Annotated in this window: 52 protein-coding genes and 1 pseudogene (2 of these 53 cut by a window edge); 38 read left to right on the top strand and 15 right to left on the bottom strand. The window is 71.3% G+C overall.

What is annotated here, in order from left to right; all coding sequences use genetic code 11:
• The 14 genes and pseudogenes from J4573_RS21450 to J4573_RS21385 all read left to right on the top strand — a co-directional run.
• Positions 1–1,077 carry the 3' portion of a coiled-coil domain-containing protein gene (locus tag J4573_RS21450; protein ID WP_208257556.1) on the top strand. 507 nt of this gene lie to the left of the window's left edge, so only the last 1,077 of its 1,584 coding nucleotides appear in the window; its start codon lies off the left edge, out of view; its stop codon occupies positions 1,075–1,077.
• A gap of 399 nt (positions 1,078–1,476) precedes the next feature.
• Complete coding sequence (gene pyrG / locus J4573_RS21445; protein WP_208257555.1) at positions 1,477–3,159, top strand: CTP synthase; 1,683 nt, start codon at positions 1,477–1,479, stop codon at positions 3,157–3,159.
• Entirely contained in the window at positions 3,156–3,893 is a 738-nt protein-coding gene (locus J4573_RS21440) for an NUDIX domain-containing protein (protein WP_208257554.1), read from the top strand. The genes pyrG and J4573_RS21440 overlap by 4 nt, the downstream gene beginning before the upstream one ends.
• 219 nt (positions 3,894–4,112) lie before the next feature.
• Positions 4,113–5,060: a site-specific tyrosine recombinase XerD gene (xerD, locus tag J4573_RS21435; protein ID WP_208257674.1), complete on the top strand. Its 948-nt coding sequence runs from the start codon at positions 4,113–4,115 to the stop codon at positions 5,058–5,060.
• 168 nt (positions 5,061–5,228) lie between these two features.
• On the top strand, positions 5,229–6,095 hold the full coding sequence (locus J4573_RS21430) for a ParA family protein (protein ID WP_307796779.1): 867 nt from the start codon (positions 5,229–5,231) through the stop codon (positions 6,093–6,095).
• Complete coding sequence (locus J4573_RS21425) at positions 6,077–6,409, top strand: hypothetical protein (RefSeq protein WP_208257553.1); 333 nt, start codon at positions 6,077–6,079, stop codon at positions 6,407–6,409. The genes J4573_RS21430 and J4573_RS21425 overlap by 19 nt, the downstream gene beginning before the upstream one ends.
• A 241-nt stretch (positions 6,410–6,650) precedes the next feature.
• Positions 6,651–7,427, top strand: a pseudogene (locus J4573_RS54135) (segregation and condensation protein A); the annotation flags it as partial.
• Between the two features lie 904 nt (positions 7,428–8,331).
• Positions 8,332–8,904, top strand: coding sequence for an SMC-Scp complex subunit ScpB (scpB, locus tag J4573_RS21415; RefSeq protein WP_208257551.1), 573 nt, complete (start codon positions 8,332–8,334; stop codon positions 8,902–8,904).
• Positions 8,901–9,653 carry a pseudouridine synthase gene (locus tag J4573_RS21410; RefSeq protein WP_208257550.1) on the top strand — a complete coding sequence of 251 codons (753 nt, stop codon included), beginning with the start codon at positions 8,901–8,903 and terminating at the stop codon, positions 9,651–9,653. Before scpB ends, J4573_RS21410 begins: the two co-directional genes overlap by 4 nt.
• 12 nt (positions 9,654–9,665) lie before the next feature.
• Positions 9,666–10,028: a chorismate mutase gene (aroH, locus tag J4573_RS21405; protein WP_208257549.1), complete on the top strand. Its 363-nt coding sequence runs from the start codon at positions 9,666–9,668 to the stop codon at positions 10,026–10,028.
• Positions 10,029–10,187: 159 nt separating this feature from the next.
• A complete protein-coding gene (locus J4573_RS21400; RefSeq protein WP_208257548.1) occupies positions 10,188–11,279 on the top strand; it encodes a prephenate dehydrogenase in 1,092 nt (363 codons plus the stop codon).
• A 177-nt stretch (positions 11,280–11,456) separates the two neighbouring features.
• Positions 11,457–12,131 carry a (d)CMP kinase gene (gene cmk, locus J4573_RS21395; protein WP_208257547.1) on the top strand — a complete coding sequence of 225 codons (675 nt, stop codon included), beginning with the start codon at positions 11,457–11,459 and terminating at the stop codon, positions 12,129–12,131.
• Positions 12,128–13,543, top strand: coding sequence for a ribosome biogenesis GTPase Der (gene der / locus J4573_RS21390; protein WP_208257546.1), 1,416 nt, complete (start codon positions 12,128–12,130; stop codon positions 13,541–13,543). Before cmk ends, der begins: the two co-directional genes overlap by 4 nt.
• Before the next feature lie 127 nt (positions 13,544–13,670).
• Positions 13,671–13,874: a hypothetical protein gene (locus J4573_RS21385; RefSeq protein WP_208257545.1), complete on the top strand. Its 204-nt coding sequence runs from the start codon at positions 13,671–13,673 to the stop codon at positions 13,872–13,874.
• A gap of 141 nt (positions 13,875–14,015) precedes the next feature.
• On the opposite strand, the gene J4573_RS21380 is transcribed toward J4573_RS21385, so the two are convergent.
• Entirely contained in the window at positions 14,016–14,726 is a 711-nt protein-coding gene (locus tag J4573_RS21380) for a hypothetical protein (protein WP_208257544.1), read from the bottom strand.
• A gap of 103 nt (positions 14,727–14,829) precedes the next feature.
• Between J4573_RS21380 and J4573_RS21375 the strand changes: the two genes are divergently transcribed.
• The 3 genes from J4573_RS21375 (at position 14,830) to J4573_RS21365 (ending at position 17,568) form a co-directional block, all read left to right on the top strand.
• Positions 14,830–15,972, top strand: coding sequence for a nucleoside 2-deoxyribosyltransferase domain-containing protein (locus J4573_RS21375; RefSeq protein ID WP_208257543.1), 1,143 nt, complete (start codon positions 14,830–14,832; stop codon positions 15,970–15,972).
• 134 nt (positions 15,973–16,106) lie between these two features.
• Entirely contained in the window at positions 16,107–17,411 is a 1,305-nt protein-coding gene (locus J4573_RS21370) for a nitric oxide synthase oxygenase (RefSeq protein ID WP_243773387.1), read from the top strand.
• Positions 17,389–17,568: a hypothetical protein gene (locus J4573_RS21365; protein WP_208257541.1), complete on the top strand. Its 180-nt coding sequence runs from the start codon at positions 17,389–17,391 to the stop codon at positions 17,566–17,568. The genes J4573_RS21370 and J4573_RS21365 overlap by 23 nt, the downstream gene beginning before the upstream one ends.
• 15 nt (positions 17,569–17,583) lie before the next feature.
• On the opposite strand, the gene J4573_RS21360 is transcribed toward J4573_RS21365, so the two are convergent.
• Entirely contained in the window at positions 17,584–18,582 is a 999-nt protein-coding gene (locus J4573_RS21360; RefSeq protein WP_208257540.1) for an alpha/beta hydrolase, read from the bottom strand.
• Positions 18,583–18,779: 197 nt separating this feature from the next.
• Here J4573_RS21360 and J4573_RS21355 point away from each other — a divergent pair, with 197 nt between their 5' ends.
• The 6 genes from J4573_RS21355 (at position 18,780) to J4573_RS21330 (ending at position 24,359) form a co-directional block, all read left to right on the top strand.
• Positions 18,780–19,139 carry a hypothetical protein gene (locus J4573_RS21355; RefSeq protein WP_208257539.1) on the top strand — a complete coding sequence of 120 codons (360 nt, stop codon included), beginning with the start codon at positions 18,780–18,782 and terminating at the stop codon, positions 19,137–19,139.
• Between the two features lie 160 nt (positions 19,140–19,299).
• Positions 19,300–19,698 carry a TOBE domain-containing protein gene (locus J4573_RS21350; RefSeq protein WP_208257538.1) on the top strand — a complete coding sequence of 133 codons (399 nt, stop codon included), beginning with the start codon at positions 19,300–19,302 and terminating at the stop codon, positions 19,696–19,698.
• Between the two features lie 23 nt (positions 19,699–19,721).
• Positions 19,722–20,477, top strand: a complete 756-nt coding sequence (modA, locus tag J4573_RS21345; RefSeq protein WP_208257537.1) for a molybdate ABC transporter substrate-binding protein — start codon at positions 19,722–19,724, stop codon at positions 20,475–20,477.
• A gap of 4 nt (positions 20,478–20,481) precedes the next feature.
• Positions 20,482–21,327, top strand: a complete 846-nt coding sequence (locus J4573_RS21340; protein WP_208257536.1) for an ABC transporter permease — start codon at positions 20,482–20,484, stop codon at positions 21,325–21,327.
• Positions 21,324–22,367: an ABC transporter ATP-binding protein gene (locus J4573_RS21335; protein WP_208257535.1), complete on the top strand. Its 1,044-nt coding sequence runs from the start codon at positions 21,324–21,326 to the stop codon at positions 22,365–22,367. The genes J4573_RS21340 and J4573_RS21335 overlap by 4 nt, the downstream gene beginning before the upstream one ends.
• Before the next feature lie 141 nt (positions 22,368–22,508).
• Positions 22,509–24,359 carry a phosphoenolpyruvate carboxykinase (GTP) gene (locus J4573_RS21330; protein WP_243773334.1) on the top strand — a complete coding sequence of 617 codons (1,851 nt, stop codon included), beginning with the start codon at positions 22,509–22,511 and terminating at the stop codon, positions 24,357–24,359.
• Positions 24,360–24,412: 53 nt separating this feature from the next.
• Here the strand turns inward: J4573_RS21330 and J4573_RS21325 are convergent, their stop codons facing one another.
• The 3 genes from J4573_RS21325 to gadC are packed head-to-tail and all read right to left on the bottom strand — an operon-like array spanning position 24,413 to position 27,753.
• Positions 24,413–25,756 carry a dipeptidase gene (locus J4573_RS21325; RefSeq protein WP_208257533.1) on the bottom strand — a complete coding sequence of 448 codons (1,344 nt, stop codon included), beginning with the start codon at positions 25,754–25,756 and terminating at the stop codon, positions 24,413–24,415.
• Between the two features lie 8 nt (positions 25,757–25,764).
• Positions 25,765–26,265 carry a hypothetical protein gene (locus J4573_RS21320; RefSeq protein WP_208257532.1) on the bottom strand — a complete coding sequence of 167 codons (501 nt, stop codon included), beginning with the start codon at positions 26,263–26,265 and terminating at the stop codon, positions 25,765–25,767.
• A 12-nt stretch (positions 26,266–26,277) separates the two neighbouring features.
• Complete coding sequence (gene gadC, locus J4573_RS21315) at positions 26,278–27,753, bottom strand: glutamate/gamma-aminobutyrate antiporter GadC (protein WP_208257531.1); 1,476 nt, start codon at positions 27,751–27,753, stop codon at positions 26,278–26,280.
• Between the two features lie 166 nt (positions 27,754–27,919).
• Between gadC and J4573_RS21310 the strand changes: the two genes are divergently transcribed.
• The 4 genes from J4573_RS21310 to soxR all read left to right on the top strand — a co-directional run bounded on the left by J4573_RS21310 (position 27,920) and on the right by soxR (position 32,346).
• The gene (locus J4573_RS21310; protein ID WP_208257530.1) at positions 27,920–28,483 is read left to right on the top strand and encodes a DUF421 domain-containing protein; all 564 of its coding nucleotides are present in this window, start codon (positions 27,920–27,922) and stop codon (positions 28,481–28,483) included.
• Between the two features lie 205 nt (positions 28,484–28,688).
• Entirely contained in the window at positions 28,689–31,199 is a 2,511-nt protein-coding gene (locus J4573_RS21305) for an ATP-dependent Clp protease ATP-binding subunit (protein ID WP_243773385.1), read from the top strand.
• Positions 31,192–31,761, top strand: coding sequence for an HdeD family acid-resistance protein (locus J4573_RS21300; RefSeq protein ID WP_208257528.1), 570 nt, complete (start codon positions 31,192–31,194; stop codon positions 31,759–31,761). The genes J4573_RS21305 and J4573_RS21300 overlap by 8 nt, the downstream gene beginning before the upstream one ends.
• Before the next feature lie 18 nt (positions 31,762–31,779).
• A complete protein-coding gene (soxR, locus tag J4573_RS21295; RefSeq protein ID WP_208257527.1) occupies positions 31,780–32,346 on the top strand; it encodes a redox-sensitive transcriptional activator SoxR in 567 nt (188 codons plus the stop codon).
• A gap of 28 nt (positions 32,347–32,374) precedes the next feature.
• On the opposite strand, the gene J4573_RS21290 is transcribed toward soxR, so the two are convergent.
• Complete coding sequence (locus J4573_RS21290; RefSeq protein ID WP_307796760.1) at positions 32,375–34,792, bottom strand: glycoside hydrolase family 65 protein; 2,418 nt, start codon at positions 34,790–34,792, stop codon at positions 32,375–32,377.
• The gene (locus J4573_RS21285) at positions 34,789–35,541 is read right to left on the bottom strand and encodes a beta-phosphoglucomutase family hydrolase (RefSeq protein WP_307796759.1); all 753 of its coding nucleotides are present in this window, start codon (positions 35,539–35,541) and stop codon (positions 34,789–34,791) included. The genes J4573_RS21290 and J4573_RS21285 overlap by 4 nt, the downstream gene beginning before the upstream one ends.
• Before the next feature lie 223 nt (positions 35,542–35,764).
• On the opposite strand from J4573_RS21285, the gene gnd reads away from it, so the two are divergent.
• On the top strand, positions 35,765–37,192 hold the full coding sequence (gnd, locus tag J4573_RS21280; RefSeq protein WP_208257525.1) for an NADP-dependent phosphogluconate dehydrogenase: 1,428 nt from the start codon (positions 35,765–35,767) through the stop codon (positions 37,190–37,192).
• Between the two features lie 47 nt (positions 37,193–37,239).
• Here gnd and J4573_RS21275 read toward each other — a convergent pair whose 3' ends face one another.
• On the bottom strand, positions 37,240–37,935 hold the full coding sequence (locus J4573_RS21275; protein WP_208257524.1) for an MIP/aquaporin family protein: 696 nt from the start codon (positions 37,933–37,935) through the stop codon (positions 37,240–37,242).
• Positions 37,936–38,122: 187 nt separating this feature from the next.
• Here J4573_RS21275 and J4573_RS21270 point away from each other — a divergent pair, with 187 nt between their 5' ends.
• From J4573_RS21270 to J4573_RS21245, 6 genes are all read left to right on the top strand, one after another.
• A complete protein-coding gene (locus J4573_RS21270) occupies positions 38,123–40,618 on the top strand; it encodes a DEAD/DEAH box helicase (protein WP_208257523.1) in 2,496 nt (831 codons plus the stop codon).
• A 70-nt stretch (positions 40,619–40,688) separates the two neighbouring features.
• Positions 40,689–41,492, top strand: a complete 804-nt coding sequence (locus tag J4573_RS21265) for a class I SAM-dependent methyltransferase (protein WP_208257522.1) — start codon at positions 40,689–40,691, stop codon at positions 41,490–41,492.
• Between the two features lie 78 nt (positions 41,493–41,570).
• Positions 41,571–42,407 (top strand): LLM class flavin-dependent oxidoreductase, encoded by an 837-nt coding sequence (locus J4573_RS21260; RefSeq protein WP_208257521.1) that lies wholly within the window; start codon positions 41,571–41,573, stop codon positions 42,405–42,407.
• Positions 42,408–42,474: 67 nt separating this feature from the next.
• Positions 42,475–43,590 carry a sensor histidine kinase gene (locus J4573_RS56145; RefSeq protein WP_208257520.1) on the top strand — a complete coding sequence of 372 codons (1,116 nt, stop codon included), beginning with the start codon at positions 42,475–42,477 and terminating at the stop codon, positions 43,588–43,590.
• Positions 43,591–43,629: 39 nt separating this feature from the next.
• On the top strand, positions 43,630–44,346 hold the full coding sequence (locus J4573_RS21250; RefSeq protein WP_307796756.1) for a response regulator: 717 nt from the start codon (positions 43,630–43,632) through the stop codon (positions 44,344–44,346).
• Positions 44,347–44,437: 91 nt separating this feature from the next.
• Positions 44,438–46,483, top strand: a complete 2,046-nt coding sequence (locus tag J4573_RS21245) for an MMPL family transporter (protein WP_208257519.1) — start codon at positions 44,438–44,440, stop codon at positions 46,481–46,483.
• Here the strand turns inward: J4573_RS21245 and J4573_RS55425 are convergent, their stop codons facing one another.
• The gene (locus tag J4573_RS55425) at positions 46,484–47,029 is read right to left on the bottom strand and encodes a TetR/AcrR family transcriptional regulator (RefSeq protein WP_279575535.1); all 546 of its coding nucleotides are present in this window, start codon (positions 47,027–47,029) and stop codon (positions 46,484–46,486) included.
• 78 nt (positions 47,030–47,107) lie between these two features.
• On the opposite strand from J4573_RS55425, the gene J4573_RS21235 reads away from it, so the two are divergent.
• Positions 47,108–48,049: a TIGR03620 family F420-dependent LLM class oxidoreductase gene (locus J4573_RS21235; RefSeq protein ID WP_208257517.1), complete on the top strand. Its 942-nt coding sequence runs from the start codon at positions 47,108–47,110 to the stop codon at positions 48,047–48,049.
• Here the strand turns inward: J4573_RS21235 and J4573_RS21230 are convergent.
• The 5 genes from J4573_RS21230 to J4573_RS21210 form a co-directional block, all read right to left on the bottom strand.
• Positions 48,025–49,329 (bottom strand): DUF4331 domain-containing protein, encoded by a 1,305-nt coding sequence (locus J4573_RS21230; RefSeq protein ID WP_208257516.1) that lies wholly within the window; start codon positions 49,327–49,329, stop codon positions 48,025–48,027. The genes J4573_RS21235 and J4573_RS21230 overlap by 25 nt on opposite strands.
• 22 nt (positions 49,330–49,351) lie before the next feature.
• Positions 49,352–50,659 (bottom strand): High-affinity nickel-transporter, encoded by a 1,308-nt coding sequence (locus J4573_RS21225; protein WP_208257515.1) that lies wholly within the window; start codon positions 50,657–50,659, stop codon positions 49,352–49,354.
• Positions 50,656–51,957, bottom strand: coding sequence for a tetratricopeptide repeat protein (locus J4573_RS21220; protein ID WP_208257514.1), 1,302 nt, complete (start codon positions 51,955–51,957; stop codon positions 50,656–50,658). Before J4573_RS21220 ends, J4573_RS21225 begins: the two co-directional genes overlap by 4 nt.
• Positions 51,958–52,090: 133 nt before the next feature.
• On the bottom strand, positions 52,091–52,912 hold the full coding sequence (locus J4573_RS21215; protein WP_208257513.1) for a hypothetical protein: 822 nt from the start codon (positions 52,910–52,912) through the stop codon (positions 52,091–52,093).
• 140 nt (positions 52,913–53,052) lie between these two features.
• Positions 53,053–53,895, bottom strand: coding sequence for an SMP-30/gluconolactonase/LRE family protein (locus tag J4573_RS21210; RefSeq protein WP_208257512.1), 843 nt, complete (start codon positions 53,893–53,895; stop codon positions 53,053–53,055).
• Between the two features lie 133 nt (positions 53,896–54,028).
• On the opposite strand from J4573_RS21210, the gene J4573_RS21205 reads away from it, so the two are divergent.
• The 3 genes from J4573_RS21205 to J4573_RS21195 are packed head-to-tail and all read left to right on the top strand — an operon-like array spanning position 54,029 to position 56,640.
• Complete coding sequence (locus J4573_RS21205; RefSeq protein ID WP_208257511.1) at positions 54,029–54,940, top strand: SDR family NAD(P)-dependent oxidoreductase; 912 nt, start codon at positions 54,029–54,031, stop codon at positions 54,938–54,940.
• Positions 54,941–55,000: 60 nt separating this feature from the next.
• A complete protein-coding gene (locus J4573_RS21200) occupies positions 55,001–55,408 on the top strand; it encodes a YciI family protein (RefSeq protein ID WP_243773382.1) in 408 nt (135 codons plus the stop codon).
• Positions 55,405–56,640: an RNA polymerase sigma factor gene (locus J4573_RS21195; RefSeq protein WP_208257509.1), complete on the top strand. Its 1,236-nt coding sequence runs from the start codon at positions 55,405–55,407 to the stop codon at positions 56,638–56,640. The genes J4573_RS21200 and J4573_RS21195 overlap by 4 nt, the downstream gene beginning before the upstream one ends.
• 24 nt (positions 56,641–56,664) lie before the next feature.
• On the opposite strand, the gene J4573_RS21190 is transcribed toward J4573_RS21195, so the two are convergent.
• Positions 56,665–57,403 carry the 3' portion of an ArsR/SmtB family transcription factor gene (locus J4573_RS21190; RefSeq protein WP_208257508.1) on the bottom strand. 53 nt of this gene lie beyond the right edge of the window, so 739 of the gene's 792 nt are visible here — the last part of the coding sequence; its start codon lies off the right edge, out of view; the stop codon is at positions 56,665–56,667.

Raw genomic sequence — 57,403 nt, 5'->3', positions numbered from 1 at the left:
GAGTCCTCGCAGCGCGACGCCGCGGCCGCCTGGGGCGAGGTGCAGCGCGCCCGCGGGCAGGCCGAGCAGGCCGACCGCCGTGCCGTGGAGGCCGAACGTCTCCTCGCCGAGGCCCAGCAGGAGGCGCAGAACCAGATCGCCGCCCTGCAGGCCGAGAAGGAGAACACCCAGCGCGACGCCGCCGCGGCCTGGAACCAGGCCCAGCAGGGCCGCGCCCAGGCCGACCAGGCCCGGGGCCAGGCCGAGCAGGCCAAGGCCCTCGCCGAGCAGGCCCGCGTCCAGGTGGACCACCACCGCGCCCAGACCGAGGCCGCCCAGGCCCAGGTCGAGCAGCACGAGCGCCGCGTGGCCGAGGCCGAGGCGACCGTACGGCAGGCCATCACCCAGCGGGACGCGATGAGCGAGGCCCGCGACGACGCCAACCGCGCCGTCGAGGACGCCGTGAGCGCCCGCCGCAGCGCCGAGGCCGAGCGCGACCGGGTGAGCGAGCAGGCCGGGGAGATCTCCCGCGCCCTGGAGGCCGCGCACGCCGAGCTGTCGGGCCTGCGCGCCAAGCTGGGCGACGCCGAGATGACCGCGCAGAACCTGCAGCACGCCACCGCCGCGGCCGCCAAGGACGCCGAGGACGCGCGCCGCCGCGCCGCCGACGCCGAGACCGAACGCCAGCAGGCCCTCGACACCGCCGCCCAGTCCCTGGAGGCGGCCAAGAAGGCCGAGCAGGCCCGCGACGTCGCCGAACGGGGCCGCGAGGCCGCCGTCCAGGCGCAGGCCAGGGTCGAGTCCGAGAGCACGCTGGCCCGCGGCCGCGCCGACCAGGCCGCCCGCGAGCTGGAGAAGGCCGCGGCCGGAGTGCGCGCGGTGACCGCCGAACGCGAGCAGATCGCCGAGAAGCTCGCCGAACGCGAGCAGTGGGTCGACCAGCTGGCCCAGGCCGTCACCGAGCAGCGCGCGCAGATCGCCGAGCTGTCCCAGGAGCGCGACCAGGCCCGCAACGCCGCCGACCAGGCGCGTTCGCTCATCGACGAGCTCACCCGGCAGCTGCGCACGATCATGCCCACCGCCGCCCCCCGGCTCTGATCCCGACCCCCGACCCCCAACCCCCGGATCCCGACACCCGTCCCCGGATCCCGACCCGTACCCCCCGGAACCGGAACCGCCCACCCCGGAACCGGCCGACTCCTGAACCGGCCCCCGGAACCGGCCGACCCCGGAACCGGCCCACCCCGGGACCGCCGACCCCGCACACACCTTCGCCGCCCGGCGGGACCGACCCCCGCCGGGCGTCCGCGGAGCCTCGACAGGGCCGCGCCGGGCGCCCACAGGGCCCGCCGCACCGGCCCTGCCGCCGCTGACCTGGAGCGCGACACACGGTACCGATCAGGTCCCGGGCGCCCCGGGTCCGTCCGGCTGTTATCCTGGTGGCCCGTGGACAGTGCGGCGTCGTCCGCCTCTATCGCGACCACGGGAGCGTCTTTCTTGCCTTCGGCAGCCACAGGTAGAACACGGCCTACCAAGCATCTCTTCGTCACCGGCGGTGTCGCCTCTAGCCTCGGCAAGGGACTGACGGCGTCGAGCCTCGGACGGCTACTGGCTCTGCGCGGCCTCAAGGTCACGATGCAGAAGCTCGACCCGTACCTCAACGTCGACCCCGGCACGATGAACCCCTTCCAGCACGGCGAGGTGTTCGTCACCGACGACGGCGCCGAGACCGACCTGGACATCGGCCACTACGAGCGGTTCCTGGACACCGAGCTGCACGGCTCGGCCAACGTCACGACCGGCCAGGTCTACTCCAACGTGATCGCCAAGGAGCGGCGCGGGGAGTACCTCGGCGACACCGTCCAGGTGATCCCGCACATCACCAACGAGATCAAGGACCGCATCCGCGGCATGGCCGAGGGCGACGTCGACCTGGTCATCACCGAGGTGGGCGGCACGGTCGGCGACATCGAGTCGCTGCCGTTCCTGGAGTCGGTCCGCCAGATCCGGCACGAGATCGGCCGGGACAACTGCTTCTTCCTGCACGTGTCGCTGCTGCCCTACATCGGCCCGTCCGGCGAGCTGAAGACCAAGCCGACCCAGCACTCGGTCGCGGCGCTTCGTTCCATCGGCATCCAGCCCGACGCGATCGTCTGCCGGTCCGACCGGCCGATCACCGACGGGCTGAAGCACAAGATCAGCCTGATGTGCGACGTCGATCGCGAGGCCGTGGTCTCGGCCGTCGACGCCGCCTCGATCTACGACATCCCCAAGGTGCTGCACTCCGAGGGCCTGGACGCTTACGTGGTGCGCCGCCTCGGCCTGCCGTTCCGCGACGTCGACTGGGGCGCCTGGGACGAGCTGCTGCGCCGCGTGCACAAGCCCGCCCGCGAGGTCACGATCGCGCTGGTCGGCAAGTACATCGACCTGCCCGACGCCTACCTGTCGGTCACCGAGGCGCTGCGGCACGGCGGCTTCGGCAACGACGCCAAGGTGCACATCCGCTGGGTCAAGAGCGACGACTGCGAGACGCCCGAGGGCGCCCGGCGCGAGCTGGACGGCGTGGACGGCCTGCTCATCCCCGGCGGCTTCGGCGTGCGCGGCATCGAGGGCAAGCTCGGCGCGATCAAGCACGCCCGCGAGCACCAGATCCCGCTGCTGGGCATCTGCCTCGGCCTGCAGTGCATGGTGATCGAGGCGGCCCGTTCGCTCGCCGGCCTGGACGACGCGGGCAGCGCCGAGTTCGACCCGGCCACCGCGCACGCCGTCATCGCCACCATGGCCGACCAGGTCGACGTGGTCGCCGGCGAACGCGACATGGGCGGTACCATGCGCCTCGGGCTCTACCCGGCCGACCTGGCCGAGGGCTCGATCGTCCGGGAGCTGTACGGGGAGGCCAAGGCCTCCGAGCGCCACCGGCACCGCTACGAGGTCAACAACGCCTACCGCGACCAGCTGGAGCTGGCCGGGCTGCGCTTCAGCGGCCTGTCGCCCGACGGCCGCCTGGTCGAGTACGTGGAGCTGCCGCGCGAGAGCCACCCGTTCTTCGTGGGCACCCAGGCGCACCCGGAGTTCCGCTCCCGCCCGACCCGCCCGCACCCGCTGTTCACCGGCCTGGTGTCGGCCGCGCTGGACTACGCCGAGGCCCGCGGCGGCGCCGACGCCACCTCCGCGTCATGAGCGACGGCGAGCAGAACGAGACCGGCGAGCTGAACGGGACCGGCGAGCAGAGCGGGACCGGCGAGCAGAGCGGGACCGGCGAGCAGAGCGGGATCGAAGAACTCGGCCCCGAGCACGTCGTGGACGTTCCCCAGCGCTGGGAGACCCTCGGCAGCAAGCAGAAGTTCGAGGGCCACGTGTTCAACGTGCGCAGCGACGACGTGCGGATGCCCGACGGCGAGGGCGGCAGCGAGGTCGTGACGCGCGACGTCATCGAGCATCTCGGCGCCGTCGGCACCCTGGCGCTGGACGACGAGGGCCGCGTGCTGCTGATCCGGCAGTACCGCCACCCCGTCGGCCAGCTGCTCTGGGAGGCGCCCGCCGGGCTCCGCGACGTCAAGGGGGAGTCCCTGCAGAGCCTCGCCGAGCGCGAGCTGCTCGAAGAGGCCGGCTACAAGGCCGGCCGCTGGGACACCCTGGTCGACATCTTCCCGTCGTCGGGCATGTCGAACGAGCGCGTCCGGGTCTTCCTGGCCCGCGACGTGACCAAGATCCCGGACGACCAGATCGATTTCGCCCGCGTGCACGAGGAGGCCGACATGCCGGCCGTCTGGGTGCCGCTGGAGGAGGCGGTCCGCAAGGTGCTGGCCGGCGAGATCCACAACACCATCGCCACCGTCGGCATCCTGGCCATCAACGCCGCCCGCGCCGACGGCTTCGCGAGCCTGCGCCCCGCGGACGCCCCCGAGGCCTAGGTCACAGGAGTACTCACGCGACAGGAGTACTTACGCGACGGGAGTACTTACGCGACGGGAGTACTTACGCGACGGGAGTACTACGCGACAAGGACGCCCCGGCCGAACGCTCGCCGGGGCGTCCTTGTCCCGTCTCGCGGCGGGAACGGGCATGATGGGCGGGTCCGTTCACACCGCGCCCGCCCGGAAGAGGTGCCAGAACTGTCCCCGAGCACGGCCGTGCCCCAGACGGCGACCGGTGGTTCCGCGCTGGAGTCCGCGGTGAGCACCTATCTGGGGCATCTGGCGGTCGAACGCGGCCTGGCCGCCAACACCCTCAGCTCCTACCGGCGCGACCTCAGCCGCTACACGGCCGTGCTGTCGGGCCGGGGCCGGGACGCCATCGACCAGATCACCGAGGACGACGTGCGGGCGTTCCTGATGGGCCTGCGCGAGGGCGACGAGGACCATCCGCCGCTGTCGGCGGGCTCGGCGGCGCGCGCCGTGGTGGCCGTACGGGGGCTGCACCGGTTCGCGCTGCGCGAGGGACTGGCGCCCGGCGACCCCGCCCGCGACGTGAAGCCGCCTACGCCGCCGCGCAGGCTGCCGAAGGCCATCACGATCGAGGAGGTCGAGCGGCTGCTGGACACCGCCGGCGGCCCCGAGGCCGAGTCGCCGCGCGGGCTGCGCGACCGCGCGCTGCTGGAGTTGCTGTACGGATCGGGCGCGCGCATCTCCGAGGCGGTCGGGCTCGACGTCGACGACCTGGACTCCGACGAGGGGTTCGCCCGCGTCTCCGGGAAGGGCGGCAAGACCCGCGTGGTCCCGATCGGCGACTACGCGCGCCGCGCGGTCGACGCCTACCTGGTGCGGGCCAGGCCCGAGCTCGCCAAGGCGGGCCGCGGCGGCCCGGCGCTGTTCCTGAACGCGCGCGGCGGGCGGCTGTCACGGCAGGGCGCGTGGATGGTGCTGCGCGCCGCCGCCGAACGCGCCAGGCTGTCGAACGTCTCGCCGCACACGCTGCGGCACTCGTTCGCCACCCACCTGCTCGACGGCGGCGCCGACGTGCGCGTCGTCCAGGAATTGCTCGGACACGCCTCGGTGACGACCACGCAGGTCTACACTCTGGTGACGGTCCAGCTGCTGCGCGAGGTCTATGCCACCTCGCATCCTCGCGCGCGGAGCTGACGGCACGGGGACCTGTCCGAAGACAAATCGCGCCTATAGGCGCGCGTCGGCTTGAGGCGCAGGGTGTCAAGCTCTAGAGTCCCCGTTCTGGATGGCATTTTCGGGCCGCCCGGGAGGGATCTGGTGACCAGCACAAAGGCTGCCGGGGGAGCACTCTCCTCCGCCACCATAGAGACCGATCCGCGTCGTGCCCTCGGGCCGACCCAGCGGCCGATTCCAGCGTTCCCCGACCCCGCGCCGCTGGCCGAGCACGGCCCCGCGCGCATCGTGTCGGTGTGCAACCAGAAGGGCGGCGTCGGCAAGACCACCACGACCATCAACCTGGGCGCCGCGCTCGCCGAGTACGGCCGCAAGGTGCTGCTGGTCGACTTCGACCCGCAGGGCGCGCTGTCGGTGGGCCTCGGCAAGGGCGACCCGCGGCAGCTGGACGTCACGATCCACAACCTCCTCCTCGAGCGCGGTACCGAGTGGGAGGACGTCGTCATCGAGACCGGCGTCGACGGCATGGACCTGCTGCCCAGCAACATCGACCTGTCCGGGGCCGAAGTCCAGCTGGTGCACGAGGTCGGCCGCGAGTACATCCTGGCCGGCTGCCTGAAGTCGGCGATCCCGCACTACGACTACATCCTCATCGACTGCCAGCCCTCGCTGGGCCTGCTCACGATCAACGCGCTGGCGGCCAGCGCGGGCGTGCTGGTCCCGCTGGAGTGCGAGTACTTCGCGATGCGCGGAGTCGCGCTGCTGATGGAGACGATCGAGAAGGTCCAGGGACGAATCAACCCGGAACTGGAGATCGACGGCGTCCTCGGCACCATGTACGACTCCCGGACCCTGCACACCCGGGAGGTGCTCGGCAGAATCGTCGAGGCCTTTGGTGACAAGGTCTTCCACACGGTCATCAACCGCACGGTACGGTTTCCAGACGCGACCGTCGCGGGGGAGCCGATCACGTACTTCGACCCCAACTCGATGGGGGCGAACGCATATCGTGGTCTGGCTCGGGAGGTGCTCGAAAGGTGGCGTCACGGCGGGTAAGGCTGCCCGGTGCGGATGAGATCTTCCGTCCCACCGTTCCGGAACCTCCTGCCCGGCGGATCCCACCCGAGCCCCGGCCCGTCGCGGTCCGGCCCCCCACCGGCCGGCAGCGTCACGACTCCAAGATCACCGTGTACATCTCCGCGGACGAGCTCCTCGACCTGGAGAAGGCCCGCCTGACGCTGCGCGCCGAGCACGACCTGGCCGTCGACCGGGGCCGGCTCGTCCGCGAGGCGGTCGCGGCCGTACTGGCCGACTTCGAGGCCAACGGCCCCCAGAGCACCCTCGTCCGCCGTCTGAGCACCACCCCATGACCCCGGCGAAGTCGGCCGGGCGGCGTGGGGGGTCGTCCCACCTCGGGAAACACTGTCTTTGGAACACGTGATCACAGGGCCCGAACAGGGGGAAGCCGGGGTGGCCTCCGCTAGCGTGAACGGCGTGGACGAGACGACGCCGGAGGCAGGCGCCGAGCAGCCCCCTGACCAGGAGACCGGCCAGGCAGCGGGCCGGGCCTCCGGGCAGGACGAGGAGCAGGGGCACGGCTTCCAGGTCCGGCTGGACAACTTCGAGGGGCCGTTCGACCTCCTCCTCGGGCTGATCTCCAAGCACAAGCTGGACATCACCGAGGTGTCGCTGCACAAGGTCACCGACGACTTCATCGCCCACATCCGCTCGTACGGCAAGGAATGGGACCTCGACCAGGCCAGCCACTTCCTGCTGGTCGCCGCGACCCTGCTGGACCTGAAGGCGGCCCGGCTGCTGCCCTCCGGCGAGGTCGACGACGAGGACGACCTGGCCCTGCTGGAGGCGCGGGACCTGCTGTTCGCCCGGCTGCTGCAGTACCGGGCCTACAAGGAGGTCGCCCAGACCATCGCGGGCAAGATCGCCGAGGAGAACAAGCGGTTCCCGCGGATCGTCCCGATGGAGCCCCGGTTCGCCAACCTGCTGCCCGAGGTGCTGCTCGGGCTCGGCCCCGACCAGTTCGCCAAGCTCGCCGGGAAGGTCTTCACGCCCAAGGAGCCGCCGACGGTCGCGGTCGGGCACATCTACCAGCCCAGGGCCAGCATCAAGGAGCAGGCCGCGATCGTGGTCGAACGGCTCCGCGCGCTGCGCGAGACCACCTTCACCGTCCTCATCGACGACGTGGACGGCACGTACGAGATCGTCGCGCGCTTCCTGGCCCTGCTGGAGCTCTACCGGGAGCTGTCGGTGACGTTCGAGCAGGAGGAGCCGCTAGGCGAGCTGCACATCACCTGGACCGGTCCCGACGACGGCGACATCGAGGTCGACGAGTACGAGGGCGCCCCCAAGGAAGCGCCCAAGGACCAGGCCGGAGAGCACTCCGAGGAGCGTCCCGAGGACGCCCAGGACAGCACGGACGACGCGGGCAGCGCGGCCAGCACGGGCGGCGGGGACGGCGCGGCCAGCACGGGCGGTGCGGGCGGTGCGGGCGGCGCGGACGGCATGGGCGGCGCGGGCGGCATGGGCGGCGGGGACGGCGCGGGCGGCATGGGCGGCGCGGGCGGCACGAACGACGCGGGCGGCGTGGGCGGCGTGGGCGGCGTGGGCGGCGCGGACGGCGCGGACAGCGGGGGCGGCGTAGGCGGCGCGGGCGGCACGAACGACGCGGACAGCGCGGACAGTGCGGGCGGTGCGGGCGGTGCGGCCAGCGCGGGCGGCGCGGACAGCGCGGGCGGCGGGGACGACGCGGACAGCGCGGGCGGCGGGGACGACGCGGACAGCGCGGGCGGCGGGGACGACGCGGACAGCGCGGGCGGCGGGGACGACGCGGACAGCGCGGGCGGCGGGGACGACGCGGACAGCGCGGACAGCGCGGGCGGTGCGGGCGGTGCGGCCAGCGCGGGCGGCGCGGGCGGTGCGGCCAGCGCGGGCGGCGCGGACAGCGCGGGCGGCGGGGACAGCGCGGGCGGCGCGGGCGATGCGGGCGGCGCGGGCGATGCGGACAGCGCGGGCGGCGGGGACGGCGCGGGCGGCATGGGCGGCACGAACGACGCGGGCGGCACGGACAGCATGGGTGGCACGGACAGCACGGACAGCACGGACAGCATGGGTGGCACGGACAGCACGGACAGCACGGACAGCACGGGCGGTACGAACGATGCGGGCGGCGCGGGCGGTACGGGCGGCGCGGGCGGCGCGGGCGGCATAGGCGGCATGGCTGGCACAGCCGGCACAGGCGACACAGGCAGCAGCGAGGATGGGAAGAACGAGGACGATGACTGAGACGCCCGCTGTCGAGGCGGACCTGCCGGGGCTGCGCGCCTCCGTCGAGGCCATCCTGCTGGTCGTGGACGAGCCGGTGGCCGAGATCACCCTCGCCCAGATCCTGGAACGGCCCCGCGACGAGGTCGTGACCGTGCTGCGCGAGCTGGCCGCGGAATACACCGAGCAGGGCCGCGGGTTCGACCTGAGGGAGATCGCAGGCGGCTGGCGCTTCTACACTAGGGACGTCTGCGCGCCGGTGGTGGAGCGCTTCGTCACCGACGGGCAGCAGGCCAGGCTGACCCAGGCCGCCCTGGAGACGCTCGCGGTGGTGGCCTACCGCCAGCCGGTGAGCAGGGCCCGGGTGTCGGCGATCCGTGGGGTCAACAGCGACGGGGTGATCCGCACCCTGACGCTGCGGGGCCTGATCGAGGAGGCCGGGCAGGACCCCGAGACCCAGGCGCACCTCTACCGCACCACCGGCTATTTCCTGGAACGGCTGGGGCTGCGCAGCCTCGAGGAGCTGCCGGACCTGGCCCCCTACCTGCCGGACGACCTACCTGACGAGATCATCGAGGGACATTGAGCGAGAACAAGGGCCCCAACGCCGACGACGGCCTGGTCCGCCTGCAGAAGGTGCTGGCCGACGCCGGGATCGGCAGCCGCCGCCACTGCGAGGAGCTGATCGGCGAGGGCCGGGTCACGGTCGACGGCAAGAAGGTGTTCCGGTTCGGCGAGAAGGTCGACCCGCAGACGGCCGTCATCCACGTCGACGGCGCCCGGGTCGAGACCCGCGCCGAGATGCGCTATTACATGATCAACAAGCCGCGCGGCGTGGTCAGCACGATGAGCGACGAGCGGGGCCGCAAGTCCCTCGCCGACTACGTCGAGGTGCCCGAACGGCTGTTCCACGTGGGCCGGCTGGACACCGACACCGAGGGCCTGATCCTGCTCACCAACGACGGCGAGCTCGCGCACCGGCTGACGCACCCGAGCTTCGGCGTGGAGAAGAAGTACCTGGCCGAGATCCACGGGCCGATCCCGCGCGACCTCGGCCGCCGCCTGAAGGCGGGCGTGACGCTGGAGGACGGCCCGGCCAAGGCCGACAAGTTCCGGATCTTCGACCAGTCCGGCCGCCGGATCCTGGTGGAGATCACCCTGCACGAGGGCCGCAAGCACATCGTGCGGCGGCTGCTCAAGGAGGTCGGGTTCCCCGTTCAGCAGCTGGCCCGCGTAGAGTTCGGGCCGATCAAGCTCGGGCTGCTGAAGCCCGGGAACATGCGTGCGCTCACCGTCAAAGAGGTCGGCGAGCTCTACAAGGCCGTTGGACTCTAGGAAGGAAGCCACGTGGCGGTACACGCGATCCGTGGGGCGACGCAGGTCGACGCCGATGACCGGGACCAGATCCTGGAGGCCACCACCGAGCTGGTCACCGAGGTCATGGCACGCAACGAGCTGACCACCGACGACGTGATCAGCGTGCTGTTCACCGCCACCCCCGACCTGACGTCGGAGTTCCCGGCGCTGGCGGCCCGCAAGCTCGGCTTCCACGAGGTGCCGCTGCTGTGCGCGAGCGAGATCGCGGTGCCGCACGCGCTGCCCCGCGTGATCCGGCTGATGGCGCACGTGGCGGTCGACCGCCCGCGCGCCGATATCCAGCACGTCTACCTGCGCGGCGCCACCGCCCTCCGGCTGGACATCGCCCAGTAGCAAGCACCCGGCAGCACGGCGCCCCTTAAAGACACGGCGCTCCTTAAAGACACAGCGCTCCTTAAGGGCACGGCGCCCCTTAAAGGCATGGCACGCATGACCCCGGGCGAGGCCGGGTCTGCGTACGTGCCGGGGTCGCCGCGCCGATAGGCTGGCACGGTGGCTGAAGAGGGCATTCCAGGCCGGATCGTCATCGTCGGGACCGGGCTGATCGGGACCTCGATCGCGCTGGCGATGCGCGAGCGCGGCGCCGAGGTGCTGCTGTCGGACCGGGACGCGGGCGCCCTGGGGATGGCGGTCGAGCTCGGCGCGGGCGAACGGCTGCCCGACGGGCCCCTGGACGAGCCCGCCGACCTGGCCGTGCTGGCCGTACCGCCCGCCGCCGTGGCGGTCACCCTCCTGGACGCCCAGAAGCGCGGGCTGGCGGCCGTCTACACCGACGTGGCCAGCGTCAAGGCGCTGCCGCTGGCGCAGGCCGCCGAGCTGGGCTGCGACCTCACCTCCTACGTCGCCGGGCACCCGCTGGCCGGACGGGAGCGTTCCGGCCCCGCAGCGGCCCAGGGGGACCTGTTCCTGGGCCGTCCGTGGGCGCTGTGCCCGACGGATCAGGCCAGGCCCGAGGCGATCCAGGCCGTGACGGCCCTCGCCGAGGCCTGCGGCGCCGTGCCGGTGACCGTGGAGGCCGCCGAGCACGACCGGGCGGTCGCGCTGGTCTCGCACGGCCCGCACGTGGTCTCGGCCGCCGTGGCCGCCCGCCTCACCGCCGCCGACGAGACCTCGCTCGGCCTGGCCGGGCAGGGCGTACGGGACGTCACCCGCATCGCCGCCAGCGACCCGCGGCTGTGGATCGGGATCCTCAGCGCCAACGCCGAGCCGGTGGCCGACGTCCTGGAGGGCGTGGCGACCGACCTGGCCGTCGCGGCCTCGCTGCTGCGCGACGGCAGCGAGGGGGCCGCGGCGCACGTGGCCGATCTGCTGCTGCGCGGCAACGCGGGCCGGGCGCGGATCCCCGGCAAGCACGGCGGCGACCAGAAGGCCTACGCCGTGGTCCCGGTCATGATCCCCGACCGGCCGGGCGAGCTGGCGATGATCTTCCAGGCGGCCGGCATCGCCGGGGTCAACATCGAGGACGTGTCGATCGAGCACTCGCCGGGCCGCCCGCTCGGCGTCCTGGAGATCTCGGTCCGGCCCGAGGCGGCCGACAAGCTCGCCGAGGAACTGCGTGCCCGAGGTTGGTCCGTCCCGGGCTGAGCCGCCGGTACCCTGTAACGCTGGGCGTCGCGCCGATTCCGCGCCCCGGTTCCATGATCGACATCTGTCCGGTCGGCAGGTGTCCACCGAGGACCTGTTCACCCAAGACCTGTTCGCCCAAGATCCGTTCAACCAAGACCCGTTCAACCAAGACCCGTTCAACAGAGAGCAAGGGGTATGAACGTGCCGCTCGTCATCGCCATGGACGGCCCCTCCGGCTCCGGCAAGTCCAGTGCCTCCAAGGGCGTCGCCCGCGCGCTCGGCCTGCGCTACCTCGACACCGGCGCCATGTACCGGGCGATGACCTGGTGGATGCTCCAGAACGAGGTTCCGGTCCAGGACCAGGCCGCCGTCGCCGCGAGCGCCGGCAAGCCCGTCCTGGAGAGCGGCACCGACCCCGACAATCCCACGATCACCGTGGACGGCGCCGACGTGTCCGCCCCGATCCGCACCCGCGAGGTGACCAACGCCGTCAGCGCCGTCAGCGCCGTTCCGGAGGTCCGGGCGCGGATGGTCGCGCTCCAGCGTGAGATCATCGGTACCGGGGGGATCGTGGTGGAGGGCCGCGACATCGGCACGGTCGTCATGCCCGAGGCCCCGGTGAAGGTGTACCTCACCGCCAGTGAGGCGGCGCGGGCGGCGCGGCGGGCCGGGGACCTGACCGCCGACCCCGGCGCGACGGTGACCGTGACGCAGGCCGAACAGGCCCGCAGGGACCGGCTCGACTCCACCCGCAAGGCGTCCCCGCTGACCAAGGCGCCGGACGCACACGAGATCGACTCGACCGAGCTGAACCTCGGCGAGGTCATCGAGGCGGTCGTCCGCCTCGCGAAAGAGACGCAGCAGACGTGAGCGATAACGACACCGAATACGAGTACGACACCGACTATGACGCCGAGACCGCGGTCCTCGACGAGGACGGGGTCCCGGCCGACGCGCCGCCCGCGCCCGTCGTCGCCGTCGTCGGCCGGCCGAACGTCGGCAAGTCGACGCTGGTCAACCGGATCATCGGCCGCCGCGAGGCGGTCGTCGAGGACGTCCCGGGCGTGACCCGCGACCGGGTCGCCTACGACGCGACCTGGAGTGGCCGCCGCTTCACCGTCGTCGACACCGGCGGCTGGCTGCCCGACGCGGTCGGCCTGGCCGCCGCCATCGCCGAGCAGGCCAGGCTCGCGGTGGAGCTCGCCGACGTGGTGATGTTCGTGGTCGACGCGACCGTGGGCGCCACCGATGTGGACGAGGCCGTGGTGGAGATCCTGCGCCGTTCCGGCAAGCCGGTGGTGCTGGTCGCCAACAAGGTCGACAACGCCGGCACCGAGGCCGACGCCGCCATGCTGTGGTCACTCGGCATCGGCGAGCCGTACCCGGTGAGCGCTCTGCACGGGCGCGGCAGCGGCGACCTGCTGGACGCGGTGCTCGCGGCGCTGCCCGAGGAGCCGCCCGCCGAGACGTTCGAGGAGATCGCCGGGCCGCGCCGGGTCGCGCTGCTCGGCCGCCCGAACGTCGGCAAGTCCAGCCTGCTGAACAAGCTCGCGGGCGAGAAGCGCGCTGTCGTCGACTCGGTCGCCGGGACCACCCGCGACCCGGTCGACGAGATGATCGAGCTCGGCGGCAGGACCTGGCGGTTCATCGACACCGCCGGCATCCGCCGTCGCCACCGCGAGAACCAGGGCGCCGACTTCTACGCCACGCTGCGCACGCAGTCGGCGCTGGAACGGGCCGAGGTCGCGGTCGTGCTGGTGGACGCCGACGAGCCGCTCGCCGAGCAGGACCTGCGGATCATCTCGATGGTGATCGAGTCCGGCCGGGCGCTGGTGATCGCCTACAACAAGTGGGACCTGCTGGACGAGGAGCGCCGCGGCTACCTGGACCGGGAGATCGACCGGCAGCTGCACAACGCCCGCTGGGCACCGCGGGTCAACATCTCGGCCAAGACCGGCCGCCACATGGAGAAGCTCGTCCCGGCGATCGAGACGGCCCTGGAGAACTGGGGCACCCGCGTCCCGACCTCCAAGCTCAACCAGTTCTTCGCCGACCTGGTGAGCTCGCACCCGCACCCGATCCGCGGCGGCAAGCAGCCGCGCGTGCTGTTCGCGACGCAGGCGGGGGTCCGCCCGCCGCGCTTCGTGTTGTTCACCTCCGGGTTCCTGGAGGAGGGCTACCGGCGGTTCATCGAGCGCCGGCTGCGCGAGGAGTTCGGGTTCGAGGGCACCCCGCTGGACGTCACGATGAAGATCAGGGAGAAGCGCGGCAAGAAGAAGTAGCGTGTAAGCTGCCCCTTACTCGTTGCCAAGGCAACGAGAACCTGTTCTAGTTGTATGCGTGATGCCCCCGGCATCACGCATACTGGTCGTCAGTTCTCCGGTGGCGCGGGGTCGAGGGGTTGCGAACGTGAAGCTTCTGTTGCTCATGTCCGTCGCGGTCGTCTGTGTTGCCTTGGCGTTCGTGTGGAAGTCGCCATGGATCGGCGGCGTCGGACTGTTGATCGCCTTCGTCGCGATGTTCACCGACCGCGACGACGTGAAGGTCCATGAGCGCGGCAGCTACGAGACCGAGAAGTCCGTCCGCAACATGAGGTCCAGAAACGACCGCTGAGCCGGGCCGGGCGGCGGCGCCGGGCGCCGTGAGCCTGTTGAGTCACCGCCGACGGTGACCGGTCGTCGGCACCGGCCACCGTCAGCGGCACTCGTCATCGGTCACCGTCCCTGTACGCCGGCCACCGATCACGATCATCGATCAGCGGTGCCAGTCCTCTCCCGTCTGCCCGGCGACGCGTTCGTCGCCCGGGGCGGGGACGTGGCGCGCCGGCATCGGCTCCGGAGGCGGCGGGGGCGGCGGCGAGGCGGTCGGCGAATGCCTGCTGAACCTGCCGAACGTGCGGGCGAGGGGCTGCGTCGTGCCGGAGTCGGGGCCGTGGTCGGGCTCGGTGCCGCGGCCCGTGCCCGAGGTCGTGCCGTCGCCGTGGCCCATCCGTTCCTCGGCCAGGTGCGCCTCCTTGACGCCGACGACGGCGAAGCGGCCGAGCGCGAGCGCCGCGAAGAACACCGCGACGACGCCGAGGCCGGTGAAGCCCGCCAGCTGCTCGGCGACCTGCCGGTTCTCGTTGTCGCCGAGCGGCGTGCCGACCGTGCCGGGGTCCCAGAGCACGGCGACGATCGGCCCGACCGCGAACCAGGCGCCGCCGAGCACGGCCAGCCAGGCGCCGAAGATGGCGAACGCGCGGTTGGAGGCGGAGAGCACGATCAGCCCGCCGAGCCCGACGGCGATCGCGGGCGCGATGACCAGCTCGAGCCGCGCGGTGTCGTACACCCAGGTGTCGTCGGGGCTGAAGCCGAAGTCGAAGTAGGGGCCGACGAAGGGGAGCAGTCCGCCCCAGAGGCCGAGGAGAAGCAGCAGCACGCCGCTCAGAGCGCCTCTGCTGCGCGGAATTCGCATGGTCCCAGTCATGATCACCCTCCTGACCGGGATATCTGTGTTTGGTTGTAGGGGCGCTTTACCCGGGACAAATCGCTCCAAGCACGCCGAGCCCGCCAGCGAGGGAGACACTGCCATGTCGTCCGAGGTCATCGAGGTCTGCGCACGCGAAGAACCGCCCGAGGCGTGGGACGCGGCGGTGTTCCTGGCCGGTCCGACGCCTCGTACGCCCGACGTCGCGTCGTGGCGGCCGGGCGCGCGGGCGGCACTGCGCGAGCAGTGGCGGGGGCCCGGCCGGCTGGTGGTCCTCGACCCCGAGCACCGGCACGGCATCCATGACGACTACACCGGGCAGGTCGACTGGGAGGAGCGCTGCCTGAACCTCGCCGACGAGGTCCTCTTCTACGTGCCGCGCGCGCTCGACACGATGCCCGCGTTCACCACCAACGTCGAGTGGGGCATGTGGCACGACAGCGGCAAGGCGGTGTTCGGCGCCCCGCCGGAGGCGCCCAAGAACGACTACCTGCGCCACTACGCCGCCAAGCTCGACGTGCCGACCGCGACCGACGTCCCCGGCACGGTCGCGCTGGCGCTGGAGAGGATCGGTCGCGGGGCGCCGCGCACGGCCGGTGAACGCGAGGTGCCGCTGATGATCTGGCGGACCGCGTCGTTCCAGCAGTGGTACGCCGCGCAGCGCGGCGCGGGCAACACGCTGCTCGGCGCCCGGGTGGAGTGGCGGTTCGGGCTGCACTGGGGCCTGCACGTGCGGGTCCACGTGACGGCCGAGGACCGTGTGAAGGCCAACGAGGTGGTCTTCTCCCGGCCCGACATCAGCACCGTCGTCCTCTACCGGCGCGGCCGGTCGCTCGGCGACACCGCCGTCGTGCTCGTACGGGAGTTCCGGAGCCCGGCCAGCACGCCGGACGGCTTCGTGCACGAGCTGCCCGGCGGCTCCGGGCCGTCCGACCCGCTCGCGCGGGCGGTCGCGGAGGTCGCCGAGGAGACCGGGCTGAGCCTGGCCCCGCAGCGGCTGCGCGCTCACACCGACCGGCAGCTGAACGCGACGATGTCCGCGCACCGGGCGCACCTGTTCTCCGCCGAGGTCACCGAGGACGAGCTGGCGGTGCTGCGCGCGAGCGGCCCCGGGGGAGTGGCCGCCGACGGCGAACGGACCTACGTCGAGATCGCCACCTACGCGGAGATCGCCCGCGACCGGCTGGTCGATTGGTCGATGTTGGGGATGATCGCCCAGGTCCTGACGGATAGTGAGGATTGCTAGCCATTAGCGAAGAAGGCCCGACACGGCCGGCGCTCCGTGGCATCCTGTGACGGCTGGTGATCAATTCCTCACGAACGGTCACGGATGTCTCTATGTTTCATTTCCGGCATAAACCGAAGAATCGCCCATCCGATCTGGAACGTGCCGCCGAAGCGTTCGTCCGGCTGTTCCATGCCGAAAATCCCGGAGACGGCGGCGAGGGCGGCGGCAAGAGCGGCGAGGGAGGCGTCGAGGCCAGGATCGGGCAGGTGCGCGATGAGATCCGTGCGACCGGGACCTACGTGCACACCGAGGAGGAACTGACGTTCGGCGCCCGCGTGGCCTGGCGCAACAGTAGCCGCTGCATCGGCCGCCTCTACTGGCGGAGCCTGCGGGTGCGCGACCGCCGCCACCTGAGCACGGCCGAGGAACTGGCCGCCGAGTGCGTCGAGCACCTGACCGAGGCGACGGCGGGCGGCCGCATCCGTCCCGTCGCGACCGTCTTCGCGCCCGACCGGCCCGGCGAGCCTGGGCCGCGGATCTGGAACGACCAGCTGATCCGGTACGCCGGATACCGCCGCCGCGACGGCACCGTGGTCGGCGACCCGGGCAACGTCCGGCTCACCAAGACGGCCCGCGCGCTCGGCTGGACGGCCGGTCCCGGCTCGGGCTTCGACGTGCTGCCGCTGGTGATCGAGGCGCGCGGGGAAGCGGTCCGCCACTTCGACCTGCCTCGCAGCGCGGTGCTGGAGGTCCCGCTGTCGCATCCCGACTTCGCGTGGTTCGCCGAGCTGGGCCTGCGCTGGCACGCCGTGCCGGCCGTCTCCGACATGGACCTGGAGATCGGCGGCATCACCTACCCGGCCGCGCCGTTCAACGGCTGGTACATGGGCACCGAGATCGGCGCGCGCAACCTGGGCGACGCCGAACGCTACGACCTGCTGCCCACGGTCGCCGAACGGCTCGGCCTGGACACCTCCAAGGAACGCACGCTCTGGCGCGACCGGGCGCTGGTCGAGCTCAACGTCGCGGTGCTCCACTCGTTCCGCAGTGCGGGCGTCACCATCACCGACCACCACACCGAGTCGCGCCGCTTCCTCACCCACCTGGGCAAGGAGGAGGCCGCCGGGCGGAGCTGCCCGGCCGACTGGAGCTGGATCGTGCCGCCGATCTCCGGCTCGGCAACCCCGGTCTTCCACCGCTACTACGACGATGAGGAACTGCGGCCGGGCTTCGTTCGCAGGCCGTCCCCCCGGGCCCTCATGCCCACCCAGGCCCGCGCCGCCGGGCAGAGCCTCGACCGGCGGCTCGACCGGCAGTTCGACCGGCAGTTCGACCGGCAGAGACTTGACCGACGATCACCAATAGATCACCCCAAATCCGGCGAGGCTCCCGTAACGGACGGGCCGGACGTGCCCGTCGGAGGGGGAGATCGCGATGTCCAAGGTGCGGGGCGGTAAGCAGGGCGACAAGCAGGGCGACAAGGGTCCGGTCCTCAGGCAGGGGAAGCGGGACAAGAAGAGCGAGTCCTCGGCCCGGTCCACGCAGCCGCAGCGCTCAGGGCGCCAGCGCATCGCCCGCCAGAACCTGCCGCTGCGCCGCGGACAGGGCCGGTGACCCGGCTTGCGCCGCTCAGGCGGACTCTGACTCCCGTACCTCCGCGGCGGTGAAGGCGTCGCGGACGAACGTACCGGCCTCGGCGATCGCCGCACGCGACTCGGGCAGCAGCGGCCCGAACATCTGGAAGACGTGCACCTGCCGGTCCCAGACCTGCAGTGTCGTCGGGACCCCGGCCTCGGCGAGCCGGTGCGCCATCAGCTCGGAGTCGCAGTAGAGCACCTCGGTCGAGCCCGCCGACAGCAGCACCGGCGGCAGGCCCGACAGATCGGCCCGGATCGGCGAGACCGCCGGGTCGGTCCGGTCCAGGTGCCCGCAGATCCCGTCCACCAGGCGCTCCAGCAGCGCGCCCGGCGCGGCGGGATCGAGCTTGATGTTGGCGTGCGCGAGCTTGCTCGCCAGGTCCATGTCCAGCATCGGCGAGATCCCCACCAGCGCGGCCGGCATCGGCAGCCCTGCCTCGCGGGCGCGCAGCGCCGTGGCGAACGTCAGGTGCCCGCCCGCCGAGTCGCCCATGATCACAATGCGCTCGGGGGCGATCTCGCGTTCCTCCAGCAGCCAGCGGTAGGCGGTCAGGCAGTCCTCGACCTCCTCCTCGAACGGCACGGCCGGGATCATCCGGTAGTCCACCGCGAACGCGGGCACCCCGGCCGCCGCGCTGAACCATGAGATCATCCGCCGGTGCGTGTTGAGGCCGCAGGAGACCCATGCGCCGCCGTGCAGGTAGAGGATCACCCGGTCGCGCTCGCTCGTGACCCCGGGCCCGTGCACCCATTCGGCGCGGAAATCGTCCAGGCGCACCCGTTCGGTGCGGGTGCCCTTGGGCGGCCGGCTCCGCGCGGCCATGCGGTCGAAGCTCGCCGCGCGGCGCAGCGCCCGTTCGTCGAACGGAGCCTCGCCCCACTTGGCCAGGCGCGGCTGCAGGACGGCGCGGATCCCCGCCGCGAGCGCGCGGGAGCGCAGGCTGGCGGCTCCATGCCGGTCGATCAGCAGGGTCGTGGGCGGTGCGGGCATCGAGGGCTCCTCCTCGGGTCGATCGCGCCTCCAGGCCAGTAAGTAGATGGTGACATCAGCCCCCGTGTCCGGATAGAGAGCCTCGTCACAGTCACGATTTGGCTCACATCAACGGATTCGGCCGTCCACGCCACCTTTCGGTGTCAAAATCACTGCGCCCGAGGCCATTGTGGCCGATGTTGAGAGAGGTCTGGTTCATGGCTATTCGTGACAAGATGCGCGCGAACGCGGCGCCCTACCTGGAGCCCGGCGAGCAGATCCAGGCGGTGTTCGGTGCCCAGACGACGAGCGCGTACTTCGTCCTGATCTCGATCTGGATCATCATCTTCGCCAACGCGTACCGGGTCGTCATCGTGACCGACAAGCGCATCCTGGTCGGCCGGTCGGGCCGGATGTCCACCACGCCGGTCAAGGAGATCATCCGCGAGCTGCCGCGCGGCACCCGCATCGGCGCCCCGACCGGTCTCTGGTGGCGCAACGAGGCGCTCGGCGAGAAGCTCTACGTCCACAAGCGCTACCACAAGGACGTCATCGAGGCCGACTCGCTGGCCGCCTGACCCCCCGAACCACCCAGTACGTCCACAAGAACGGCCGGACCCCACCGGGGGTTGCGGCCGTTCTTGTCGTATCTGCCAGAGTCCACATCCGGCAAACATCGCAATCTCTGGGGTAATCGCCAGGTGTGCCTTGCATCTGCGAGGGGCTACTCTGGGCCGCGTGACGACGACGTTCCGGATCAGCGAGGCCGCGGCCCTCCTCGGGGTCAGCGCGGACACCGTGCGCCGCTGGGTCGACGGCGGCCGCCTGCCGGCCGCGCGCGACGACAACGGTCACCGCAGGGTCCCCGGGCCCGAGCTGGCCGCCTTCGTACGGTCGCAGTCCTGGCAGGGGGAGGCGGGGGAGCATCGCGCCTCCTCGGCGCGCAACCGCATGCGCGGCATCGTCACCGACGTGATCCGTGACGGCGTGATGGCCCAGGTGGAGATCCAGGCCGGTCCGTTCCGGGTGGTCTCGCTGATGAGCCGGGAGGCCGCCGACGATCTCGGCCTGGAGGTCGGCGTGGTCGCCGAGGCCGTCATCAAGTCCACCAACGTCGTCGTCGAGCTCGCTGACTGACGCCCGTCCCCCTGGAGTAACCCATGCTGAAATCCCTGAGCGCGGTCGTCGCCGCCCTGACGCTGGTCACCGTGGCCGGCTGCGGCGACACCGGCGACGACAAGAAGTCCTCCTCGGGCGGTGGCAAGACGCTGACGGTGTTCGCGGCCGCCTCGCTCACCGAGTCGTTCAACTCGCTCGGCAAGACCTTCGAGGCCTCGCACCCCGGCGTGAAGGTGCGCTTCAACTTCGGCGGCAGCTCGACCCTCGCCCAGCAGATCAACCAGGGCGCTCCGGCCGACGTGTTCGCGGCGGCGAGCCCCGCCACGATGAAGCCGGTCTCGTCCAGCTCGCAGATCTTCGCTAAGAACCGCCTGGTCATCGCCACGCCCAAGGACAACCCCGGCAAGGTCGGCAAGCTGTCGGACCTGTCGTCCTCCAAGCTCAAGGTCATCCTGTGCGCCGAGCAGGTGCCGTGCGGCGCCGCCGCCAAGAAGGCCCTGGCCGCAGCCCACGTCACCGTGAAGCCCGCGTCGCAGGAACAGGACGTCAAGGCGGTGCTGACCAAGGTGCGGCTCGGCGAGGCCGACGCGGGCCTGGTCTACCGCAGCGACGTCAAGTCGGCGGCCCCGGCAGTGAAGGGGATCGAGTTCCCCGAGTCGGCCCAGGCGATCAACGACTACCCGATCGTGGCGCTGCCCAAGGCCCCGCAGAGCGCGCTGGCCAAGGACTTCGTCACGCTCGTGCTGTCGCCGCAGGGCAAGGCCGCGCTGACCCAGGTCGGATTCGAGTCTCCCTGACCGTATGCAGCGCACCCAGCCCGGCGGCCAGCCCGTCGTAACCACGCCCGTCGCCAAACCGGCCACCAGGCCGGTGCGGCCGCCGTGGGTCCTGCTCGTCCCGGCGCTGATCGGGCTGGCCTTCCTGGTCCTGCCGCTGGCCGGGCTGCTGGTGAAGGCGCCGTGGTCGACGCTGGGCACGCGGCTCGGCGAGCCGCAGGTGCTGGAGGCGCTGCGCCTGTCGCTGATCACCGCGACCATCGCGACCGGGCTGTGTCTGCTGTTCGGAGTGCCGCTGGCCTGGGTGCTGGCCCGGGTGCCCTTTCCGGGGGCGCGCCTGGTCCGGGCCCTGGTCACGGTCCCGCTGGTGCTGCCGCCGGTGGTCGGCGGCGTGGCGCTGCTGCTGGTGCTGGGCCGCAAGGGCCTGGTCGGCCAGTGGCTGGACTCGGCGTTCGGCATCACCCTTCCGTTCACCACCGCCGGGGTCGTGCTCGCCGAGACGTTCGTGGCGATGCCGTTCCTGGTGATCAGCGTCGAGGGCGCGCTGCGGGCCGCCGACCTGCGTTATGAGGAGGCGGCGGCCACGCTCGGCGCGGGCCGCTGGACGATCTTCCGCCGGGTCACGCTGCCGCTGGTCGCGCCCGGCATCGCGGCCGGGGCGATCCTGTGCTGGGCACGGGCCCTGGGCGAGTTCGGCGCGACGATCACCTTCGCGGGCAACTTCCCGGGCCGCACCCAGACCATGCCGCTGGCCGTCTACCTCGCCCTGGAGACCGATCCGCAGGCCGCCATCGTGCTCAGCCTGGTCCTGCTGGTCGTCTCGATCGTCGTGCTGGCCGCCCTCCGCGACCGGTGGGTGGGCAACTCGTGAAGGGGCTGGAGGCCAGGCTGGTCGTACGGCGGCCCGCGTTCGACCTGGACCTGGAGCTGAGCGCCGAGCCGGGCGAGGTCGTCGCGCTGCTCGGACCGAACGGTGCGGGCAAGTCGACGGCGCTGCGGGCCCTGGCCGGGCTGGAACCCTCCAGCGGCGGGCACGTGCGCGTCGACGGGACCGAGCTCGGCTCGCTGCCGCCCGACCGGCGGGGGATCGGCATGGTGTTCCAGGACTACCTGCTGTTCCCGCATCTGAGCGCGTTGGAGAACGTCGCGTTCGGGCCGCGTTCCCAGGGCGTGCGGCGGCGCGACGCCCGGCGGCGGGCCGCGGAGTGGCTGGAACGCGTCGGGCTGGCCGACCACACCGCCGCCAAGCCGCGAGCCCTGTCGGGCGGGCAGGCGCAGCGGGTCGCCCTGGCGCGGGCGCTGGCGGTGGAGCCCAAGCTGATGCTGCTGGACGAGCCGCTGTCGGCCCTGGACGCCCACACCAAGCTGGAGATCCGGGCGGCGCTGCGGCGCCACCTGGAGGGCTTCGAGGGCGCGGCGGTGCTGGTGACCCACGACCCGCTGGACGCCATGGTGCTGGCCGACCGGCTCGTGGTGATCGAGGGCGGCCGGCTGGTCCAGGAGGGCGAGCCGGCGGAGGTGGCCCGGCATCCGCGCACCGACTACGTGGCGCGGCTGGTGGGCCTCAACCTCTACCGGGGCGTCGCGGGCGGCGGAACGGTAGTGCTCGACGGGGGTTCCGGCAAGCTCGACACGATTGACTCACTGGAGGGTGAGGTCTTCCTGGCGTTCCAGCCATCGGCCGTCGCCCTCTACCGGACCCGTCCCGACGGCAGCCCGCGCAACCTCTGGCAGGCCCGGGTCGGCTCGGTGGAACGGCAGGGAGACCGGGTCCGAGTGGAACTCGAGGGGCCGCCGATAGCGGCCGCCGCCGATGTGACTCCGGGTGCGGTCGCGGAGCTGGAATTGGTCGAGGGCAGCATGGTCTGGGCGGCCGTCAAAGCTACCGAGACTCACGTTTACCCAGCTTGAACGCCGGTTCGCCGGGGACGGCCACGATGCCGTCGCGGCCCCCATATGCAGGTGATATCAGTCACAAAAGGGGACGGGAAGGCCTAAAAGCGGGCGCGATTGGTCCAGACCAAATGGCAAAAACGCGCGGTCTTGTTCATCATGCAAAGATCCTGCGAACCGCTGAAGGAGTTGCCCGTGTCCAACCAGGTCCCCGGCCTCGATCAGGCCCCTACCAGTCACGCTGACCTCGTGGACTGGGTCCGTGGGATCGCCGAGCTCACCCAGCCCGACCGGGTGGAGTGGAGCGATGGCTCGGACGCCGAATGGGAGCGCCTGACGGGGCTGCTCGTGGAGCAGGGCACGTTCAAGCGCCTCGATCCCGAGAAACGCCCCAACAGCTTCTACGCCGCCTCTGACCCGAGCGACGTTGCTCGAGTAGAAGACCGCACGTTCATCTGCTCGGAAAAGGAAGCCGACGCCGGCCCGACCAACAACTGGATCGCGCCCGCGAAGATGCGGGAGACCTTCGGCGAGCTCTTCAAGGGCTGCATGAAGGGTCGCACCATGTACGTGGTGCCGTTCTGCATGGGGCCGCTGGGCGGCAACATCTCGCAGCTCGGCGTCGAGATCACCGACTCGCCGTACGTCGTGGTCTCCATGAAGATCATGACCAGGATGGGCGAGGGCGCCCTGCGGCTCATCGAGGAGCGCGGCCAGTTCGTCAAGGCCGTCCACACCGTCGGCGCGCCGCTGCAGCCGGGCCAGGCCGACGTGCCGTGGCCCTGCAACTCCGAGAAGTACATCTCGCACTTCCCCGAGAGCCGGGAGATCTGGTCCTACGGCTCCGGCTACGGTGGCAACGCGCTGCTGGGCAAGAAGTGCTACGCGCTGCGCATCGCCTCGACGATGGCCCGCGACGAGGGCTGGATGGCCGAGCACATGCTCGTCCTGAAGCTCACCCCGCCGACCGGTGAGACCCGCTACGTGGCAGCCGCGTTCCCGTCGGCCTGCGGCAAGACCAACCTCGCCATGCTGGAGCCGACCATCCCGGGCTGGAAGGTCGAGACCATCGGCGACGACATCGCCTGGATGCGGTTCGGCGAGGACGGCCGCCTCTACGCGATCAACCCCGAGGCCGGGTTCTTCGGCGTCGCGCCGGGCACCGGCGACTCCACCAACTCCAACGCGGTGAAGACCCTCTGGGGCAACAGCATCTTCACCAACGTCGCGCTCACCGACGACGGCGACGTGTGGTGGGAGGGCCTGACCGACGAGGTCCCCGCGCACCTCACCGACTGGAAGGGCAACGACTGGACTCCGGACTCGGAGACCCCGGCCGCCCACCCGAACGCCCGCTTCACCACCCCGGCCGGGCAGTGCCCGATCATCGCGCCGGAGTGGGAGGACCCGAAGGGCGTGCCGATCTCGGCGATCCTGTTCGGCGGCCGCCGCGCCACCGCGGTGCCGCTGGTCACCGAGTCCTTCGACTGGCAGCAGGGCGTGTTCCTGGGCGCCAACATCGCCTCGGAGAAGACCGCCGCGGCCGAGGGCAAGGTCGGCGAGCTGCGCCGCGACCCGTTCGCCATGCTGCCGTTCTGCGGCTACAACATGGGCGACTACTTCGGCCACTGGCTGAAGATCGGCCGTTCCACCGACGCCGAGAAGCTGCCCCGGATCTACTACGTCAACTGGTTCCGCAAGAACGCCGAAGGCAAGTTCATCTGGCCCGGCTTCGGCGAGAACAGCCGCGTGCTGAAGTGGATCGTGGAGCGCCTGAACGGTCAGGCCGACGCGGCCAAGTCCGCGATCGGGCACCTGCCGACCAAGGAGTCCCTGGACACCGACGGCCTGAAGATCGACGAGGCCGACCTCGACACCCTGCTCTCGGTCGACACCGAGGTGTGGCGTGAAGAGGCCGCCCTGGTCCCCGACCACTTCAACACCTTCGGCGACCACCTGCCGAAGGAGCTGTGGGACGAGTACAACGCCCTGGTGAACCGCCTGGGCTAGAAATGTCATGGGAAAGGCCGCGGCCCGCTGGGCCGCGGCCTTTCCTGTGCCCGCTACTTGGCGGCGTACGACTTGAGGAACAGGGCCTCGGCCAGGGCCATGTGCTCGATCTCGGTCGGGTCGACGCTCTCGTTCGGCGCGTGGATCAGGCACTTGGGCTCCTCCACGCCCATCAGCATGATCTCGGCGTCCGGGTAGGTCTCCTGGAAGACGTTGCAGAGCGGGATCGACCCGCCCTGGCCCTCGCTGGTCGCCTCGCGGCCGTAGGCCTCCTTCATCGCCGACTCCATCGCGGCGACGCCCGGCCCGTCCATCCGGGCCTTGAACGGGGCGCCGAGCTGCTCGGTCTCCACCTTGACCTGCGCGTGCAGCGGCGCGACGCCCTCGATGTGGGCCTTCAGCGCCTCCAGCGCGGCGTCCGGCGTGACGCCGGGCGGGATCCGCAGGTTGAGGCGCGCCTTCACCGACGGCTGGATCGCCGCCGCCGAGCCGACGACCGGCGGGCAGTCGATGCCGAGCACGGTCAGCGCCGGGCGGGCCCACAGCATGTCGGCCACCGAGCCGTCGCCGCCGAGGTCCACGCCGTCCAGTACGCGGGCGTCCTTGCGGAACTGCTCGGCCGGGTAGTCGACGCCGTCCCAGGTCTGCTTGGCGTTCAGGTCCCGGACGGTGGTGTTGCCGTGCTCGTCGCGCAGCGTGCCGAGGATGTGGACCAGCGAGGCCAGCGCGTCGGGCGCCGGGCCGCCGAACATGCCCGAGTGCATCTCGCCCTGCATCGTGTCGACCGAGACGACCACGTTGACGTTGCCGCGCAGCGAGGTCGTGAGGGTCGGCACGCCGACCGCGAAGTTGCCGGTGTCGCAGACCAGGATCGTGTCGGCGCGCAGCAGGTCGGCGTTCTGCGGCACGAACGCCTCCAGCCCGCCGGTGCCCTGCTCCTCCGAGCCCTCCGAGACCAGCTTGATCCCGACCGGGACGTCGTCGCCCAGGGCCCGCAGCGCCAGCAGGTGCATCATGATGTTGCCCTTGCAGTCGGCCGCACCGCGCCCGTACCAGCGGCCGTCCTTCTCGGTCAGCTCCCACGGCGGGGTGTGCCAGGCGTTGTCGTCCAGCGGCGGCTGCACGTCGTAGTGGCAGTACAGCAGCACGGTCGGCGCCCCGGCGGGCGCGGGCCGCGAGCCGACGACGGCCTTGCTGCCGTCGGGCGTCTCGTGCAGCTCCACGCCGCTCAGCCCCGCGCCCGTGAACGCCGAGGCCACCCATTCGCCGGTCTTGTGGCACTCCTCGGGCGGGAACTGCCGCGGGTCGGCCACCGAACGCATCCCGACCAGCTCGGCGAGCTCGTCGTGCGCCTTCGGCATCATCTGCTTGATGGAGTCCCTCAGGTCCCCGCTCATGTGGCTGCTCATCGCACCGTGTCCTCGAACCTCATGTGCTTGATCTTGTCGGTGAAGTCGCCCAGCCTGGTCGGGCAGTAGATGGAGATGACGAGCGTCTCGGCCTGGACGAGGTCCTTGTCGCCGAGCACCGGCCGGCTGCCGACGCTGCCCGAGCCGTTGGTCAGCCCGGCGTTGAAGCGGGCCTTGGACAGCGCGGCGCCCGGGTCGGTGCAGACCATGCCGCCGTCGTCGCCGAGCACGTTCACGATCTGGTCCTGCGTCGGCACGGGCAGGCCCGCGGCCTTCAGCTGCTCGGTGAGCTGCTTGGCCTTGCTGCGGGCGCGCTGGTTGTCGGCGGTCGCCTTGAACGCCAGCACCCCCCACAGCACGATGAGCAGCAGGATCAGCGCCGACCCGATGTAGATCATGCGGCGCAGGAACTGCGGCGCGCCCGGATGCGGGTCGTCGAAGTCGGCTCCGGGATCGGGCCCGGCGCCTCCCGCCGGTTGCGGTGTCGCGGTGGTCATCGTTCACACCTCCTAGGCGACCGGGGTGGTCGGGTCGACGGTCTTCCAGCTCGGGCGGCGCATCTTCAGGAAGAGGTACGGGATGAGCAGCCCGACCAGCGCCATGCCGCCGCCGACGATGAGTACGTAGACCAGCGGGCTGCCGTTGCCGAACTGCGACGGCGGAACGAACCCGATGGCGAACGCGGCGACGGAGGCGACCAGGCCGATCCCGGCCAGCGCGATGAGCGCGGGCGCGCGGTAGCCGCGCGGATGGTCGGGCTGGTTGCGGCGCAGCTTGATGGCCGAGATGAACATCAGCACGTACATGATCAGGTAGACCTGAGTGGTGATCACCGACAGGATCCAGTAGGCGCTGGAGACGTCCGGGATGAACGCGTACAGCAGCGCGATCACCGTGGTCAGCACGCCCTGGGCGACCAGGATGTTCTGCTGCACGCCGTCCTTGTTGAGCTTCTGCAGGACCGGCGGCAGGTAGCCCTCCTGCCGCGAGATCATCAGCAGCCCCTTGGACGGCCCGGCGAGCCAGGTGAGCATGCCGCCGATCGAGGCGGCGATCAGCATGATCCCGAAGATCGGGGTCAGCCAGCTCACGCCGAAGTGGTTGAAGAACCCGTCGAAGGCCTGCATGACCCCGGCGGTCAGGCTGAGCTGCTTGGACGGCACCACCCAGCTGATCGCCAGCGCCGGCAGGATGAAGATCAGCAGCACCAGCGCCATGGCGAGGAACATCGCCTTGGGGAACTCCTTGCCGGGCTTGCGGAGCGACCCGACGTGCACGGCGTTCATCTCCATGCCCGCGTAGCTCAGGAAGTTGTTGACGATCAGCACCAGGCTGGCGATGCCGGTCCAGGCGGGCAGGATGTGGCCGCCGTCCATCGGCGCGGCCGAGGAGTTGCCCTGGGCCAGGAACACCATGCCGAGCACGACCAGCACGGCGCCCGGGACCAGCGTCCCGATGACCAGCGTGGCGCTGGACAGGCCCGCGACGGTCTTGGTGCCGCGCGAGGACACCCACACCCCGGCCCAGTAGATCGTGATGATCACCAGCGCGGTGTAGACGCCGTTGCTGGCCAGGCGCGGGTCGATGACATAGGCGAACGTGCCCGCCACGTAGGCGAGCAGGCTCGGGTAGTAGGTGATGGTCATGGCGAACTGGCACCACACCGCCAGGAAGCCCGCCTTCGGTGACATCGCCTCGCTGACCCAGCGGTAGACCCCGCCGTCCCAGCCCGAGGCCAGTTCCGCCGAGACCATCGAGGTCGGCAGCAGGAACAACAGTGCGGGCACGATGTACAGGAAGATGGCCGCCAGCCCGTACACCGCCATCGTCGGCGCGGGCCGCAGGCTCGCGACCGAGCTGGTGGTCATCAGCGCCAGCGTCACCCAGGAGATGAACGCGACGGCGACCGCCGGTTTCCTGTGCGCTCCGCTGCGCGTCGTGCCGGTCGCGGGCACGTTGCCCGCGGGAACCTCAGTAGAACTCATCCGTCCCCCCGAACGTCCGGTTCCTGCTCCCAGATCCCCTTTGCCTTCTGCCCCACCGTTCCCAACGGTGAACCGGCGGTTACCGCGTGAACAGGTCATATGACGAGAGTTTTGGCAGGCTTGGTGACCCGATTGCCGGTCGATTCCGAGGGGAACGAAGAGGGCCATGTGGCACGACCTGTTCAGCATGGGCATTCCGGTGCTCGACAAGATCGTCCGGACGGTCGCGGTCTTCCTCGTCGTGGCAGCGCTGCTGCGGTTCACGGGCAAACGGGAGATGGCCCAGCTGAACGGCTTCGACTTCGTGGTGATGCTGCTGCTGTCGAACGTCGTGCAGAACGCCATCATCGGACCCGACAACTCGCTGTGGGGCGGCATCCTCGGCGCCGTGGTGCTGCTGGCCGCCAACGCGGTGCTGGTCCGGGTCTTCATCGGGCGGTTCGACGCCAAGCCGATCGTGCTGGCCAGGGACGGCGCGTACGTCGGCAAGGCCCTGCGGCGGCTCGCGCTGCGGCAGGGCGAGGTGGACCAGGTGATCCAGGCGCAGGGCGGCGACGACGTCGCCGACGTCGACAAGATCACGCTGGAGCCGGGCGGCGCCGTGGTCGTACGGCTCCGGCATGAGGAGCAGTCGGCCAGCTACGGCGACGTCGAGGCGCTGAACGCGCGCCTGGACCGGATCGAGCGGCTCCTGGAGGACCTGGCCCGCCGCCCGCGTGACGCCGGGTGACCGAGCCGGGTGACTGCGCTCAGTGACTGCGCTCAGTGATTGCTCTGGGTGACTGCGCTGGGTGACTTTGCCCAAATTCGACACCCGTTTGGGCTTTTCACGCGCGGCCCGTGGCTAGGTCTGCATTAATCGGCCTTGCGGGCGTCCCGCGAGGCCACGGGACGTTCCGGGGGGATCCGCTGTGGCCAGTTCGCCGTTCGGCTCGATGTTCGACGACCCGTTCCGCGGCTTCGATCATCTGACGGGGCGGATGTTCGGTGCCCCCGAGTCGTGGCCGCCGCGTTCGGGCGGGGTGCAGCGGGTCGACATCGGCAGGCTGCTGAGCGAACCCGGCCGCGAGCTGGTCGGGCAGGGGCTGCAACGGGCGGGCCGGCGAGGCGCCGCCGACCTGGACGCGATCGACCTGCTCGGCGCCGCCGCGCAGACCGATCCGGCGCGCGGGCTGCTGCGTTCGGCGGGCGCCGACCCGGACGGCCTGCTGGCCCGCATCTCCGACCTGACCGGCGACGGCACCCCGGGCGAGACGCCGACGACGCTGACCCCGGCCGCCAAGCGCGCGCTGCTCGACGCACAGCGTGTCTCCAACGCCCTCGACGCCAGCTACATCGGGCCCGAGCACCTGCTGCTCGCACTGGCGGCCAACCCCGGCTCCTCGGCCGCCAGGCTGCTGGCCGCGCAGGGGGTGTCGGCCAACGAGATCCAGGACGCCGTGCTGAACCAGCCGGACCAGACCGGCTCGGCGCAAGGCCGGCAGGGCAACCCCGACACCCCGACCCTGAACGAGTACGGCCGCGACCTCACCGAGGAGGCGCGCCAGGGCGCGCTGGACCCGGTGGTCGGCCGCGAGGACGTGATCGAGCAGGCCATCGAGGTGCTGTCGCGCCGTACCAAGAACAACCCGTGCCTGATCGGCGAGCCGGGCGTCGGCAAGACCGCGATCGTCGAGGGCGTCGCCCAGCGCATCGTGAACGGCGGCGTCCCCGAGTCCCTGAAGGGCAAGCGGGTCGTCGCGCTCGACCTCACCGGCATGGTCGCGGGCTCGAAGTACCGCGGCGAGTTCGAGGAGCGGATCAAGAAGGTCATCGACGAGATCCGCGAGCACTCCGAGGAGCTGGTGATCTTCATCGACGAGGTGCACACGCTGGTCGGCGCGGGCTCCTCCGAGGGCGGCATGGACGCCGCCAACGTCCTCAAGCCCGCCCTGGCGCGCGGCGAGCTGCACGTCGTCTCCGCCACGACGATCGACGAGTACCGCAAGTACATCGAGAAGGACGGCGCGCTGGAGCGCCGCTTCCAGCCGGTGATGGTGCCCGAGCCGAGCGTCGAGGACACCATCGAGATCCTGGCCGGGCTGCGCGACAAGTACGAGGCACACCACCAGGTCCGCATCACCGACGAGGCTCTGGACGCCGCCGCGCGCCTGTCCGACCGCTACATCGCCGACCGGTTCCTGCCCGACAAGGCGATCGACCTGATGGACCACGCCGCCGCCCGCGTACGGCTGCGCTCGCTGTCACCCGACCAGGACTCGCGCGAGCTGGAACAGCGCTTGGAGGCGCTGCACCGTGACAAGGACCAGGCCGTCGCCAACGAGGACTTCGACCGGGCCAAGGAGTTGCGCGAGGAGATCGAGCAGTTGCGCCCCGAGCTGGAGAACGCGCGCCACGGCGGTTCTGGAGGCACGGACGACGTGCCCGAGGTGACCGTCGCCGACATCGCCGAGGTCGTGTCCAAACGGACCGGCATTCCGGTCGCCCAGCTCACCGAGGAGGAACGCGACCGGCTCATGCGCCTGGAGGACCACCTGCACGAGCGGGTGATCGGCCAGGAGGAGGCCGTCGACGCCGTCGCCGAGGCCGTACGGCGCGCCCGCGCGGGCCTGTCGGACCCGAACCGGCCGCAGGGCAGCTTCCTGTTCCTCGGCCCGACCGGCGTCGGCAAGACCGAGCTGGCCCGGGCCCTGGCGGACGTGCTGTTCGGCGGCAGCGACCGCATGGTCCGCATCGACATGAGCGAGTTCCAGGAGAAGCACACCGTCAGCCGTCTGATCGGCGCCCCGCCCGGCTACGTCGGGTACGAGGAGGCCGGCCAGCTCACCGAGGCGGTCCGGCGGCACCCGCACAGCGTGGTGCTGCTCGACGAGATCGAGAAGGCCCACCCCGACGTCATGAACATCCTGCTGCAGATGCTCGACGACGGCCGCCTCACCGACGGGCAGGGCCGCACCGTCGACTTCAGCAACACCATCGTGATCATGACCAGCAACGTCGGCGCCCAGCTGATCCTGGACAACGTCGAACCCGAAGAGCAGCTGAAGGACAAGGTCATGGACCTGCTGCAGCACACGCTGCGGCCCGAGCTGCTCAACCGCATCGACGACGTCGTGGTCTTCGAACGGCTCGACAGGCCGCAGCTCCGCCAGATCGTGGACCTGCTGCTGGACAAGACCCGGCAGCGGCTCGCCGGGCAGGACGTGACGCTGCAGGTGTCCGACGCGGCCAAGGACCGGCTCGCCGAGCAGGGCTACAAGCCCGAGTTCGGCGCGCGGCCCCTGCGCCGCACCATCCAGCGCGAGCTGGACAACCGGCTGTCCAAGATGCTGCTTGGCGGCCAGATCAACGAGGGCGACGCCGTCGCCGTCGACTACTCCGGGGGCGGCGGGCTCGACATCAGCGTCGCGCCGGGGTCAGGCGAGTCGGGAGGCAATGATGCTTGACATGATGGCCCGCAACTGGTGGGTTCTCGCGCTCCGCGGCGCGTTCGCGATCCTGTTCGGACTGGTCGCCTGGATCTGGCCCGGCATCACCGTCTGGGCCCTGGTCATCCTGTTCGGCGCGTACGCGCTGGTGGACGGCGCCATCGCGCTGTACGGGGCGTTCCGCGGCGTCGAGGGGCAGTCACGGGGCTGGCTGGCGCTGACCGGCGTCTGCGGCATCGTCCTCGGCATCGTGGCGATGGCCTGGCCCGGCATCACCGGCTTCGCGCTGCTCATGCTGATCGCCGCCTGGGCGGTCGTCACCGGGATCTTCGAGATCGCCACCGCGTTCGCGCTGCGCAAGCAGATCGACAACGAGTGGGTGTACGTGCTGACCGGCGCGATCTCGGTGCTGTTCGGGGTGCTGCTGTTCGTCTGGCCCGTCTCCGGCGCGCTCGCCGTGGTCTGGATGATCGGCTTCTTCTCGATCCTGTTCGGCGCGCTCATGGTCGGCGCCGCGTTCCGGCTCCGCAAGCTCGCCAAAGAGTCCGAGGCCCGCGGCGGAGCCGCCCAGCCCGTCTAGCCGCATATTCTGTGCCGCATGAGCCGGTTGGAGCACAGGCTGTACGAGCTGACCGTCGGTCAGCTGGCCGAGCGGAGCGGGGTCGCGGTGTCGGCGCTGCACTTCTACGAGTCCAAGGGGCTGATCACCAGCCGCCGGACCGCCGGGAACCAGCGCCGGTTCACCCGCGACACGCTCCGCCGGGTCTCCTTCATCCGGGTCTCGCAGCGCGTCGGCATCCCGCTCAGCGACATCAAGAAGGCGCTGAGCACGCTCCCGGAGGAGCGGACCCCGACCGTGGACGACTGGGCGCGGCTGTCGGAGGCCTGGCGTACCGACCTGGACGAGCGGATCGCCCAGCTCCAGGGCCTGCGCGACAGCCTGACCGAGTGCATCGGCTGCGGCTGCCTGTCGATCAACAAGTGCGCGCTGGCCAACCCCTACGACCGGCTCGGCGACGAGGGCCCGGGCCCCCGCCGCCTGCTCGTCCGGCATTCCACCGAGTCCGACAAGGTCGAGCCCGCCGGACCCGCTGACGCCCCGCACGACGTCCAGGCGTGCGACGCCGCGCCGTGCGACCCCTGCACGCCCGGCATGCAGAACTAGCCGGCCGCCTCAACTGGCCGGTCGCCTTTCAGTTCGTTCGGACGGACGGGTCGGCGCGGCGGGGGAGAGGCTCGCGGCCGACCGGCTGGCTCGGGCGCGGCCGCGACGGGACCGGCGAGATGTCCATCTCGACCGGCTTGTCGACCAGGGTGAACCGTTCGCCGTGGTGGACCAGCTCGATCTCCGCGCCCTCCAGCAGCTCGTAGGTCGCCGCGTGCGTACGGATCGTGACCAGCAGCAGCCGGTCGCGGTAGCGCATCCGGAACGCCAGCCGGCTCATCCCGCTCGGCAGCCGGGGTGCGAACCGCAGCGAGCCGTGCCCGGCCCGCATCCCGCCGAACCCGGCGACCAGGCCGCTCCACGAGCCCGCCATCGAGGCGATGTGCAGCCCGTCGCGGGTGTTGTGGGCCAGGTCGTGCAGGTCCAGCAGCGCGGTCTCGGCCAGGTAGTCGTGGGCGAGCTCCAGCTGCCCGACCTCGGCGGCCAGCACCGCCTGCGTCTGGGCCGACAGCGAGGAGTCCCGGACGGTGATGCCCTCGTAGTAGTCGAAGTTGCGGGCCTTCTGCTCGTCGGTGAAGGCGTCCCCGCACAGGTGCATGGCCAGCACCAGGTCGGCCTGCTTGACGACCTGCTTCCGGTAGAGATCGAAGTAAGGGAAGTTCAGCAGCAGCGGGTAGTGCTCGGCCTTGGTCGCCGCGAAGTTCCAGCGGGAGTGGTTGGTGAAGCCCGAGCTCTGCGGGTGAACGCCCATCCGTTCGTCGTAGGGGATCAGCATGGCCGACGCCGCGTCCCGCCAGGACGCGGTCTCCTCGGTGCTGACGCCGAGGTCGGCGGCCAGGTCGGGGTGGTTCATCGCGACCTCGGCGGCGGCCCGCAGGTTACGGCGCGCCATGAGGTTGGTGTAGACGTTGTTGTCCACGATCGCGGTGTACTCGTCCGGGCCGGTGACGCCGTCGATCCGGAAGACGCCCTCCAGGTCGTGGTGGCCGAGCCTGCGCCAGAGCCGGGCCGTGCAGACCAGCAGCTCCAGCCCGACCTCGCGTTCGAACCGTTCGTCCTCGGTGGCGTCGATGTAGCGCACGACCGCGTCGGCGATGCTGGCGTTGATGTGGAACGCGGCGGTGCCCGCGGGCCAGTAGCCCGAGCACTCCTGGCCGCGGATCGTCCGCCAGGGGAACGCCGCCCCGGCGAGGCCGAGCTGCTCGGCGCGTTCGCGGGCCAGCGGGAGCGTCATGTGCCGCCAGGCCAGCGCGTCGGCCGCCGAACGCGGATGGGTGTAGGTCAGCACGGGCAGCACGAACGTCTCGGTGTCCCAGAAGGTGTGCCCGTCGTAGCCGGGGCCGGTCAGGCCCTTGGCGGGGATCATCCTGCGTTCGGCGCGGGCGCCCGCCTGGAGGATGTGGAACAGTCCGAACCGCACCGCCTGCTGGATCTCGGAGTCCCCATCGACCTCGACGTCGGCGCCGCGCCAGAACTCGTCGAGGTAGGCGCGCTGCTGGGCGACCAGCCCGTCCCAGCCGGTGTGCCGGGCGCCCGCGAGCGCCGCCACCACCTGGTCGTGCAGCGCGGGCCTGGACCGCTGGCTGGACCACCCGTACGCCAGGTACTTCACGATCCGCAGCCGCTGGCCGGGCTCCAGCCGCGTCGAGACGGTGAGGCGGCCGACGTCGGGCGAGCTCTCGGACTCGCACGCCATCTCGTTCGGCCCCTCGATGTCGTGCGACATCCCGGCGGCCATCCGCAGGCCGCTCTCGCGGGCGCGGTGCACGAGGATCACCTTGGTGCCGTTGGCGACGTGCTCCTCGCTGACCAGCGGCGACTCCAGGGCGGCGGCGACGCGGGGATCCTTGCCCAGGTCGGGCAGCGACTCGTTGGCGACCAGCTCCGACTGCGCCACGATGCGGACGGGATCGCCCACGGCCTCGACGTCGTAGCAGATCGCGGCGATCGCGCGCTGCTTCAGCGAGACCATCCGCACCGAGGTGATCTTGACGCGCTTGTCGGCGGGCGAGGTCCACTCGACCGTGCGGGTGAGCGTGCCCGCTCGCATGTCCAGCTGGCGCCGGTGCGAGTGCAGGCGGCCGTAGCGGACATCGAACGGCTCGTCGTCGACCAGCAGCCGGATGAGCTTGCCGTTGGTGACGTTGATGATCGTCTGGCCGGACTCGGGATAGCCGTACCCGGCCTCGGCGTAGGGGAGCGGCCGCAGCTCGTAGAAGGAGTTGAGGTAGCTGCCCGGCAGGCCGTGCGGCTCGCCCTCGTCGAGGTTGCCGCGCAGGCCCAGGTGCCCGTTCGACAGGGCGAACACCGACTCGCTCTGCGGCAGGCGGTCCAGCCGCAGCTCGGGCTCGGTGACGCACCACTCCTCGACGGTGTAGACGGGCCGGTCGACGTCGGCCTGCAGGCTCTGGCTCCCCTGGCCGCTCTCCTCGCTCCGGTCGCTCACCGGCCCTCCTCCATCAGCTCGGACAGGTCGGAGACCACGACGTCGGCGCCGTGCTCGGCCAGGTCGGCCGCGTGGGCGTCGTCGACCCGGTTCACGCCGATCACCCGGGCGAACTTGCCCGCGCGGCCCGCCTCGACGCCGGCCAGGGCGTCCTCGAACACCGCGGCGTGCGCGGCGGAGACGCCGACCGCCTCGGCGCCCGCCAGGAACATGTCGGGGGCGGGCTTGCCGGGCAGGTTCCGCTCCTGGGCGACGACGCCGTCGACCCGGCCGTCGAACAGGTCGGTGATGTTCGCGGCCCGCAGCACCTGAACGGTGTTGGCGCTGGAGGAGACCACGGCCGTCTTCAGCCCGGCCTCGCGTACGGCCCGGACGTAGCGGACCGAGCCCTCGAAGACCTGCACGCCCTTCTCGTCGATCAGCTTCAGGACCAGCGCGTTCTTGCGGGAGCCGAGCCCGTGGACCGTCTCGGCCTCTGGCGGGTCGTCCGGGGAGCCCTCGGGGAGCGTGATGTCGCGCGAGGACAGGAAGGAGCGCGTGCCGTCCTCGCGCCGCTTGCCGTCGACGTACTCGCCGTAGTCCTTGACCGGGTCGAACGGCACGAACGGGTCGCCGGTCCGTTCCGCCCGTTCCTTCAGATAGGCGTCGAACATCTGCTTCCACGCGGCGGCGTGCACCGACGCCGTCCCCGTGAGCACACCGTCCAGATCGAACAGGCAGGCCTCGACCTCATCGGGCAGTCCCAGCACGCTTCCCCCTCCGGCTGTTCTCTCCAGATTCAACGCTGTCAGCCATTCAACCGCTGCCATTCCACATTCAACGCTGTCATTCCACCTCGCGGAGCGTTCCCGGGGAAGACAAGGACATGCCGAAGGGTTGATCAATCTCACAGGTCGGTCGAACGCGCCGCGAGGCGGACGCGTACGTTGGTGTACGGCCGCCATCGACGTCGGGGGAGAGGGAGCCATCCATATGGCACAGCAGGCGCGGATCGGTGTGACGGGGCTCGCGGTCATGGGCCGCAACCTGGCACGGAACCTTGCACGGCACGGGCATCCGGTGGCGGTGCACAACCGCACGGCGGCCAAGACCAAGGCGCTGGTGGAGGAGTTCGGCGACGAGGGCACGTTCATCCCCGCCGAGACCGCCGAGGAGTTCGTCGCGGCGCTGGAGCGCCCCCGCCGACTGGTGATCATGGTGAAGGCGGGCGGGCCCACCGACGCGGTGATCGAGGAGTTCGCGCCGCTGCTGGAGCCCGGCGACATGATCGTGGACGGCGGCAACGCGCACTTCGCCGACACCCGGCGGCGCGAGGCGGCGCTGCGCGAGCGCGGCCTGCACTTCGTCGGCACCGGGATCTCCGGTGGCGAGGAGGGCGCGCTGAACGGGCCGAGCATCATGCCGGGCGGCTCCCCGGAGTCCTACGAGGCGCTCGGGCCGCTGCTGGAGGACATCTCGGCCAAGGTCGACGGCGTGCCGTGCGCGACCCACGTCGGCCCGGACGGTGCCGGTCATTTCGTGAAGATGGTGCATAACGGCATCGAGTACGCCGACATGCAGCTGATCGCCGAGGCCTACGACCTGCTGCGGTACGCCTCGGGCCTGTCCCCGGCCGAGATCGCCGAGGTCTTCAAGACCTGGAACACCGGGCGCCTGGAGTCCTACCTCATCGAGATCACCGCCGAGGTGCTCGCGCACACCGACGCCGCGACCGGCAAGCCGTTCGTCGACGTCGTGCTGGACCAGGCCGAGCAGAAGGGCACCGGCCGCTGGACCGTGCAGACCGCCCTGGACCTCGGCGTCCCGGTCGGTGGCATCGCCGAGGCCGTCTTCGCCCGTTCGGTGTCCGGCCACGCCGACCTGCGCGAGGCCGCCCAGGGACTGCCCGGCCCGGCCCGCGCCAAGGTGGAGGAGTCCGGCTTCGCCGACGCCGTCGAGCAGGCGCTCTACGCCTCCAAGGTCGTCGCGTACGCGCAGGGCTTCCACGAGATCCAGGCGGGCAGCGCCGAGTACGGCTGGAACATCGACGCGGGCGCGATGGCGACCATCTGGCGCGGCGGCTGCATCATCCGCGCCCGCTTCCTCAACGAGATCCGGGCCGCCTACGACGCCGACCCGGGCCTGCCCACCCTGCTCACCGCCGGCCACTTCGCCGAGGCCGTCGGCGCCGCCCAGGACGCCTGGCGGAACGTGATCACCACCGGCGTGAAGCTGGGCATCCCCACGCCGGGGTTCTCCGCCGCGCTCGCCTACTACGACTCGCTGCGCGCCGAGCGGCTGCCCGCCGCGCTCACGCAGGGGCAGCGCGACTTCTTCGGCGCCCACACCTACCGCCGCGTCGACCGCGACGGCTCGTTCCACACCCTCTGGGGCGGCGACCGGTCCGAGGTGACCGCCTGACCCCCTGCGCCTTCGTGCCCCGCCCGGGCCGCCGCTCGCGCGGTGGCCTAGGCGGCGGTGCGGGCCTCGGCGGGCGGGGCGGCGGGCTGCCTGGGCAGGCCCATCTCCATCGGCACCCGGTCCTCGGGGTTGAGCAGGATGAACGTGGCCCCCGCCACGGCACCGCCCGCCAGATCGGCGATCAGCCAGAGCCAGATCTTCGACCAGGCGAACATGCCCGCGCTCGCCGCGCCGAAGGCGACGGCCGGGTTGAACGCGCCGCCCGACAGCCCGCCGACCGCGAACGCCCCCGCCGCCACGGTGAAGCCGATCGCCAGCCCGTAGAAGCTGTTGTCGGGGTGGTCCTTGCTGGTGGCGACGTTGAGCACCACGTACACCAGCGCGAAGGTGAACAGGACCTCGGCCACGAACGCGACCCCGAGCGTCCTGCCGGAGGGTGACAGGGCCGTCACCTTGCCGGGGTTCACGCCCCACTTGGCGACCAGCGCCCCGATGATGCCGCCCGCGATCTGCGCGACCCAGTACGCGGCGGCGTCCACGCCGTTGATCTTGCCCCGGATGAACACCCCGAGGGTGACGGCGGGGTTGTAGTGCGCGCCGGAGATGTGGCCGCCCGCGTAGATCATCACCATCAGCACGGACCCGATGGCCAGGGGCGCCAGCTCCACCTTGGCCAGCACGGTGGTGCCCACCGTGAAGACCAGGAAGAACGTCCCGATGAACTCGGTGACGTACCGCCTCATGATTGCCCTCCTTAACTGGGCAAACTGGGATTGTTAGGACAAAGCGTGTGGCCTGTCAGGTCAGGGCGCCAGACGGCTGACCGGCAGCGGTCCGGATTGAACCGGAACGGTCCACAATCCATGTCGAGTTGGAGATGACCCGCCCCGGGTGGCTCACGCAGTGGGTGATCAAGGGCAGGATGGAGGGGTGACCCTCATCGACCGCCTTCCCGCCGAACCCGACCCCGACGCGCTCTTCGAGGCCTTCGAGGGCTGGGTGTCGGCCGAACGCGGGGTCACGCTCTACCCCGCCCAGGAGGAGGCGCTGATCGAGGCGGTCTCGGGCTCCAACGTGATCTTGGCGACGCCGACCGGCTCCGGCAAGAGCCTGGTCGCCGCGGGCGCCCAGTTCGCGGCGCTGGCGCGGGACGAGGTCTCGTTCTACACCGCGCCGATCAAGGCCCTGGTGTCGGAGAAGTTCTTCGACCTGACCGCGATGTTCGGCAGCGACAACGTCGGCATGATGACCGGCGACGCCAGCATCAACGCCGACGCCCCGATCATCTGCTGCACGGCCGAGGTGCTGGCCAACATCGCGATGCGCGACGGCGCCGAGGCCGACATCGGCCTGGTCGTGATGGACGAGTTCCATTTCTACGCCGAGCCCGAGCGCGGCTGGGCCTGGCAGATCCCGATCCTGGAGCTGCCGCAGGCGCAGTTCCTGCTGATGTCGGCCACGCTCGGCGACGTCGCCCGCTTCGAGAAGGACCTCAGCCGCCGCACCGGACGGCCGACCGCGGTGGTGAGCTCGGCCGAGCGGCCCGTTCCGCTGAAGTACGAGTACCGCACGACCCCGCTGCACGAGACGATCGAGGAGCTGCTCTCGGTCCAGAAGGCGCCGATCTACCTGGTGCACTTCACCCAGGCGGCGGCGATCGAGCGGGCGCAGGCGCTGATGAGCATCAACGTCTGCAGCAAGGAGGAGAAGGCGCGCATCGCCGACCTGATCGGCGGCTTCCGCTTTACCACCAAGTTCGGCCGCAACCTGTCGCGGTTCGTGCGGCACGGCATCGGCGTCCACCACGCCGGGATGCTGCCGAAATACCGGCGGCTGGTGGAACGGCTCGCGCAGGCCGGGCTGCTGAAGGTCATCTGCGGCACCGACACGCTCGGCGTCGGGGTGAACGTGCCGATCCGCACGGTCGTGTTCACCGCGCTGTCCAAGTACGACGGGCACCGCGTGCGGCGGCTGCGCGCCCGCGAGTTCCACCAGATCGCCGGGCGCGCGGGCCGGGCCGGGTTCGACACCATCGGCTACGTCGTCGCGCAGGCCCCCGACCACGTGGTGGAGAACGAGAAGGCCCTCGCCAAGGCCGGCGACGACCCCAAGAAGCGCCGCAAGGTCCAGCGCAAGAAGGCCCCCGAGGGCTTCGTCGGCTGGGACGAGGAGGTCTTCGCCAAGCTGCAGACCGCCGAGCCCGAGCCGTTGAAATCGCGGTTCCGCGTCAGCCACGCGATGCTGCTGTCGGTCATCGGCCGGCCCGGCAACGCCTACCAGGCGATGAAGAAGCTCCTCACCGACAACCACGAGGACCGGCCCGCCCAGCGCCGCCACATCTCGCAGGCCATCGCGATCTACCGTTCGCTGCTGGCCGGGGGAGTGGTCGAGCAGCTGGAGGTCCCCGACGAGCAGGGCCGCTGGGCTCGCATCACCGTCGACCTCCAGGAGGACTTCGCGCTCAACCAGGCGCTGTCCACGTTCGCGCTGGCCGCGTTCGAGCTGCTCGACCCCGGCTCGCCCACCTACGCGCTGGACGTCCTGTCGGTCATCGAGTCGACGCTGGAGGACCCGCGCCAGATCATCGCCGCCCAGCTCAACAAGGCGCGCGGCGAGGCGGTCGCGGAGATGAAGGCCGAGGGCATGGAGTACGAGGAGCGCATGGAGGCGCTCCAGGACGTCGACTACCCCAAGCCGCTGGAGGAGGAGCTGGAGGCGGCGTACGAGCTGTACCGCCGCGGCCACCCCTGGGTAGGCGACCACCCGCTCCGGCCGAAGACGGTCGTGCGGGACATGTACGAGCGGGCGATGACGTTCACCGAGTACATCGCCTACTACGAGCTCGCGCGCGGCGAGGGCATGGTGCTGCGGTACCTGTCGGGCGCCTACAAGGCCCTGCAGCAGACCGTTCCCGAGTCCATCAAGAACGACGATCTCATCGACCTCATCGAGTGGCTCGGCGAGCTGGTCCGCCAGGTCGACTCCAGCCTGCTGAACGAGTGGGAGCAGCTGGCCAACCCCGGCGACGAGACCCTGGACGCCGATCTCGAGGAGCGCGTCACCAAGGTCACCGCCAACACCCGCGCGTTCCGCGTGCTGGTGCGCAACGCGATGTTCCGCCGCGTCGAGCTGGCCGCGCTGGAGCACTACCGCGACCTCGCCGAACTGGACCCCGACATCGACTGGCCCGCCGCCATGGACGCCTACTTCGAGGAGCACGACGACCTGTTCACCGGGCCGGACGCCCGCGGGCCGCAGCTGCTGCGGATCGAGGAGGTGCCCGAGGACGCCCTGTGGCGGGTGCGCCAGACCTTCGACGACCCGGCGGGCGACCATGACTGGGGCATCAGCGCCGAGGTCGACCTGGCGGGCTCCGACGACGCCGGGGAGGCGGTCGTCAAGGTGACCGCCGTCGACCGCATGTGACGCCGTGACGCCGTGACGCCGTGATGCTGTGACTTCGTGATGCTGTGATGTGCGTGGGAAGGGTTGCTTGATGGATTTCGACGCGTTCGAGCGCGCCAACTGGCCGGGCCGGGCCGAGGCGTACGACCGGGGGTTCGCCCGGCTGACCGCCCACACCGTGGAGCCGCTGCTGAACAGCACCCGGGTCGGCCCGCGGACGCGCCTGCTGGACATCGGCTGCGGGCCCGGTCCGGTGACGGCCGCGGCGCTGGAGCTGGGCGCCCAGGTGACCTCCGCCGACGCCGACCTGGACATGCTGGAGGTCGTCGCGCGGCGCCACCCGCACACCCACGTCCAGCTCGCGACGCTGCCGGAGCTGCCGTTCCCCGACGAGGAGTTCGACGCGGTCGTCGGCAACTACGTCATCAACCACACCGGCAACCCGCCCGCCGCGATCGAGGAGCTGTACCGGGTGCTGCGTCCCGGCGGCCGGATCGCGCTCACCTGCTGGCGTTACCCGGACATGCGCGCCAACAAGGTCTTCTCCGAGGCCGTGCAGGCAGCCGAGGTCGGGCAGCCCGACGACGTGCCCGCCGCCCAGCCGTTCGGCGTCTACGCCGAGCCCAAGGCCTTCGCGGGGCTGCTCGGCGCCGCCGGGTTCGCGGGCGCCGGGGCCGACACGCTGCGCTGGGAGCACACCGTGGACCCGGGCGCCTGGTGGGACGACGTGGTCGCCGGGACCGCGTGCAACGGCGCGGTGATCAACCGGCAGGACCCCTCCACCGTGGCCAAGATCCGCGCCGAGTACGACCGGATCATCGCCACGTTCCCCGTCGGCGAGGACGGCCGGGTGACCCTGCCCGCGTGCGCGCTGCTGGCCCACGGCACCCGCTAGCCCCGCTGATTCGCACCTTCCGGCTCGGGCCGGAAGGCTTTCTTGACAAATGAGTGGGTGCTCACTCATTCTGAGGCCATGACGAACTTTCGCTTTGGACTGGTGTCGGGATTCGCACGTACCGCGGACGAATGGACGGGCTTGGCGAGGCAGGCCGAGCGCAACGGCTTCTCGACCATGCTGATGCCCGACGGCGCGCCCATGATGGCGACGCTGCCCGCGCTCGCCGCAGCGGCCACGGCCACCACGGACCTGCACGTCGGGTCGTTCGTGCTGGCCGTCCCGTTCCGCCCGGTCAACCAGATCGTCCAGGAGGCGGGCACGATGGCCCTGCTGACCGGCGACCGCTTCGAACTGGGGCTTGGCGCGGGTCGTCCGGGCGCCGAGGCCGACGCGGAGGTGTTCGACCTGCCGTACGGCACGCCGCGCGAGCGCATCGAGCGGATCGGCGAGGTCATCGACGCGCTGGCCACGCCGGTCGACGGGGTCTACGGCGGTACCGGCACCCGGCCCCGCGTCCTGGTCGCGGGCGGCGGGCCGCGGATGCTGTCGATGGCGGCGGCCAAGGCCGACACCATCGCGTTCGGCATCCCGCCGCTGACCGACGAGGCGGGCCTCGCCGAACGCGTGAAGATCGTGCGGGACGCGGCGGGGGACCGGTTCGACGAGATCGAGCTGTGCGGCAGCGTGCAGGTGGTCGGCGACGACGCACCCGAATGGCTGGCCGGACGGATGGGCGTCAGCCTCGCCGACCTGCGCGACGCCGGGTCGGTGGTGGCGCTGTCGGGGACGCCGCGGCAGATGGCCGACACGCTGGAACGGCGGCGCGACGAGCTCGGGATCTCGTACGTGACCGTGCCCTCGCCGTTCGTCGAGACGTTCGCGCCCGTCGTGGAGCTCCTCAAGGGTCGGTGAGGCGGGGGAGCGGGCCTCGCTCTTGAGAGTGAGGACGCGCCGCGGGCCCGGCGCCGATACTGGGGCCGTGGAGATCCTCGCGGCGCTCAGGCGGCTACCGCCGGTCGCCGTGGACGCCGTGATCACCATCGCGTGCGGGCTCAACGTCGTTCTCCAGGCGGGCATCAACGGGCGCCTGGAGTGGTGGGTCCCGCTCGTGGCGTCGGCCTACTCACTGCCGCTGATGTGGCGGCGGCGGTACCCGTTCGCGATGACGCTGCTCTGCGGCCTCGGCACCTCGTTCCTCGCCCCGGCCAAGCTGCTCGGGCAGTTCCCGGCCGTGCAGCTGGTGATGACCTACACCTTCGCCGACCTCTGCCCGCCGGGAAAGCGGGCGCTGGCGATCGCCGGGACGGTCGCGGGCGTGACGGGCTCGATCCTGATCCCCGGCGACGAGTTCGCCAACCTCGGGGTGGTCGGGATGGCGTTCGCCGTCGCGCACGCCCTCGGCACGACCGCGCGGGCCCGCCGGGACCGGATCGCGATGCTGGAGGAACGCGCGCTGCGGCACGCCGAGGAGGAGCAGGCCGCCGCGACCAGGGAACGCGAGCGGATCGCGCGCGAGATGCACGACATCCTCGCCCACTCCGTCAGCATGATCGCCATCCAGGCCGAGGGCGGCTCGGCGGTCGTGCGCAGCGACCCGGGCAGGGCCGAGCGGGTCTTCGACACGATCGGGAGCACGGCGCGCGAGACGCTCGCACAACTGCGCCGGGTCCTCGGCGTACTGCGCTCGGAGGACGCCGACCGGCGGCCGCTGCCCGGCCTGGATGGGCTTCCCGCGCTGGCGGCGGGCGTACGCGACGCCGGGCTCCAGGTGAGGCTGGAGGAGGAGGGCGCGTCACGGCCCGTTCCGCCCGACCTCGCCGCCACCGCTTACCGGATCGTTCAGGAGTCGCTCACCAACGTGGTCAAGCACGCGGGCGCCGGCACGGTCGTCGTCCGCGTTCGCTGGGACGAGGGCGCGCTGCGGCTGGAGGTGTCCGACGACGGCCACGGCGATGCGCCGGACGGCGGCGTTGGGGGAGGTCACGGGCTCACCGGCATGCGCGAACGCGTCGTGGCCGCCGGCGGTGAGCTGGTCTACGGCCCCCGCCCGGAGGGAACGGGCTTTCGCGTCGCGGCCGACTTGCCCATCGTGTAGCCCGTGGCCAACACTGCGTTCGTGGCCCACACTGCGTTCGTGGCCCACACTGCGATCGTGCCCGGCACAGCGCCGATCCGCGTGCTCATCGCCGACGACCTCGCCCTGGTCCGCGACGGTTTCGCGATGATCCTCTCCGTGCAGCCCGACCTGGACCTGGTCGGCGAGGTCTCCGACGGGGCCGAGGCGATCGCCGCCGCGCGCGAGCTGCGCCCCGACGTCGTCCTCATGGACATCCGGATGCCGAACGTCGACGGCATCGAGGCGACCGCGGCGATCTGCCGCGAGACCGACGCCAAGGTGCTCGTGCTGACCACGTTCGACCTCGACGAGTACGTCTACGACGCCCTCCGCGCGGGCGCCAGCGGCTTCCTGCTGAAGGACATGCGCCGCGACGAGCTCGTCGGCGCGATCCGCGTGGTCGCCTCGGGGGAGTCGCTGCTCGCGCCGACCGTCACCCGCCGCCTCATCGCGCACGTGGTCGGGACCGGAACGCCCGCGTCGGCGACGCCCGTCGACCGCGCCCGGCTGGAGTCGCTCACCGCGCGCGAGTCCGACACGCTGCGGCAGATCGCGCGCGGCCTGTCCAACGCCGAGATCGCGACCGAGCTCTACGTCAGCGAGCACACCGTCAAGACCCACGTGAGCAGCCTGCTGAGCAAGCTCGGGCTGCGCGACCGCGTCCAGGCCGTCGTGCTCGCCTACGAGGCGGGCCTGGTCCGTCCCGGCGAGACCGCTCCGCCCACTCCCTCCTGAGAGCGGGACGCAACTCCGCTCCTACCGGCGATCCGCCGGACCATGCCGCGGAACGACGATCAGGGCAGCTGCCAACCCTATGGAGGCTGTCATGACACGCACACTCACCGGCATCGCCGTCCGGCGGCCGTACCTCGTCTTCGTCGTCTGGACCCTCCTGGTCATCGCCGGGTTCGGCGTCGGCACCGGGGTGTTCGGGAAGCTCACCCCCGACGTCGGCCGCGTCGCGGGCAGCGAGTCGGCACACGCCCAGAAGCGCCTGGACGACCTGGCGCCGCGCCCCGAACGGATCACCGCCGTGATCGTCGGCAAGCGCGCCGGAGACCCGTCCGTCGAGTCCGCCCTGGCCGCCGTACGCACGGTCCCCGGCGTGGCCGACGTCGGCAGACCCCTCCCATCGGCCAAGAACGACGCCCTTCTGGTCGACGTCGGCATCACGCCAGGCGACCACGAAGAGACGACCGCCAAGGCCGCAGCCGCCCGCCTCAAGGCCATCGACGGCGCCAAGGTCAGCGTCGGCGGCGGCCCCTTGGCCGACTCCGACTTCAACGGCCAGGCGCAGAAGGACGTCGCCCGCGCCGAGATGCTCAGCATGCCCGTGGTGCTCGTCCTGCTCCTGGTCGTCTTCGGCGGCCTGCTCGCCGCCGGGCTCCCGCTCCTCATCGCGGGTGTTGGCATCGGCGGCACGTTCGGTGTCCTGTACGCCTTCAGCACGGTCTCCGACGTCTCGGTCTACTCGATCCAGATCACGACCATGCTGGCCGTCGGGCTGGGCGTGGACTACGCCCTCCTCATGGTCAACCGCTTCCGCGAGGAACGCCGTACCGCCCCCGACGTCCGCGCCGCAGTCGACCGCACCACCGCCACCGCCGGCCGCACCATCGTGTTCTCCGGCCTCACCGTCGCCGTCGCGCTCTCCGCCCTGCTCGTGCTGCCCGACCCGTTCCTCCGCTCGATGGGCATGGCCGGCGCCGCCGTCGTCCTGGTCGACATGCTGGCCGCCCTGACCCTCCTGCCCGCCCTCCTGGTCCGCTTCGGCCACCGCATCTCGCCCGCCAAGGAGCGCACGGGCCGCGGCATCTTCGCCCGCGTGGCCCGCGCCGTCCAGCGCCGCCCCCTGCTCACCCTCGTCGCGACCGGCATCGTGATGCTCACCCTCGCCCTCCCCGCGCTCGGCATGCGCATCTCCCAGGGCGACCCCCGGATGCTGCCCACCTCTACCGCGACCCGCCAGATGTGGGACGACATGTCCGCGCACTACCCCGAGCGCACCCAGTGGGGCGGCAAGATCCAGGTAGTCGCCGACGCCCCCACCACCGACCCCGCCTTGCAGGCCATGCAGCACCAGATCCAAGGCATGCGAGGCGTGGCCCAACTGGAAACGGTCAAGGCAGGCCCCAACCTCACCGTCCTCCTGGCCACCCCCAAGGGCCCAGGCGAAGGCCCCGCCCGCTCCGCCGTCCACGACATCCGGGCCCTCAACACCCCGTTCCGCGTGGAGGTCACCGGCGACACGGCCCGCCTCATCGACTACAAGGCGATGCTCCACCAGCGCCTGCCCTGGGCCTTCGCCCTGATGGCCGCCCTCACGATGATCCTGCTCTTCGCCTTCACCGGCTCGATCGTCCTGCCCATCAAGGCAGTGATCACCAACGTCCTGAGCATCGGCGCGGCCCTGGGCTCAGTCGTCTGGATCTTCCAGAGCGGCCACTTCGCGGGCCTGCTCGGCACCCAGGGACTCGGCTACGTCCACCTCACCGTCCCGGTCCTGGTGGCCGCCATCGCGTTCGGCCTCTCCGTCGACTACGAGGTCTTCCTGCTCTCCCGCATCCGCGAACGCTGGCTCGCCGGCGACGGCCCCCGCGAATCCGTAGCCGAAGGCCTCCAGCGCACCGGCGGCATCGTCACCATGGCCGCCCTCCTCATCGGCGTCGTCTTCACCGGCTTCGTCTTCGGCGGCTTCGCCCCCATCAAGTCCATCGGCATCGGCCTGGTCCTGGCCATCGCCCTCGACGCCACCATCGTCCGCATGCTGCTGGTCCCCGCAACGATGACCCTCCTGGGCTCCCGCAACTGGTGGATGCCCCGCCCCCTACGCCGCCTCCACGCCCGCATGAACCTCGCCGAAGCCTCCTGACTAAACCCGCATCCCCCTAAGCACCATCGACAGCCGCCTCTCCCCGGCCTCGCCGTCGCCCGGAGCCCGATCCATGGCCCAGGCGACGGCGTTCGCCATCACCAGCACATCGACCGGCGTGACCTCCGCCCGCACCGCCCCCGCCCCCTGCGCCCGAACGAGCAGCTCCGCAGCCGCCTCCCGCATGCTCAAACACGAAGCGTGCAGACTCGAAGACTCGTCCTGGATCGCATCCACCATCGAGGCCGCCAGCCCCCGATAGACCCCCGCCCCGAGGATGAACCTCCGCAACCACTCGGCCAGCGACTCAAAAGCGTCCGGACCGTTCATCAGCTCCTCGGCCAGCGCCCGAAGCCCGTCGAACCGCTCCCTCAGCAGCGCCTCAAGCAGAGCCTCTCTCGTCGGAAAGTGCCGATACAGCGTCCCGATTCCGAGCTCGGCGCGGCGCGCGATCTCCTCCAGCGGCGCGTCCGTCCCCAGCTCGGAGATGAGCGCCTCGGCCTCCGCCAGCAGCCGCTCGTAATTCCGTCGCGCATCCGCGCGCATGATCATGCTCCCTTGATTCCGGAGGGGTCCTCCACTTAAATGGAGGGCGCCTCAGTTTAACTGGAGAAGGGATGCCTGATGGTGGACGACGTGGTGGGCGACGCTCGGCGGCGGCTTGGGCGGGTGGGCGTGTGGCTGATGAAGGCGCGGTACGGAGTCGCGCCGATCGAGGTGACGCGGCGCGAGCTGGCGCGGATCGAGGCGCTGGGGTACGGGTCGGTGTGGGCGGGCGAGACGATCGGCGGACGGGAGGCGTTCGCCGAGTACGGCAGCTACCTGGCCGCGACGGAGCGGATCGTGGTCGGGACCGGGATCGCCAACGTGTGGGCGCGCCCCGGCGTCACGATGCAGGCGGGCGGCGCCACGCTGGCCGAGGCCTATCCGGGACGGTTCGTGCTCGGCATCGGGGTGGGGCACCCTTTCCAGGCCGAGCTGGCCGGCGCGACCGACTGGCGGCCGCTGAGCACGATGCGGCGCTACCTCGACGAGATGGACGCGGGGGTGCCTGCCAGGCCCGGCGCGGCGACCGTCCCGACCGTGCCGTTCCCACGTGTGCTCGCGGCGCTGGGCCCCAAGATGCTCGAGCTCGCGCGCGATCGGGCGGACGGCGCGCATCCGTTCAACACCCCCGTGGAGCACACCGCGTTCGCGCGGGAGATCCTTGGGGCGGACAAGCTGCTGATTCCTCAGCTGTCCGTGCTGCTGGAGACGGATCCGGCGGTGGCGCGCGCGAAGCTGCGGGAGGGCGTTGCTCAGGGCGTGCAGGTGAAGGCGTACGCGGACAACTTCCGGCGGCTCGGGTACAGCGAGGACGAGATCGCCGGGCGTGGTGATCGGCTGCTGGACGCCACGCGGGCCTGGGGTGATGAGGAGGCGATCGCGCGGCGGGTCGGTGAGCATCTGGATGCGGGCGCTGACCATGTGCTGGTGACGCCTGTGGCGGATGATCTGGTCAGCGCTGTCGATGTGCTGGAGCGGTTGGCGGCGGTGGTTGGTCAGGCGTGGGGGACTGCTAGGTAGGGGAACTGGCGGGTTACTGGTTCTTTGGGGCCGGTGACCTGGTTGTTCTGGCCCATGACGAGGCTGGGGGCGCCGTCGGTGAGGGGCTCGCCCATGAGCATGCGAACCAGGCTGGTCTGGATGTCGTCGTTGATGCGGCGGCCGTTGGGGAAGCCTTGGGGGTCGTTCTCCAGGAGGCCGAAGCGGTTGGGGCTGGGGGTGGGCGGGGTGGTCATGTTGAGGCGGAGTTCGTCGGCGGGGACGATCTGGTCGGGGTCGGCGTCGCGGTTGAGGGTGGGGGAGTTGAGGTCGCGCTGGATCGGGCCGGTGGACTTGGCGATGCCGGTCAGGTAGGTCTGCCAGAGGTCCTTGCGGGGGGTCTGGGGGACCTCGAAACCGTAGTGCTGGCCTGCGATGAGCTTGGGGGCGCCGGGCTCGGTGACGAACTTGGCGAAGGCGTGGTCGCGGGCGATCTGGGAAGCGGACATCGAGTTGATCTGCTCGCCCATGGAGAAGAAGGTGAGGACGTCCACGGACGGGTTGCCGAGGCGGGACATCTGCGGGTAGGTCTCGGGTGATTTGTCGAGGGTCATGGTGCGGCGGGCGGCTGTCGTTGAGACGCCGATGACCGGGTTGCGGGTCGGGTCGCCCTTGAGGGCCAGGTGGGACTTGGGGATCTGGAGCGCCAGGGCGTTGACGTTGCCGTTGAGAGCCTGGATGAGGTCGATGGGCGGGACGAGGGTGGTGCCAGTTAGGGCTAGGCCGACGATGTTGGAGTTGCTGAAGAACGGGTCGGCGGCCTTGAACGCGAGAGTGCGACCGCCGCCGGGGAGGTGCTCGACGGCTGCGGCTCGGGCCTCGGCGGCGCCGTAGCGGGAGAGGGGCGCGACGGCGTTGGTGATGAGGGTGCGGGGCTTGGCGCCCTTGGGGATCTCTTCCAGCGTGTAGTGCTGGGCGTCGCGGGCGTCGGGCTTCTCGAAGGTCCAGCGGTAGGTGAGGTCGGGGGCGCCGTCGCCGTTCTGGTCGATGTGGATCTCGTAGCGGGCGTCGTCGGCGAACGGGCGTCCTGCGCCGTGCTGGGCGGGGGTGTAGTCGGCGATGAGGCAGACCGAGGCGGGGTCGTCGGGGCAGGTGTGGGCATAGAGGTCCGAGCCGTCCATCTGCGGGTCGGCGATGAGGCGGGGTGCGTCGACGTGGCTGGACGCCTGGCTGATCTCGATGCCCGGTCCGGCAAGGAGTCCGGCGGTGAGGGCGGACGCGGCGGTCGCGCAGGCGATGGTGGAGGTCAGCAGAACCTTCATGGTCTCCCCGATCGGTGGGCGTTCAGAGCAGTGCGCCGAGATTGCGGGCGGCGATCGCGGTACCGGCCAGCAGGATCAGCCCGCCGGTCAGCAACGCGCCGTACGGGCCGAGTTTGCGGGCGTGGTGGCCCAGCTTGACTGTGCTGCGGACGCGGAGGACGAGCAGGCCTGCGGCGGTGAGGGTCGCGGCCATCCCGGCGCCGTAGGAGACGACTGCGGCGACGCCGAATGCGGTGCGGCCCAGCGCTACGGCTCCTAGGAGGACAACCAGGGCGGACGGGCTTGGGACCAGGCCGCCGGCTATGCCCAGGCCTAGGAGGTTTGCTCGATGGGTGTGGGTGTGGGTGTGGGTGTGGCCGTGGGTGTGCTGGTGGCGTCGGCGGCGGGCTGAGGTCAGGAGGGCGGCGCCTACGGCGGCGATGAGGGCTCCGGACGCCACTCCCAGCCACTGGACTACCGAGTCTCCGGCCAGGGAGGAGAGGGTGAGGAGGAGACCTATGAGCAGGACTCCGGCTGTGTGGGTGAGGGTGACGGTGGCGCCGACGATGGCGGCGTCGCGGGGGCGGCCTTGGCGGGCTGCCAGGTAGGTCGCCATCACGGTCTTCCCGTGTCCGGGGAGGAGCGCGTGCGCGGCGCCCAGGGCCGTTGCCAGGAGGAGCGCCAGTCCGGCCATCAGCGGGGTGACGCGGTTGGCGCCGATGATGTCGTCGAGGCTGTGGGCGGCCGGGCCGGTGAGGCGTTCCAGGTCGTTGGCGGCGGGGAGGGCGTGGGCCGGGGCTGCGGCGGTGGAGTGGCCGGGCTCTGCGGTGATGCGGGCCGAACGTTCGTCCAGGGGCGAGCCGAGCAGGTCGCGGGGGTAGGACATGAGCTGCTTGGAGACACTGGTGCCGGGCGCGGTCGAGGCTGTGAGGCGGACGTCCACGGCGGTGGCGGTGATCTCGCGCCAGCCGACTCGGTCGGCGCGGAAGGCGTTGGTGAAGGTGAGGTTCGTCCGGTCGTCGATGTGGGCTGGGGCGGTCAGCTCGCAGGTCACGCGGCTGGTGCGCAGGCCCGCTGCGCCGGGGCGGTAGGTGAGGGCGCTGCGGCCCGTACGGAAGGTGAGCGGGCGGCCTGCCGCGGAGGCGCGGAGCGATCGGGAGAGTTCCGTGCAGATGGCGGCGGGGTCGTCGCTCGCCACGGCGTCGTCTTGCAGGGTCGGGATCTCGGCGAAGTCGACGATCGCGTTGTCCACGATGCGGTCGCGGCCGATCTGGAGGCCGTCGTAGTGGTTGACGCTGAAGTTCCCGAGCGGATGGGCCACGACGGCGGGCGGCACCGCGGGAACGATCATCGGGCGGAACTCCCGGAACCCGAGAGGTCCTGCCTGGCCTGGTCGGCATAGAGCGGCGAGAACGCGGGGTTGATGGCGAGGGCCTGGCGGAGGTGGCGGGCCGCGGCGGCGCGCATCCGGAGGGAGCGCTCGATCTCGCCCAGGTGGAACACCTGAGGTGCCGTACGGCCGCCGAGCCGCATCGACCAGCGGGCGCGGACCAGGGCGTCGCGGTCCTTGCCGGCGCGGTGCAGAGCCCAGGCGAGCGCGTCGGCGACGTCCACGGTCTGGCGGCGGTCCCATTCGGCCTTCAGGTGCCGTACGGCCGAACGGGGATCGCCGTGATCGGCCTCGTACCGGCCGATGGTCAGGTCGTCGACGACGCCCTTGGCGTGCAGGATGCGCTCCTGGGCGGCCAGGAGTTCGAATTGCCGCGCGGCCTCTTGGGGCTGGTGGCGGGCCAGCTGGAGTTCGCCCAGCTCAAGGAGGAACTGGGGTGAGGGGAGGCGGGACGTCGCCTTGGTGTAGTCGGCGACGGCCTCGTCGGTGCGTCCGACCGCGGCCTCGGCTCTGGCCTGGCCTGCCAGCGCGTAGGGGTTGCCGGGCGTGGCGTTGAGCGCGCGGCCGTACTCGTCGAGGGCCTGGGCCGTACGGCCGGTGTTCCAGGACAGCTCGCCGAGCCGGAAGTGGCAGTACGACACGTCCTGGGGCGTCGCGGCGGTGTGGGCCGCGCGGTGCAGGGCGTCGAAGGCCTTGCGGGTGTCGCCCTTCAGCTCCAGCAGATGCGCGGCGCGGGTGAAGGACGCGACGCCGGGACGCAGTTGCAGCATGCGTTCCAGCAGCCGTTCGGCGCCGCGATAGTCGCCCAGCTCGATCGCGGCGTCGCCGAGGACGCCGTACGCCGACCAGCGGTGCGGGTCCAGGCGCTGGGCCGTGCGCGCCAGCCGCTCGCCCGCCGCGAAGCGGTGCTGCGCGACGGCGAGGGCGCCCATGCCGATGAACGCGTCGGTGTTGCGGTGCGGATCGAGGCTCAGCGAACGCCGCAGGGCCCCGCCGGCCTTGGCGTAGTAGACGGGATCGCCGGACAGCCGGGCCTGCTCGACGTAGTCGCTGCCGAGCTCCGCCCAGACGCGGGCGTCCGAGGGCCGCTGCCGCAGGTAGGTCTGGGCGCGTCCGATCTGCACCGGCACGCTGCTCAGGTCGTACGGGCGGGCGGTCGGGGACACGTGCTCGCGGGCGAACAGGCCGACCGGGGCGAGCAGGGCGAGGCCCACCGCTCCGGTGGCGGCCGTTCCGGCCACTACCAGCGCCTTCTTCATGGTCGCGGTCCCCGGACGGACTCGGTGCGAACGATCACAACAGATGATCGTGCTCGGATCCGCCCGGGGTTCGCGATCTTTGGGAGTCAGCGGCGTGTAATGCCTGGCAAAACTCCCATGAACCGGGTCAGTCTCAGCGGTGCGACGGCGCCGTGCCGGGCTGCCCGTCCGGCGCGGCCTGCCCGTTCTGCCCCGACTGCCCCGACTGCCCCGACTGCCCCGACTGCCCCGACTGCCCCGACTGCACGGACTGCAGGGCCTGCTGCGCGGCGTTCGCGGCCTGCTGGGCGTTCGCCTTGTCCTTCCAGGCGACGTTGATGACGCCGACCGGCTCGCCGGCCTTGACGTACGGCTTGGTCGCGCCGGTGCCCGCCGGGACCTCGGCGTAGGAGTCGATCAGCTGCGACAGGTCGCCGGTCGCGTACAGGCTCAGCCCCTTCGGGCCGAAGCCGCCGCCGTGCTCCTTGAGCTTGGCGAACGCCTCCAGGACGCTGAACGACAGCAGGTACTTCTCGCCCTCCAGGCGCTTGCCGTTCACCCAGGGAACGGCGAAGAAGCCGCCGGGCGCGAGCCGTAGCCACACGCCGTTGATGGCGCCGGTGTTGCCCTTGTAGTCGGTGATGGCGAGGCCGCCCGGGTAGGTGATCCGGTTCGGGTCGGTGAAGGTGTCGCGGTCGGACCCGACCGGCATGCCGAACCCGGTGTCGGCGCCGCCGGGCAGCGCGTACCAGGGCGAGATGTAGCGGAGCTTGGCGTGCAGCTGCTTGATCTTCGCGGTGAAGCTCGGCGCGAAATGGATCTCGGCCACACCGCCCTTGGCGACGTAGAGCCCGCCGTTCTTCGGAACGGTCGGGTCGGGCGGCGGGTCGGGATAGGCCGCGGCACGCGCGGTCACCGACCCGGAGGCCGCCGCCACCGCGAGGGTGGCGCAGGCCAGCACACGTCTCACGAACATGGTTCTCCTTCGTCACACCGGAGCTGTCACACCGGAAGCCGCATCGCGCCGTCGGTGATCATTACCGGGGGTGGACCAAGGAGAACCGATCCTTTTCCCATATCAGGGCATTACGGCCCAGGGTCTTCCGGCGTGCAGGCTCAGGGCCTTCCGGCGTGCGGCACCGCCACCTCCACCATGCGGACGCGGCCGGTGCGCTCCTGGTCGCCCGTGGCTCCCTCGACCCCGCGCCACACCGAGGTCAGCACGAACAGTGTCCGGCCGTCCTCGCCGCCCAGCATGCAGGCGAAGCAGCCGTCGTCGAAGTCGATGGTCTGGAGCACCTCGCCGCCCTCGCGCACCCGCCGGACGTGCTTGTTGGGCACGTCGGCGTACCAGACGGCCCCCTCGGCGTCGAGGCAGATACCGTCGGGCACGCCGTCGCCCGCGTCGGCCCACACCCGGCGGCCCGACAGGCTCCCGTCCGCGGCGATGTCGAACGCCAGCAGGCAGTTGGCGTAGGAGTCGGCCACGATCAGCGTGGACCCGTCCGGCGTGATGGCCATGCCGTTGCCGAACTGGATGCCGCCCGCCACCGTCCGTACCTCGCCGTCCGGGGTCACCAGGACCACGAAGCCGGGAGCCGGGGCCTCGCCCGCCATCATGTCGAAGCCGGCGCCGTTGACGTAGGCGTTGCCGCGCCGGTCCACGACCAGCTCGTTGAACCCGCGGCCGCCGTTCACCTCGCTCAGATCGGCGTGCTCGACCAGCGTCCCGTCCTCCTCCTGGCGCAGCAGCCGCGTGCCCGCGATGACGAGCAGGCGCCCGTCGGGCAGCCAGTCGATGGAGAACGGGATGGGGATGGGGGAGCGGGCCACCACCTCGCTCTTGCCGTCGAGGTCGACGGCGACGACGTCGTGGGTCAGCCAGTGGGCGAACCACAGGCGGCCGTCGTGCCAGCGGGGCGACTCGACCATCACCAGGCCGCTCATCAGGGTCTTCATGGCTTCAGTGTCCTTTCGATCTCGTGTTCTCGCCTCCTACACGAGCGGGCCGGGCCCGGATCGACAGGTTGACGTTGTCAACTTCGCCGATTTAGGTTGACGACGTCAACCTAGCGTTGGAGGAGGGGTCGTGATGAGAGCAGTCGTCACCGGAGCCACCCGCGGGATCGGCGAGGCGATCGCCCGTTCGCTGGCGTCGCGCGGGGCCGAGGTCGTGCTGGTCGGCCGTACGGACGAGAGCCTGAAGGAGGCGCGGGAACGGATCGCGGACGCTGTGCAGGAGACTGTGCCTGGCGGCGTGCCGGGGGCCGTGCCGGGCGGCGTGCCGGGCGCCGTTCTGGAGGTGGAACGCGCGGACCTGTCGCTGATGGCCGAGGTGCGCGCGCTCGCAGCCCGTCTGGCGGCCGGGCCGCCGCCGGACGTCGTCATCAGCAACGCCGCCGTGATCGCCGACCCGGACGAGACGACCGCCGAGGGGCTCCAGGTCGCCCTGGCGACCAACCACCTCGCGCCCTATCTGCTGCTGCGGGAACTGGCGGCGTCCCTCGGCGACCGGCGGTCCGCGCGTTTCATCGTCGTCGGCGCCGATCCGGAGCGCCTGGCGGAGGTACCCGTTGACCTGGACGACCTGACGGGCCGGGACGAGTCCTGGGGGCCGGACTTCGTGCCGTTCCACCTCTACGGGCGGACCAAGAACATGAACGCGATGTTCGTCTACGCCCTCGCGCGCAGGCTGTCCGGCACCCGGATCACCGTGAACGGCGCGCATCCGGGGATCATCAAGGGGACCGGGCTCGGCCGGAACTCGCGCGGCGAGCTGAAGGCGTTCGGCGAACGGTTCCAGCGCGACCCCGCGATCCCCGGGCCCGACACCGGCGCGGACACGCCCGTCTGGCTGGCCACCGCGTCCGAGGTCGAGGGCGTCACCGGGCGGTTCTACGTCGAGCGCCAGGCCGTGCCGACCGCCCCGCACACCACCGACGAGACCCGCTGTGACCTGCTCTGGGACGAGTCGGCGAAACTCGTGGGACTTCCTCGTTCCTAGGATGTCCGGAGGGGATCGGTGGCTTCGACGTCTCTGGTAAAAGGAGGCACCGTGAAGTACATGATCATGATGGTCGGCTCGCAGCGCGACTTCGACATGCTCGCCGGGAAGGGCGACGGCGTCGCGTTCAAGCCCGAGGACCTGGAAGCGCTCCACGCGTTCATGACCAAGTGGAACAACGACCTGGTCGAGTCGGGGGAGTTCGTCGACGCGCAGGGCCTGACCGCGCCCGTCCACGCGCGGCGGATCCGGCTGCGCGACGGCGTGCCGGTGGTGACCGACGGTCCGTACGCCGAGACCCAGGAGGTCCTCGCCGGGTACACGATCGTCGACTGCGCCAGCTTCGACCGCGCGACCGAGATCGCCGCCAAGCTCGCCGACACCCCGCATCCCGAGGGCCTGGACCTCGGACGCGAGTGGTACGTGGACGTGCGGCCCTGCGTCGGGTCCATGGACGAACTGGAGTGACCACGCCCGACGCCGCCGGACGTGCCGAGGATCTGCTGCGCGAGCTGGCGCCGCAGGTCCTCGGCGCGCTCGTGCGGCGGTACGGGCATTTCGACCTCGCCGAGGACGCCGTGCAGGAGGCGCTGCTGGCGGCGGCCGTGCAGTGGCCGCGCGACGGTGTTCCGGAGAATCCGCGCGGCTGGCTGGTGAAGGTCGCCTCCCGCCGCCTCACCGACCTGCTGCGCGCCGACCAGGCCCGGCGGCGGCGCGAGGACACCGTCGCCGCGTGGCGTGAGCTGCCCGACGCCGCGGCAGGGGCCGCTGAGACCGCCGACTCCGATGACACGCTGATCCTGCTGTTCATGTGCTGCCATCCGGCCCTGTCGGCCGCGTCGCAGATCGCGCTCACGCTGCGCGCCGTCGGCGGCCTGAGCACGGCGGAGATCGCCCGCGCGTTCCTGGTGCCCGAGGCGACGATGACGCGGCGGATCACGCGGGCCAAGCGGGCGGTGAAGGAGAGCGGCGTCCCGTTCGGCCTGCCCCCGGGCCACGCCGAACGCCTCGGCGCCGTCCTGCACGTGCTGTACCTGGTCTTCAACGAGGGCTACGCCGCCACGTCCGGGCCCGACCTCGCCCGCACCGAGTTGTCGGCGGAGGCGATCCGGCTGGCCCGGCTCGTTCGCCGCCTGCTGCCGGGCGACGGCGAGGTCGCGGGCCTGCTGGCGCTGATGCTGCTGACCGACGCGCGGCGCCCGGCGCGCACCGGCCCGGACGGCGCGCTCGTCCCGATGGCCGAGCAGGACCGCGCGCTGTGGAACGCCGAGCAGATCGCCGAGGGGATCACCCTCATCAGCGAGGTGCTGCCGCGCGGCGAGCCCGGCCCGTACCAGCTCCAGGCGGCGATCGCCGCGGTGCACGACGAGGCGCCGTCGTCGGCCGAGACCGACTGGCCGCAGATCATGGCGCTGTACGGGCTGCTGCTGCGCATCGACGACAACCCCGTCGTACGGCTGAACCACGCGGTCGCCGCGGCGATGGTGAACGGCCCGGCCGCGGGCCTGGTCCTGCTGGACGACCTGGCCGCCGACGAACGCCTCGCGAGCGATCATCGCCTCCACGCCGTTCGGGCGCACCTGCTGGAGATGTCGGGCGACCCGGCCGCGGCCCGTGCGGCCTACCAGGAGGCGGCCCGGCGCACGGCCAGCCTCCCGCAGGAGCGCTACCTGAACGCCCAGGCCGCCCGCCTGTCATGACGGCTCATGAGGGTTCATGACGGCTCATGAGGTCGAGAGGGGCTCCCCGGTCTCCAGCAGCGACTTCAGGCTGGACAGGATGCTCGGCCAGCCGCCGCTGATGCCCTTCAGCATCTCGCTGTCGGGCTCGAAGTCGTCGTGCACGACGGTGAGCTTCACGGCCGACCCGGCGGGCTCGATCTCGAAGGTGACCTTCGCGCGCTTCTCCTTGACCAGCTCGGCGAACTGCTCGTCGGTCCAGTCGAAGAACTGCCGCATCTCCGGCTGGTAGTTGTGCCAGGTGTAGGAGAGCTTGCGGTTCGGCTCGGAGACCAGGACCCGCTGGTCCCAGTCGTGCAGCTCGTCCTCGGCGTTCATGCTCCACTTCACCGGCGAGCCGACCTTCCAGTCGGACTCGGGGCCGCCGCCGTCGAAGTAGCGGCGGATGAACGCGGGGTCGGTCAGCGCCTGCCAGAGCCTCTCTGGCGTGGTCTGGATGTAGGTGACGTAGACGAACTCGGTCTGGCTCACGGGATCCTCCAGTGCCTGCTTCAGATCGGACAGCGCGTCCAGGCGCCGCCGGTCGTACCGCCCGATCCAGCGTTCGGTGATGTCGTGGATGGGCGCGGCGTTGAGGTAGTGCAGCTTCTCCCGGCCCTGGCGCGCGGTGGTGACCAGGCCGGCCGCCTCCAGCACCGCCAGGTGCTTGGTGACCGCCTGCCGGGTCATGTCCAGCCCCGCGCACAGCTCGCGCAGGCTCTGGCCGTTGCGCGCGTTCAGCCCG

The sequence above is a fragment of the Actinomadura barringtoniae genome (assembly GCF_017573505.1).
Lineage (GTDB): Bacteria > Actinomycetota > Actinomycetes > Streptosporangiales > Streptosporangiaceae > Spirillospora > Spirillospora barringtoniae.
The sequence above is the reverse complement of the archived record's forward strand: the minus strand, read 5'-3'. Positions and strand labels throughout refer to the sequence as shown.

Bases quoted from the DNA above. Each gene is read 5' to 3' on its own strand.
- J4573_RS21220 (WP_208257514.1), bottom strand. From the start codon at position 51,957: ATGAAGAAGGCGCTGGTAGTGGCCGGAACGGCCGCCACCGGAGCGGTG.
- J4573_RS21265 (WP_208257522.1), top strand. From the start codon at position 40,689: ATGGATTTCGACGCGTTCGAGCGCGCCAACTGGCCGGGCCGGGCCGAG.
- J4573_RS21235 (WP_208257517.1), top strand. From the start codon at position 47,108: ATGGTGGACGACGTGGTGGGCGACGCTCGGCGGCGGCTTGGGCGGGTG.
- scpB (WP_208257551.1), top strand. From the start codon at position 8,332: ATGACTGAGACGCCCGCTGTCGAGGCGGACCTGCCGGGGCTGCGCGCC.
- J4573_RS21275 (WP_208257524.1), bottom strand. From the start codon at position 37,935: ATGAGGCGGTACGTCACCGAGTTCATCGGGACGTTCTTCCTGGTCTTC.
- J4573_RS21215 (WP_208257513.1), bottom strand. From the start codon at position 52,912: ATGTTCGTGAGACGTGTGCTGGCCTGCGCCACCCTCGCGGTGGCGGCG.
- J4573_RS21210 (WP_208257512.1), bottom strand. From the start codon at position 53,895: ATGAAGACCCTGATGAGCGGCCTGGTGATGGTCGAGTCGCCCCGCTGG.
- J4573_RS55425 (WP_279575535.1), bottom strand. From the start codon at position 47,029: ATGCGCGCGGATGCGCGACGGAATTACGAGCGGCTGCTGGCGGAGGCC.
- gadC (WP_208257531.1), bottom strand. From the start codon at position 27,753: ATGAGTTCTACTGAGGTTCCCGCGGGCAACGTGCCCGCGACCGGCACG.
- J4573_RS21330 (WP_243773334.1), top strand. From the start codon at position 22,509: ATGCAAAGATCCTGCGAACCGCTGAAGGAGTTGCCCGTGTCCAACCAG.
- J4573_RS21230 (WP_208257516.1), bottom strand. From the start codon at position 49,329: ATGAAGGTTCTGCTGACCTCCACCATCGCCTGCGCGACCGCCGCGTCC.
- J4573_RS21245 (WP_208257519.1), top strand. From the start codon at position 44,438: ATGACACGCACACTCACCGGCATCGCCGTCCGGCGGCCGTACCTCGTC.
- J4573_RS21300 (WP_208257528.1), top strand. From the start codon at position 31,192: ATGCTTGACATGATGGCCCGCAACTGGTGGGTTCTCGCGCTCCGCGGC.
- modA (WP_208257537.1), top strand. From the start codon at position 19,722: ATGCTGAAATCCCTGAGCGCGGTCGTCGCCGCCCTGACGCTGGTCACC.
- J4573_RS21355 (WP_208257539.1), top strand. From the start codon at position 18,780: ATGGCTATTCGTGACAAGATGCGCGCGAACGCGGCGCCCTACCTGGAG.
- cmk (WP_208257547.1), top strand. From the start codon at position 11,457: ATGAACGTGCCGCTCGTCATCGCCATGGACGGCCCCTCCGGCTCCGGC.
- J4573_RS21340 (WP_208257536.1), top strand. From the start codon at position 20,482: ATGCAGCGCACCCAGCCCGGCGGCCAGCCCGTCGTAACCACGCCCGTC.
- gnd (WP_208257525.1), top strand. From the start codon at position 35,765: ATGGCACAGCAGGCGCGGATCGGTGTGACGGGGCTCGCGGTCATGGGC.
- J4573_RS21310 (WP_208257530.1), top strand. From the start codon at position 27,920: ATGTGGCACGACCTGTTCAGCATGGGCATTCCGGTGCTCGACAAGATC.
- J4573_RS21325 (WP_208257533.1), bottom strand. From the start codon at position 25,756: ATGAGCGGGGACCTGAGGGACTCCATCAAGCAGATGATGCCGAAGGCG.
- J4573_RS21305 (WP_243773385.1), top strand. From the start codon at position 28,689: ATGTTCGACGACCCGTTCCGCGGCTTCGATCATCTGACGGGGCGGATG.
- J4573_RS21225 (WP_208257515.1), bottom strand. From the start codon at position 50,659: ATGATCGTTCCCGCGGTGCCGCCCGCCGTCGTGGCCCATCCGCTCGGG.
- J4573_RS21380 (WP_208257544.1), bottom strand. From the start codon at position 14,726: ATGACTGGGACCATGCGAATTCCGCGCAGCAGAGGCGCTCTGAGCGGC.
- J4573_RS21440 (WP_208257554.1), top strand. From the start codon at position 3,156: ATGAGCGACGGCGAGCAGAACGAGACCGGCGAGCTGAACGGGACCGGC.
- J4573_RS21365 (WP_208257541.1), top strand. From the start codon at position 17,389: ATGTCCAAGGTGCGGGGCGGTAAGCAGGGCGACAAGCAGGGCGACAAG.
- J4573_RS21375 (WP_208257543.1), top strand. From the start codon at position 14,830: ATGTCGTCCGAGGTCATCGAGGTCTGCGCACGCGAAGAACCGCCCGAG.
- J4573_RS21205 (WP_208257511.1), top strand. From the start codon at position 54,029: ATGAGAGCAGTCGTCACCGGAGCCACCCGCGGGATCGGCGAGGCGATC.
- J4573_RS21260 (WP_208257521.1), top strand. From the start codon at position 41,571: ATGACGAACTTTCGCTTTGGACTGGTGTCGGGATTCGCACGTACCGCG.
- J4573_RS21200 (WP_243773382.1), top strand. From the start codon at position 55,001: ATGATCATGATGGTCGGCTCGCAGCGCGACTTCGACATGCTCGCCGGG.
- J4573_RS21320 (WP_208257532.1), bottom strand. From the start codon at position 26,265: ATGACCACCGCGACACCGCAACCGGCGGGAGGCGCCGGGCCCGATCCC.
- soxR (WP_208257527.1), top strand. From the start codon at position 31,780: ATGAGCCGGTTGGAGCACAGGCTGTACGAGCTGACCGTCGGTCAGCTG.
- J4573_RS21360 (WP_208257540.1), bottom strand. From the start codon at position 18,582: ATGCCCGCACCGCCCACGACCCTGCTGATCGACCGGCATGGAGCCGCC.